The organism is Pseudomonas sp. JC1203 (assembly GCF_056175065.1).
Genome location: NZ_JBWCAM010000017.1, coordinates 104,993 through 159,447, shown reverse-complemented (window position 1 = coordinate 159,447; position 54,455 = coordinate 104,993). Strand labels below are relative to the sequence as shown.

Genomic DNA, 54,455 nt, shown 5'->3' with positions numbered 1-54,455 from the left:
GCTGAACCTGGGGCACGTGGTGGATGCCGAGAAGAAGCTGCGCGGCGGCGGGTTTGAACTGCGCACCGACGCGCATGGGGCGTTGCGGGCGGGGAAGGGGGTGTTGATCAGTGCGGATGCGCAGGTGCAGGCGCAGGGGGATGTGCTGGAGATGGCGGCCGCCGTCGGCCGCCTGCAACAGGCCGGCGAGCAACTGCAATCGCTTTCCAGCGACGCCGAAGCCGCCAAGGCAACCCCGGCCGATCTGCAGGCGCAGCTCAACCTGCTGCGTGACGAACTGGAGCAGCTCAAGGCCGCCACCGTGCTGGTCAGCGCCCCGCAAGGCATCGCCCTCACCAGCGGCAAACACCTGCAACTGGCCGCGCACGCCAACCTGATGGCCAACGCTGGCGCCAATGCCGACATCAGCGTGGTCAAGCGCCTGTTCATGGGAGTAGGGCAGGGCCTGAGCGTGTTCGTGCGCAAAGTCGGCATCAAGCTGATTGCCAATCAAGGCCCGGTCAGCGTCCAGGCGCAGAACGACCGGCTGGAACTCATGGCTCGCCATGGGCTGGACATCACCAGCACCGAAGACGAGATCCATATCACCGCGAAAAAGAAAATCACCCTGAACGCCGGCGGTAGCTACATCACCCTGGACCCGTCGCGCATTGAAGCGGGGACCGAGGGGGACTGTTTCGTCAAGTCGGCGCATTTCAACTACAGCGGTGCGGCGAGCATGAAGGCTGGGCACCCGGAGTATCCGGTGGGGCTTTCCAAGGAGCGGTTGAGTCTCCAGGTGCCGATAGCCCCCAACTCTGGCGGTGCTGGCGGTCAAGGGTATGTCGGCATGCCCTACACACTCTACGCGGATGGCGTTGAGCTCCAACGAGGCATTCTGGACAAGTCCGGGCAAATACTCGTCGACCATCAGGTGGTTACCCGCGACTACCAGGTTGAGACGACCTCCGGCTGGAGCTTCGGGATCCCCATTCCCGCGCAATACCGCAACCCCGAGCAAGCCCACATCGCCAATCGGGGCGTTCACAACCACCCGGCAAAAGCCGCGCCGCATACGGAGCATCGTTCCGAGTACGCCTCGGTCATGGATGACCCTCAGCTTGAAGAAGGAACCAAACCATGAAACATCCGGAAGTTATCGTGCCGGTTGCATTCGAGCACACCAACACCGCGACCTGCACGCCAGGTTGGTACATCAAGAGCACCGAATACAACCCGGCCAGGGCTACTTTCGAGGCGTTGGTCAATGGGGAAGAGGCGTTCGCTGCCGTGCACCTGGCCATTGCCGAGGCTGTCCGGAGCATTGACATCATTTGCTGGGGTTTCCAGCCCTCCATGTATTTCATCAGGGATGGAAAGGCCTCCAGCATCGGTGAACTGCTGAAGAAGAAAGCGGCGCAGGGCGTGCAAGTACGGGTATTGGCCTGGGAAATGCCGTTCAACCTGGCAGGCGCAGGGGGCGAGGCCAATTTGCCCGGCAAGGGCAGGTTCAGAGTGGGCAGCCACGCGTTGCAAAGTTCCACGCCTGCCCAGTACGCAGAAGACCGCGCCTGGTTTGATGCTTTCGCGGTAACTGATGGCCGAGCCGTACAGGAAGTTGCGCGCGGCGTACCGGTGCTGGTCAGTCGCGGCTTCAGCCTGCGTGAGCGGCGCCAGATATTCGCGGATGGCAAAAACAACAGCCTGGATGCCGATATCAGCAACCGCACCCTGCTCGCGCATGCCGCCGCGCCTAGCCACCATCAGAAAAGCGTGATCATCGATTTTGAGGTGCCGGAAGTTGCCGTCGGGTTTGTCATGGGCCACAACATGCTCGACGAATACTGGGACACCGAAAAGCACTCCGGGCTCAACCGCACTTCCGCAAGCAAACCTGCGCCCAATCGAGGCGCGCGTGGCAACACCCCGCGCCAGGACATATCCAGCCGAATCAGCGGCCCGGTGCTGGCCGACCTGCACCATAACTTCGCCACGGCCTGGTTCAAGGAAACCGGCGAAGACCTCCTACTAGCCAGGAATGCGGCGCAAGTAAAACCGACACTCAAGTATCGGCATGGCGTTACCCGGCAGATGGCCCAGATGCTGGTTACCCAGCCACAACGAGACCCTTCGAATCCCGACAAGGAAAGCCGCAAGGAAATTCAGGAGGCCTACCTGCAGGCCGCCAACAACGCCGCGCAGTTTATCTACATCGAAAACCAGTACTTCCGTTGGCCGCCGTTGGCAGAAGTGATCAAGGCCGCAGCGGCCAACCAGGTGAGGGATGGACGCAATCCTGATGAGCATGGGGTTGTCCATCTTTTCGTTGTCACCAACGCCAGCGAAGACGGTGTAGGGCCCGGTGCGTTGAATACACAGCGCATGCTGGAGAGCCTGGGGCGTGCAGACACCATTCCCAAGGTCACCCAACTGCGGCGCATCAAGGCTGCGCAGGACAACGCGCCGCCCAAGCCAAGGCCGGACCTGCGCGACTCCATTGGCCAGCGCGAACTCAAGGAGTGGCAAGCCACGCTGGACAAACAGGTAGAGGCAATAAAAGACCACAAGCTGGAAATAGAAGAGATACCCGGGTTGAAAGTTCACGTGTGTTCGCTGGTAGCGCCCGACACCCCGGACGGTACAGCGTGGATGCCGGTGTATATCCACTCCAAGTTGATGATTGTAGATGACGCCTTCACGACCCTTGGTTCGGCGAATGTCAATACTCGAAGTATGCAGGTTGATAGTGAATTGAATATTGCGCATGAGTGGGTAAGTGTGACTAAGGCGCTGAGGCGGAGGTTGTGGGGGATGCATACGGGGATGATGGGGGCGCAGGATGATGTGGGAGAGGCATTTCATGAGTGGGGAGTTATTATCGAAAAAAATAAAAACGCCAAATTAACGAGGGAGAGTCCGTACGCCCCGTTAGTGGAATTTTTCTATGATAAAGAAACGCTTGTGGATTTGGATTGATGCGCCAGTTTTTTATGGTTTCGTTTCTTGGGTTAGTAGCCTGCAATCATAATCCGTTGGATTATAATGTCGAGGATGTTTCTGTGAGTCCGATTGCTGAGTTGAAGGCTGGGTTGAAGTTTAATTGTGTTTCTGAAGCTATTCCTGCACCATCCGATGAGGCTGATCTGGTTTTTAAATATGCCCGTTGGCTACAGAAAAACAACGAGCTAAAACGAGAGCCCGAAAAAAATCTGGAGATTGAGCGCCTTTATCGGATTGCCGCAGAGAGTGGTCATTATAAGGCTAAAATTAATTTGCAGAACGGCGCCATGCGCCGTCAATTCAAGTTGAAACGTGAGGAATATCAGCGTTTCAGTCAAGAGCTTATCGATGCAGATGTTGCGACGGGCTACTATTTTGTCGCGCGCTTCGTCAAGCATGGTGCGTTCGGGCTCAGGGAAGATCCTGAAATGGCGCTGCGGTATTATCGCAAGGCCGCGGATAAGGGCAGCGCCCAAGCTCAACAATATATAGCTGACCTGCTTGCGCCTATTGATATTGCCCCGGAGATTGCCCGGCAACTGCGCCGCTGCGCTGCGGAGCAGGGCAACGCCGATGCGGCGGTGGGGTTGGGAATAAATCTTGCCTCGAGCGGGCGCTATGAGGAAGCCGTTCAAGTATTTCAACTGGGCGTGGCCGCAGGAAGCCCAATCGCAGCACTTATTCTTGAAAAAGGCTTTAAAAGCCCGGCCCCAGATAATGCTCTTTATTATCTTGGGCTGAAAAATGACTCAGAGCGGGTCAAGCGTTACAAAGAAATCGGCGCGCGTCTTAGTGGCTTCTCATATGCCCATCCCACCGTCCCGGATGTTAATGAAATCGTCCCCCTGCCGCCTGCAGAACTCCCCGAATGGGATGGAAGACTTCAGTGGGTCAAAGACCGCAAGGCTAATATTCCCCCACCAAAACCCAGCGAGGAACTGCTCCTGCGCCTGGCCAATGCCAAGAAGCTCGACCCAGCCACCGGCAAACCACTCCCCAGTTCACCCGACTTCACCCAGGCGAACTTCCCGCAGCAAATCTGCTACCCCGGCGAAACCTGCCCACAGGCCGGACACTGGAAAGTCATTTGGCCTTCGTTGCGTAACGTCAGGCCGAAAGAGGTGATCCGTTACTTCGATGAAGGCGATATTTTTCCGCTGCAAACGGTGGAGCGCTACCACCTGCGGCCGTGGCCGCTGCGTGACAAGACTACGTTCCGCGAAGAGGCGGTTGAGTGGGGGCTAATTGGATGAGCAGTAGTTCCTCAACGTTTGCCGTGAGCGCCTGGCAATGCCTGCCAGAGAGGGCCCGCTTGCCACGAGGTCGCTCGGCGAAGTCAGCCTCATGTAAGTTATTTATGTTTTCGTTTTTGGGGTTGGCAGCCTGTAATCATAGTCCGTGGAGCTATAATATTGAGGATGTTTCTGCGAGCCCTATTGCTGAGTTAAAGTCTGAGTTGAAGTTTGATTGCGTTCATGAGGCTTTTCCTGCACCAACCGATGAGGCTGAACTGGTTTTTAAATATGCGCGTTGGCTGCAGAAAAACAACGAATTGAAACGAGAGCCCGAAAAGAATGTGGAGGTCGAGCGACTTTATCGGATGGCCGCAGAGAGTGGTCATTATAAGGCCAAGATTAATTTGCAGAACGGCGCGATGCGCCGTCAATTCAAGTTGAAACGTGAAGAGTATCAGCGTTTCAGTCAGGAGCTTATCGATGCAGATGTCGCTACGGGCTACTATTTTGTAGCACGTTTCGTCAAGCATGGTGCGTTCGGGCTCAGGGAAGATCCTGAAATGGCGCTGCGCTATTATCGCAAGGCTGCGGATAAGGGCAGCGCCCAAGCCCAACAATATATAGCTGACCTGCTCGCACCCATAGACATCGCGCCGGAGATTGCCCGGCAACTGCGCCGCTGCGCGGCGGAGCAAGGTCACGGTGATGCAGCGGTGGATTTGGCAATAGATTTTGCGATAGATGGGCATTACGAGAAGGCCGTTGAAGTATTTCAATTGGGAGTGGCTGCCGGGAATCCTACTGCAGCGTTAGCCTTGGAAGAGGGTTTTAAAGGTCCCCCTCCGGAGAGAAAGCTCTATTATCTAGCTCTTGAGAAAGACTTGGAGCGGGCCAAGCGTTATGAAGAAATAGGCGCGCGCCTCAGTGGCTTCTCCTATGCCCATCCCACCGTCCCGGATGTCAACGAAATCGTCCCCCTGCCGCCCGCAGAACTCCCCGAGTGGGATGGCAAGCTTCAGTGGGTCAAAGACCGCAAGGCCAACATCCCGCCACCCAAGCCTAGTGAGGAACTGATCCTGCGCCTGGCCAGCGCCAAAAAGCTCGACCCGGCCACCGGCAAACCACTCCCCAGTTCACCCGACTTCACCCAGGCCAACTTCCCGCAGCAAATCTGCTACCCCGGCGAAACCTGCCCACAGGCCGGGCACTGGAAAGTCATTTGGCCTTCGTTGCGTAACGTCAGGCCGAAAGAGGTGATCCGCCACTTCAATGAAGGCGATATTTTTCCGCTGCAAACGGTAGGACGTTACCACCTGCGCCCGTGGCCGCTGCGTGACAAGACCACTTTCCGGGAAGAGGCAGTTGAGTGGGGGCTAATCGGATGAGCCACGCCGTGAGCACCACCTGAAGTCTGAATGTCCGAATTGAAACGACGGTTGTCCCGAACGCGCAGGCGTCAGATCAATAGGATCCAATAATCTTCAAGCCTTGTCCCACGTGATGAAGGCTTGAGATGTTCGCTCCCCGGTTTCGCCCCTTCCTGTGGCTGTTGATTGCCACGCTGCCCGCCTGCAGCTCATGGACCCACCATGAGCCTGCGCGGTCTACATTGGCCAGCGGCAACCCGCTGCAGCACCTGCCGGCGCAGGTCACCGCCCAGCCCCTGCCGGCCCTGTGGTGGCAGCTGTACCACGACCCGCAGCTGGATGGGCTGGTACGGCAGGCGCTTGCGCATAACCGCGACCTGGCGGCCGCCCAGGCCCATGTGCAGGCGTTGCTGGGTGGCCTGCACGAGGCGGACGCGCAACGCTGGCCGAGCACCGACGTGCAGCTGGGCGCCAGCTACGGCAAGACCGCCGACGACCAGACGCTGGCCAGGTCCACCAACAGCCATGCGCCGGCGCAGTGGGAGTTCAACCCGGGGCTGGAGCTGGCCTACCAGGTGGACGTGTGGGGCCAGGTGCAACAGTCCATCGAGCGCGCCCAGGCCAATGCCGACGCCGCCGTGGCCGCCGAGGATCAGTTGCGTGTCACGGTGGCGGCGCAGACCACCCGCGCCTATGTCAACGCCTGCTCCCTGGGCGCCCGCGCCGCGGTGCAGCGCCAGTCGCTGCAAGTGTTGGGCGATAGCGTGCGGTTGCTGCAGCGCCAGCGCCAGGGCGGGGTGGTCACCGATTTCGAGGTGTCGCGCATGCAGGCCTTGCAGGACCAGACCCAGGCGCTGCTGCCGATGCTGGAGGCGCGCCGCCAGGCGGCGGTATTCGAGCTGGCGACGTTGACCGGCAACAGCAACCCCGACCCGGTCAGTTGTGTGCAGGTACCCCGGCTCGATGCCGAACTGCCGGTGGGCGACGGTTGGCAATGGCTGGCCCGGCGCCCGGACATCCGCCAGGCCAGCCGCGAACTGCAGGCTGCCAGCCTGCAGGTGGGCATCACCCAGGCGGACCTTTACCCCAAGGTCAGCTTCGGCGCGTCGCTGACGTCGTCCAGCCATGCCCTGAACGAGCTGGGCAGCAGCCAGGCAGTGATGTTCGGCATTGGCCCGCTGATCAGCTGGCAGTTCCCCAACCGCGCCGCCAACCGCGCCCGCGTCGAACAGGCCAAGGCCCTGGAGCAGGGCAGCCTGGCACGCTTCGACGGCCAGGTGCTGTTGGCGCTGCAGCAAGTACGCCAGGCGCTGGTGCTGTATGACGGCGAACGCCAGCGACATGCGGCCTTGGCCCAAGCCCTGGCCGACAGCCAGCGCGCCTTCGACCTGGCGCAGCGCAACTACCGCGCCGGCGCCCTGGATTTTCTCGACGTGCTCGACAGCGAGCGCGAACTGGTAGCCCTCCAAGCTCAGGTCGCCGACGCCGACGGCCAGCTGCTGCAACGCCAGATCAACCTGTTCGCCGCCTTGGGCGGCGGCTGGCAACACACTGACACTCTTCCTGCCACTGCCGATGGAACCACCCGATGAACATTGCCGCCGACGAGATCAATCACCGTGAACAGCAATTGCTGGCCCGCCGGGCGGCGCGCCGCCGGCAGTTGCAGCTGGGGGCCGGGGTGCTGGGGCTATGCCTGGCCGCAGGTTATGGCGGCTACTGGTGGCTGGCCGGGCGTTACCTGGAAAGCACCGACGACGCTTACGTGCGCGCCGACTGGGTGCCGGTGAGTGCGCGCATCAACGGCTATGTGGCCCAGGTGGTGGTGGCGGACGATCAGCCGGTCAAGGCGGGCGAGGTGCTGGTGCGCATCGATGACCGTGATTATCAGGCGCGCCTGGCGGCGGCCAAGGCCAGCGGCGATGAAGCCGATGCCTCGGTGCTGGCCGCGCAGGCCAGCCTGGCGGTGGCCGGCGAGCGGGTGGCCGAACAACAGGCGGCCATTGCCCAGGCCGCGGCACTGGTGGAGGGCGCCCGCGCCGAAGCCCGCCGCGCCGGCCTCGACCGCCAGCGCTACCAGGGCCTGGTGCACGACCAGGCGGCCAGCGCGCAACGCCTGGAGACTGCCGAGTCCAGCTTCGCCCAGGCCAGCGCTGCGTTGCAGGCGGCCCAGGCGCGGCAACATCAGCAGGCCCTGGCGCTGAACGTTGCGCGCAGCCGCGAACAACTGGCCCAGGCGGCGGTGCAGCAACAGCTGGCACGCCAGGCACAGGCCCGGGCGCAGTTGGCGCTGGCGCGCAATGCCCTGGAGGACACCCTGGTGCGCGCGCCCATCGACGGCGTGGTCGGCCAGCGCAAGGTGCGCGAGCGCCAGTACCTGGCGCCCGGCCTGCCGTTGCTGGCGGTGGTGCCGGTGCAGCAGGCCTACGTGGTGGCCAACTTCAAGGAAACCCAATTGCAGCACATGCGCCCCGGGCAGCCGGTGGAGCTGCGCGTGGACAGCTTCGGCGGCCAGCGCCTGCACGGCCACGTGGCGAGTTTTTCGCCCGGCTCGGGGGCGGTGTTCGCGCTGTTGCCGTCGGACAATGCCACGGGCAACTTCACCAAGATTGTCCAGCGTTTCCCCGTGCGCATCCTGTTGGACAAGGGGGAGGGTGGTGCGCCGATTCTGCCGGGCATGTCGGTGGTGGCCACGGTGGATACCCGCGATGAGCGCTGAACCAGCGGTATCGTTTCGCGCCTGGGTGGCGGTCATCGGCGGCTTGTTCGGTTGTTTCATGGCCGGCATGAACGTACACGTCACCAGCGCTGCCCTGCCGGAAATCGAAGGCGCGCTGGGCGCCACGTTCCAGGAAGGCTCGTGGATTTCCACTGCCTACCTGGTGGCCGAGATCGTGATGATCCCGCTCACGGCCTGGCTGGTGGAGGTATTCTCGTTGCGACGGGTGATGCTGGTGGGCGCCTTCGTGTTCCTGCTGGCATCGGTGGCCTGCTCGCTGGCGCCCAACCTTGCGGTGATGATAGCCATTCGCGTGGTGCAGGGCGCGGCGGGCGCGGTGCTGATCCCGCTGTCGTTCCAGCTGATCATCACCCAGCTGCCGGCCAGCAAGGTGCCCATGGGCATGGCGCTGTTCAGCCTGGCCAACAGCGTGGCGCAGGCGGCGGGGCCGTCCATTGGCGGCTGGCTGACCGATGCCTACAGCTGGCGCTGGATTTTCTACCTGCAACTGGTGCCGGGGGTGTTGCTGCTGATGGCCATTGCCTGGGCCATCGACGCCAGCCCCATGAAACTCTCGCTGCTCAAGCGCGGTGACTGGTTCGGCATCGCGGCGATGATCATCGGCCTGGGCGGCGTGCAGATCGTGCTGGAGGAGGGCGGCCGCGAGGACTGGTTCGGCTCGGACTTCATTGTCGCCATGACCTGGGTGTCGGCGCTGGCGCTGGTGTATTTCGTCTGGTCGCAGCTGTACGGCAGCCGTGCGTTCATCAACCTGCGGCTGCTCAAGGGCTACAACTTCGGCGTGGCCAGCGTGGCCATGTTCATCTTCGGCGGCATGACCTTCGGCCTGGTGTTCCTGGTGCCCAACTACCTGTCGCAGCAGCAGGGCTACAACGCCAGCGAGATCGGCGTCAGCCTGATCCTGTATGGCCTGGTGCAGCTGTTGCTGGCACCGCTGATGCCGGGCCTGATGCGCGTGCTGAACCCCAAGCTGATGGTGGCTGGCGGTTTCCTGATCATGGCCCTGGGTTGCTACCTGGGTGCGTTCCTGGACGCCGACAGCGCCGCCAACGTCATCGTGCCCTCGGTGGTGGTGCGCGGCATTGGCCAGCCGTTGATCATGGTGGCGCTGTCGGTGCTGGCGGTGGCGGGGCTGAGCAAGGCCGAGGCGGGCTCGGCTTCGGCGTTGTTCTCGATGCTGCGCAACCTCGGCGGCGCCGTGGTCACCGCCGCCCTGGCCCAGGCGGTGGATGTGCGCGAGCGGGTGCACAGCGAGCGCATCGGCGAGGCCCTGAACGTGTTCGCGGCGCCGGTGCAGGAACGCCTGGGCGGCCTGCTCGACCCCTCACTGCCCGACCAGCAGCAGACCCTGGCGCTGATGATGGCCAGCGTCCGCCACCAGGCATACCTGATGGCCTACAGCGATGCGTTCTACGTGGCGTTCGTGGCGTTGGCGGGGTGCGCGGTGGCGGCGTTGATGATGCGCCGCTAGGACGCGGCCTACGGCCGCTGCTACACGACCGTGACCCGTAGCAGCGGCCGCCAGGCCGCGTCACAGCCACCACGGTGGCCTCTGGGCAGGCCAAAAAGTTCAATCTTTCGCCCCCCACCTACCTGATCAGGTAGTTGTTCCATTGCGCCATCACGCCGAGAATCACTTCCATTGGCAGCCAGTGTTTGCGCTGCCCGCCTGCTTTGCAAAGCCCTCGCCGTCTCACAACAACAAGGAAGAACCTTGCCTGCTGTACCCGCTTCCGGGTGCGTCGGGCTTCTATGCACGCAAATGGATGATTCAAGTGAGAGGTGTTCACATGCGACACGATAACTTCGTGGTCGAGGGGCTGTACAAGGATTACAAAGTCTACGTCGAACGCCTGGGCAATGACCCGCGGCGCAAGAATGTGCTGTGCGTCAACGGCGCCATGGCCACTACCACTTCTTTCACCCGTGCGGCGAAGGTGATGGCCGAGCACTTCAACGTGTTCCTGTTCGACCTGCCGTTTGCCGGCCGTTCGCGCGAGCACAATTGCCAGCAGCACCTGGTGACCAAGGACGACGAGGTGCAGCTGCTGCTGGCGCTGATCGAGCGTTTCGAGATCCACCACCTGGCCTCGGCCTCGTGGGGCGGTATTTCGACACTGCTGGCGCTCAGCCACAACCCCGAGTCCATCGACAGTTCGGTGGTGATGGCCTTCGCGCCCACCCTGAACAAGGCCATGCTCGACTACGTCAACAAGGCGCGCCTGCTGATTGAAAGTGACAGCAAGTCCGACATCGGCCACCTGCTCAACAACACCGTGGGCCGCTACCTGCCGCCGCGCCTCAAGGCCAGCAACCACCAGCACATGGCGTCGCTGGCCACCGGTGAATACCATCAGGCCAAGTTCCACATCGAGCAGGTGCTGCAACTGGGTGGCGGTGGCTACCTGGAGCGGCTGGGCAGCATCAACAGCCACGTGCACTTCATCAACGGCCTGTGGGACGAGTACACCAGCCCCGCCGATGCGCTGAATTTCGCCAAGCACGTGCCCAGCTGCAGCTTCGCCGTGCTGGAGGGTACCGGGCATTTCCTCGACCTGGAATCGCGGCTGGCCGCAGCCCGTGTGCACCGTGCGCTGATGGGCCACCTGTTGTCTGTGCCGTGGAAACCCATGGTCGCTCAGGCCCGGTACGCCTGAGTGAGTGTTTTTTCGAGTGAGGTATGCCCATGCACGTAATCATGGTGGCCATCGGTTCGGCCGGTGACGTTTATCCTTTCATTGGCCTGGGCAAGGCCCTGGTCGAGCAGGGCCACGGGGTCACCTTGTGCAGCATGCCGGCGTTCCAGCAGGCCATCGAGCAGCAAGGGCTGGAGTTCGTGCCGGTGTGCGACGAGCAGACCTACCGCCAGGCCATGGACGACCCGCGCCTGTGGGAGCCCAAGACGTCGTTCGGCACCTTGTGGCAGGCCATTGCCGGCATGCTGGAGCCGGTATATCGCTACATCGCCTCGCGGCGTTTCGAGGACATCGTGGTGGTGGGCTCGTTGTGGGCGCTCGGCGCACGCATTGCCCACGAGCGCTATGGCATTCCCTACCTGTCGGTGCAGGTGTCGCCGTCGACGCTGCTGTCGGCCCACGTGCCGCCCGTGCACCCCAAGTTCAACGTTTCGCCGCGCATGCCGCTGCCGCTGCGCAAATGGCTGTGGCGCGGTATCGAGTATTTGAGCCTGGACCGCACCTGTGCCCCGGCCATCGATGCGCTGCGGCATAAAATCGGCCTTACCGGCACCGTGCAGCGCGTCTTCAGTCAATGGCTGCATGCGCCACAGGGCGTGCTGTGCCTGTTCCCCGACTGGTTCGCCGCGCCGCAGCCCGATTGGCCGCGGCCGCTGAGCATGGTCGGTTTTCCGCTGTTCGACGGCAGCCAGGGCGGCGAGCTGGACCCGCAGTTGCAGGCGTTTCTCGACGCCGGCCCGGCGCCGGTGGTGTTCACCCAGGGTTCGACCACGCATTTCGACCAGCGCTTCTACCGCCTGGCCATCAGTGCGCTGGCCAAACTGGGGGCCCGCGGTATTTTCCTCACCGGTGACCGCGAGCCCATCGCCGGCCTGCCCACCAGCGTGCTGCAGTGCCGCTACGCGCCGATGTCCACCTTGCTGCCCCATTGCGCAGCCCTGGTGCACCCGGCGGGCGTGGGCGCCATGAGCCTGGCGCTGGCGGCGGGTATTCCCCAGGTGGTGATGCCGGTGGCCCATGACCAGTTCGACAATGCCGAGCGCCTGGTGCGCCTGGGGGCGGGGGTGCGCTTGAAGCTGCCGTTGGGCGAGCACGACCTGCTCGAAGCGCTGGTGCACGTGCGCAGCGACCCGGGCATTCATCGCGCCTGCGTGCTGGCCCACCAGCGTTCCGTGCTCAGCGATGCCTGCGCGCAAGCGGTTGAACTGATTGAAGAGTGCCACGGCCGCCACAGCGCCCGCGCCTTGTCACAGGCAGGGTAGGGCGGCGGAATATTGACGTATTGTAATCAGACATTTCATTGACACACGGCGACGGTGCGTTAGATTCCCTGCAAGGATGGGAAATCGAGAGCAGAGTCATGGGCAAGGACAGCGATCTGGTGCGATGGGCGAACGAGCTCCGCGCCGAGATGCTCGCACAACAGCACATCTGGCAGGTGCTGACGGTGCTGGACCGTGAGGTGCATCGATTGGGCTTCGACTATTACGCCTGCGGCATTCGCCACCTGGTGCCGTTTACGCGACCGACCACCGAGGTCATCGGTTCGTACCCCGATGACTGGCTGGAGCATTACCAGGCGCAGGACTACGCCCGGGTCGACCCTTCGATCCTGCACGGCCTGCGCTCCAGCGACATGGTGGTGTGGGACGACGCGTTGTTTCGCGAGTGCCGCCAGCTATGGGGCGAGGCCCGCGACAACGGCCTGCGCGTGGGCGCCACGTTGCCGCTGCGCACCACCAACCAGACCCTCACCGTGCTGTCGGTGGCCCGCCATGACGAAAAGATCGGCGCCATGGAAAGTGAAGTGGTGCGCCTGCACCTGCGCTATCTGATCGAGCAGACCATGCAGCGCCTCGCCGAGCTGGGCCACCCCATGCTCGGGCAGCCGTCCATCAGCCTCAGCCAGCGCGAGCGCGAGGTGCTGCAGTGGACGGCGGACGGCAAGAGCTCTGGCGAAATTGCGCTGATTCTCGATATCTCGATCAACACCGTCAATTTTCACCTCAAGGCCATCCTGAAAAAATTCAAGGCGACCAGCAAGACCCTGGCCGCGGCGCATGCCGCCATGCTGGGGCTGCTTTAAGACAAGGAAATCACCCCCGATGGTCCAGATAATCAGCAAACGCTACAGCGAACTGTCGGCGCCGCTGCGCGATGCCCTGGGGCGCTACCGCCACCGGGTGTTCATCGAACAGATGGGTTGGGACGTGCGCAGCACCTCACCGCTGGCCGGCCGCGAGTTTGACCAGTTCGACCACCCCGGCACGCGCTACATCATCGCCCTGGACGAGCACGGCCAGGTGCGTGGCTGCGCGCGGTTGCTGCCGACCATGGAGCCCTACCTGCTGGGCGAGGTGTTCGACTACCTGTGCGATGAAACCCCACCAGCCAACCGCGGCACCTGGGAAATCTCGCGTTTCGCCGCCCAGGCCGACCAGGACCCGCGCCTGGCCATGCGCGTGTTCTGGACCACCCTGCACGCAGCGTGGGAACTGGGCGCCAAGGCCGTGGTGGCGGTAACCACGGCGTCGCTGGAGCGTTATTTCCAGCGCAATGGCGTGGTGCAGGCGCGCCTGGGCGAGGCACGCAAGGTCAAGGGCGAGCGCCTGGTGGCGCTGCATTTCGATGCCTGGCAGCCCAATGGCGTGCGCGAGTTGGGCCTGGGCGAGGTGGCCTAGCGGAACTCCAGGCCCTTGGCATTGACGCCTTCGAAACGGAAGGCCAGGTAGTCGAGCAGGTAGTTCTGCCGCAGCCGCCAGGGCGCCCGCGCGCCCTGTTTGGGCAAGCCATCCAGGGCGCGCAGCACATACCCTGAATTGATATCCAGCAGCGGCCGGCGCGCACCGCTGGCGTCGTCCAGGCGCGCCTGGCACTGCCGATAGCCGTGGCGCTGCATGTGGTTGAGCAGGCGGCACACGTGGCGCGACGACAGGTCGGCGCGCAGCGTCCACGAGGCATTGGTGTAGCCCACGCAGAACGCCAGGTTCGGCACCCCGTCCAGCAGCAGCCCCTGCCATGCCAGGCGCTGGCCCAGGTCCACGGCCTGGCCATCGACGCTCAGGCGCATGCCGCCGCAGGCCTGCAGCTTGAGGCCGGTGGCGGTGATGACGACGTCGGCGGGCAGGCGCTTGCCCGAGGCCAGCAGCAGGCCGTCGGCCTCGACGCTGGCGATGGTGTCGGTCACCACCTGCGCCTTGCCGCTGGCGATGGCCTTGAACAGGTCGCCGTCGGGCACGATGCACAGGCGCTGGTCCCACGGTGCGTAGCGGGGCGTGAAGTGCGTGTCCACGGCGTAATTGCGTGGCAGGGCACGCTTGACCCCCAGGCGCAGCAGGCGCGCCGCCAGCCTTGGCAGGCGCCGGCATAGCTGGAACAGCGCCTGGCCAGCCAGGGCGTTTTTCCAGCGCGCCAGGCTGCCGGCCAGGGGCGCGGGCAAGGTCCGGCGCAGCCAGTTGGCGAGGTGGTCGCGGGCGGGCAGGGCCAGCACGTAACTGGGCGAGCGCTGCAGCAGCGTCACCTGCCGCGCCGTTTGCGCCAGCGCCGGCACCAGGGTCACGGCGGTGGCGCCGCTGCCGATCACCACCACGTCGCGGCCGCTGCAATCAAGGTCGGCGGGCCATTGCTGCGGGTGCACCCAGCGGCCAGTGAAACGCTGTTCACCGGGGAACGCGGGCCGGTAACCCTCGGCGTAGTCGTAGTAGCCACAGCACAGGTACAGGAAGTTGCACTGATACTGGCGGGCGCTGCCGTCCACTTCGACCTCCAGGGTCCAGCGCGCCGCTTGTGAATCCCAGGCGGCGCCCTGCACCCGGTGGCGGAAGCGGATGTGCCGCTCGATGTCACCGTCCCGGGCGGTGTCGCGCAGATAGGCGTTGATGGCGGCGCCATCGGCGATGGACGCCGGCCCCTGCCAGGGCCTGAAGGGGTAGCTGAGGGTGAACATGTCCGAGTCCGAGCGGATGCCGGGGTAGCGGAACAGGTCCCAGGTGCCACCCAGGGCGTCGCGGGCTTCCAGTACCGCGAAACGGCGGCCGGGGCACTGGCTTTGCAGGCGCCAGGCGGCACCGATGCCCGACAGCCCGGCACCCACGATCAGCACGTCGAAGGCCTCGATTGTCATGATCTTCCTTGTCTTAACCTGTAATGATTGCAGCCGGCGTCAATGACGGCGCGATGACATAAATTTGATAACTTCTCACTGATAATGTGCGCGCTTCCAACAATAAACGGAATTGCTTCGATGGGTACCCGATTGGTCCAGCTGCTGTCGTTCATCACCATCACCGGCCTGGTGTTCCTGACCCTTACAGGAATAGCCAATGCTTGAGTTGCCTGCCAATGCTTCCCGTGGTATCGCCCGCCAGGCCTGGTGGGCCGGGCTGGTCGCCCTGGTGCTGTTCATGGCCGGGGCCTGGGGCATGGCCCCCATCGGTTTCGATTCACGCTTCGTCATGTTCGCCCAGGAAATGCTGCGCCATGGCCTGACGTTCTTCCCCACCACCTATGGCCAGCCGTACGCCGACTACTCGGCCACCTCGACCTTCTTCATCTACCTGTTCTCGCGGCCGTTCGGCGAGGTCGGTAGTTTCAGTGCCTGGCTGCCGAGCGGCATCGCTGCCGCCGTGACCGTGGGGTTGCTGTACCGGCTGGTGGCCCCGTATTCGCGGCGCTGGGCGTTGGTCAGCATTGCCCTGATGGCGCTCAGCGGCACCTTTGTCATGGAAACCCGGGCGGTGTCCCAGGACATGATGCTGGCGGCGGTGAGCCTGGGGGTGTTCTACCTGGGCTACGCCTGCGACCATTTCCACAGCCCGCGCCGGCTGTGGGCGTTGCTGGCGCTGGTGGTGCTGGGCTTTGCCATCCGCGGGCCGATTGGCCTGGTGGTGCCTACCGGCATGCTGTGCAGCTACTACCTGCTCAACGGCCAGTGGCGGCGCCTGTTCACGTTCGGTTTCAGCGCCCTGGCGCTGCTGGGGCTGTGCGTTGGGCTGCTGTTGTGGCTGGCGCGCCTGAGTGGCGGCGATGCGTTCGTCGCCGACGTCATCCACATGCAGGTGGGCGGGCGCATCGATGGCAGCGAGGGGGCCAGCGGGCCGCTGTATTATTTCATCAGTTCGCTGGGCAACTACGCCCTCGCGTACCCGCTGGCACTGCTGGTGCTGGCGGGTGCCTGGTTCGCCGGGCCGGCGCGCCAGGGGCCTGGGCTGCAACTGCTCAAGTGCTGCGCGGTGGCCGGCCTGATCGTGCTGCTGGGGTTGTCGGTGCCGCAGGCCAAGAAGGCGCGCTACGTGTTGCCGATGCTGCCCATGGCGGCGGTGATCGCCGGTTATCCCTTCCACCGCCTGGGCGGGCGAGTGTTCGCCTGGCTGCGTGGCCTGATGCAGGGCGTGTGGCTGGTGATGCCGGGCCTGCTGCTGGCCGGGGTGCTGGTGGCGCACCATCGTTTCCCGCAATGGTTGCCGCATGTCATGGCGCCGGCCGTGGTGCTGGGCCTGTTGCAGGTGCTGGCCGTGGCCTGGCTGTTCAGGGCCAATGGGCGCGCCGTGGGGCTGGCGTTCTGCGCGGTGCTGGCGCTGTGGTCCAGCTACATCCTGGTGTTCGAACCGGTGGAGCAGGTGATGTATGACACCCGCACCTTCAGCCAGGCCGTCGACCAGGCGGTGCAGCGCGACCCGGCGCCGCTGGTGTTGCATGGCATGGGCAAGGACGCCAAGGCGATCAAGTTCATGGTCAACGTCAATCGTGACCTGCTGCCGCAGTTCACCGACAGCCTGGCGCAACTGGCTGCGCTGCCTGCCGGTACCTGGGTGATGATGGAAGCCAGGGACCGCGAGCTGCTCAAGGGCACGCCGTTGGGCAGCCAGGCTCCGGTGCTGGCTGGCAGCTTCGACAAGGATGACTACGTGCTGTTGCGCGCCCCATGAAGCAACCCTAACCCACGTAGCAGCTGCCGCAGGCGGCGTCCGGGTTCGCTGCGGTGTGCCGGGAGAAACGTGGGGCCTGGGACGCGGCCTTTGGCCGCTGCTACGGATCCTGCGTAGCAGCTGCCGCAGGCGGCGTCCGGGTTCGCTGCGGTGTGCCGGGAGAAACGTGGGGTCTGGGACGCGGCCTTTGGCCGCTGCTACAGGGGATCCGGGTTCGCGGTGGTTAGCGCTTGAGCGCCACGTCCCAGCCATCGGCGTTCATCACCCCCAGGGAGCTTGCCCGGTTGTGGGCGTCGATGGCGACGAAGAACGCCGTGCCGTAGTCGCTGGCATCGGCGTGCTCGAAATCCAGCTGTGCTTCCAACTTGCTGATGCAGTCGCTGTGGGTAATCAATACCAGGTTGCGGTGTGCCTGCTTGTGCGCCAGGGCATCCTGCAGCAGCGTCTTGCGGTTGCACACCCGCAGCCATTCCTGGCTTTGGCTGGCGGCGCCGAACATGCCCTGGCCGGTCTGCGCGGTGCGCGTGGTAGGGCTGCTGATGATATCGGTATTGGCCATGCCCATGCTGCGGAAACCATCGCCGATGCGCGTGGCCATGTCGTGGCCGTCATGGGTGATGCCGTCGGCCACGCCCATGCAGCTGGCGTCCGAGCGGTCGCAGCGCTCTACATGGCGAATCAGCACGATGACGTCACCGGCGGCCCAATGCCCGCGCACGCCGGCGGCGGCGAGGTTGCCCGGCTCGCCCAGGTCCAGCGGCGAGCGTGGCCACAGCACGAAACCGGTGACCAGGGCAGGCACCACCGCGACAGCGGCGCCGATCAGTAGCTTGCGCACCAGGCTGCGCTGCGGGGGTACCGTCATGGCTGAATTCCGAAGAAGCGTGCAAGAATATTGGACACTAGTGGCCAGCAGGTTATCTGGCCGTGAAGACACTGTGAAAAGATCGAAAATTCACCAACAGCGTCTCACTGGTTACCTTTACCGGAGCTGTCAGCCCGCGCGAAAGCCGACAGGTGAAGGGGCTTGCCCGCAAGCTCGATGATGCAGCCCGGGGCCCCGTCGCGCACCTGCAGGTGCAGGTCGTGCAGCCGGGCCACGGCAGCCACCATGCTCAGGCCCAGGCCATTGCCCACCGTGTGGCGGCTGCTTTCGGAGCGGTACAGGCGGCGGAACACCGCTTCGCGCTCGGCCTCGGGAATGCCCGGGCCGGTGTCGCTGACCTGCAGCGTTACGTTGTCGGAGCCGTGTGCCAGCGCTACCACCACGCAGGCGCCGTCCGGCGAGAACTTGATGGCGTTGTCCAGCAGGTTGCAGGTGGCGTCGAACAACAGCTGGGCATCGCCGGCAAGCATGGCCGGGCCGTCACTTTCCAGCAGCTTGAGGTCAATGCCGCGCTCCTCGGCCAGCGGCTCGAAGAACTCCACGGCGTCGGCGCCGATGCGGTTCAGGTCCACCGGCGCGAAGTGGCTGCGGCGGGCGCTGTCCTCGATCTCGGAAATACGCAGCAGCGCGCGGAAGGTCATCAGCAGGCCCTTGGCCTCGCCCAGCGCGGCATCGATGGTCTGCGCGTAATCTTCCTCGCGCAGGCCGCGCCGTTGGGCGCGCTCCAGCCCGGCGATCAGGCGCGTGAGGGGCGTGCGCAGGTCGTGGGCGATGTCGTCGCACACGCCTTTCACCTCGCTCATCAGCCGTTCCAGCTCATCGAGCATGCCGTTGACCACGCGGGCGATGCGGTCGATGTCGTCGTGGCTGCCGCGCACCGGCAGGCGCTGGCTGAGGTCACCCTCGACGATGCCGCGAATGGCGTTACTCAAGGCGTTGAGCCGCAGGCGCGTGGAGTTGCCCAGCCAGATCGCCCCCAGCAGCCCGACCACCAGCAGCAGCACGCCGCCGGATATCAGCGCGTTGACCAGCAGCTCATCGAATTCGTGAATATCGTGCACGTCCTGGGCTACCAGCAACTGCGTGCCGTCCTCCAGGCGGTGGACGATGAAGCGGATGGGCCGGTGATGACCGTTGGCCTTGAGCCAGCGAAACTCCTGGGGTTTGTCGTAGCCGGTGATGGGCGGCAGGTGGTGAATGGCGCCGGCCAGGTAATGGCCGTTGGCGTCGAACAGGGCGTGGGGCAGGCGGCCGTCGGCGTCCTGCTGGGCGTGCTTGCGGATTTCTGCCAGGCGCAGGTCAGGCGCCTGCTGGCTGCGGTTGTCCACCTGGCGGTAGAGGTTGGCGTCGGCTTCGGCCTTCAGGTACACCGCCGTCTGCCAGTACAGGTAACCGAACAGCGCCAGGAACGAACAGCCGAACAACGCCAGGAACAGCACGCCGATGCGAAAGCCGCTGGTACGGGGGATCTCACTCAGGCGCACGGAGGACATAGCCGGCTCCCCGAATGGTCTGCAGCATGGGCGCCTCGCCATCCGCGTCGATCTTGCGCCGCAGGCGGCCGATGTGCACTTCGATGACGTTGGTGCGCTCGTCGTAGCTGTAGTTCCACACCGCTTCGAACAGCATGGTGCGGGTCACCACCTCGCCAGCGTGGCGGGCCAGGTGCTCCAGCAGGGCATATTCACGCGGCAACAACTCCACCTCGCGCTGGCCGCGGTGCACGCTGCGCCGCAGCAGGTCGATGGTCAGCTCGCCCACCTGCAGCCGGTTGCTCTGCTCGCTGGGCATTGGCGCGCCGCTGCGGCGCAGCAGGGCATCCAGGCGCGCAGTAAGCTCGATGAACTCGAAGGGCTTGGTCAGATAGTCGTCGCCGCCGGCGCGCAGGCCGCGCACGCGCTCATCCAGCGCGCCCAGGGCGCTGAGGATCAGCACCGGGGTGGCCACGCCGGCGCTGCGCAAGGCGGTCAGCACGCCCAGGCCGTCGGTGCTGCCGGGCAGCATGCGGTCCAGCACAATCAGGTCGAAGGGGCTGCTCAAGGCCTGGACAATGCCCTGGCGGCCATCCCCGGCCAGGGCCACGGTGAAGCCATGGTCATGCAGCGCCGCCTCGATTTCGCGGGCGGTGGTGGGGTCGTCCTCGACGACCAGTACGTGGGTCATGGGCAGTGTCGCTCCGGCAGACAGTGGGCGAGGGCAGGGACAACACAGGGCCCCGGCTGGCATAGTGTGCGCATGCTTGGGGATACGGCAGGTCGCCGCCAGCTAAATTTTAGTTTAGGTAACGGTCGAGGAGGGCCGGCAATGCGCATTCTGGTGATCGAGGACGATGCCACTGCCGCCGGCTACCTGGTGCGCGGCCTGGCCGAAAGCGGCCACGTGGCAGACATCGCCGACAATGGCCGTGACGGCCTGGAGATGGCCTTGGAAGGCATCTACGACGCGCTGATCGTCGACCGCAGGCTGCCGCAACTCGACGGCCTTGAAGTGGTGCGCCAACTGCGGGCCGAGGGCCTGCAACTGCCGGTGCTGATGCTCAGCGCCCTGGCCTCCACCGAGCAGCGTGTGGAAGGCCTGCGTGCCGGCTGCGACGACTACCTGGTGAAACCCTACGCCTTTGTCGAGGTGGTGGCGCGCCTGCACGCGCTGCTGCGCACCGCCGGCCAGGCGCCGGGCAGCGGCGAACACCTGAAGGTCGGCGAGCTGGAACTCGACTGCGCCGCCCGCACCGCGCGCCGCCAGGGCCGGGAAATCCGCCTGCAGTATCGCGAATCACTGTTGCTGGCCAAACTGATGCGCCACAGCGGCGAGGTGGTCACGCGCGACATGCTGCTGGAAAGCGCCTGGGATTACGCGTTCGACCCCAACGACAACGTGATCGACAAGCACATTTACCGCCTGCGACGAAAGTTGGACGAAGGTTTCGACACCTCGTTGATCCGTACCGTCATGGGGGCAGGGTACGTCCTCGAATAACCCGCGCCCCGGTACACCCGACACACCGCGTGAAGCGGAGCTACGCAGGGCCTCTGTAGCAGCGGCCGCAGGCCGCGTCCCGGGCGCCGCAGCAGGCACGGGTACTTAAACAAAAGTTTATTTCCAGACGAACGTCCTGCAAGCGCCCCCCCTTTACCGTCGCAACCATTCGTGGACCCCCCGTCCACCCAAGGCTCGACGGAGTACCCATGGCCGCTGCTGCACCTTCCTTCTTTCGCTTGTGGCCCCTGTGCCTGGCCGTGCTGCTGGGCGGCTGCTCGCTGGTGCCGGACTACCATACGCCCAGCGCGCCGGTCGACGGCCCCTGGACCGCCGCGCAACCGCTGTCCGCGGCCCCCGGGGCCGGCGGCGCCTGGTGGCAGGAATTCCACAGTGCCGAGCTCGATGCCCTGGTGGCTCGCGGCCTGACGGGCAATTACACCCTTGAGGCGGCCAGGCAGCGCATCGACCAGGCCCGCGCCACTGCCCAGGTAGCCGGTGGCCTGCAATACCCGCAGCTGTCCCTGGACGGCAACTTCCAGCGCGAAAACAACTACGGCACCACCGCCAAGCGCAGCGTTGCCCTGGGCGCCAGTTATGAAGTGGATTTCTGGGGCAAGCAGCGCGCCACCGCCGATTCCGCCAGCGCCCTGGCCGACGCCAGCGTCTTCGATGCCCAGACCCTGCGCATGACCCTGGGTGCCAACATCGCCAACAGCTACTTCCAGGTACTTTCCCTGGACGAGCGCCTGAAGCTGGCCCAGTCGATTGCCGACGACGCCCGCCAGGTGCTCGACCTGGTGCAGGTGCAGGCCAGCCAGGGCGCGGTCTCCAACCTGGAAGTGGCCCAGCAGCGCAACGCCCTGCAGACCTTCGAGGCGGCCATGCCGCCGCTGCGCCAGCAACGTGACCAGGCGCTGTACCAATTGGCCGTGCTGGTGGGGGCGGCGCCTCAAGGCTTCACCCTGAACAGCGCCGGCCTGGCGGGCGTGAGCGTGCCGGTGCCCAACGCTGGCATGCCGGTCGCGCTGCTGCGCCAACGCCCCGATATCCAGGCCGCCGAAGCGCGCCTGCGCTCGGCCAATTTCGACGTCGGCGCAGCCCGCGCAGCGTTCCTGCCCAACCTGTCGCTGAACCTGCTGGGCGGTATCGACACCCTGGGCAGCGGGCAGATCTGGAGCGCCATCGGCACCCTCAGCCAGCCGCTGTTCCAGGGCGGCCAGCTCACCGGCCAGCTGAACCTCGACAAGGCCCACGTCAAGGAACTTGTGGCCACGTACCGCGAATCGGTGATTGAAGCGCTGCAGGACGTGCAGACGCAGCTGAGCGCCAGCCGCGAGCTGGACAAGAGCTACGCACTCAACCAGGCCGCCGTCGATTCCGCCCGTGAGGCCGCGCGTCTGGCGCAGGTGCGCTACCGCCTGGGCTCCACCGATTTCCAGACGCTGCTGATTGTCGAGCGCACCCAATACCAGGCCGAAGACACCCTGCTGCAGGTACGCCTGCAGCACCTGCAGGCCGCCGTCGGCCTGTTCCGGGCCCTGGGCGGCGACTTCAGCCCGGCCGCCACCCTCGCTTCCACTACCTTGACCAAGGACGCCCAGCCATGAGCCTCTCGTCTTCCCCCCGTCGCCTGCGCCTGGCCGCCCTGGCCGTGGCCGTGATGGCCGTTGCCGGCCTGGGCCGCTACAGCTGGGTCAACCATGCCCAGGCCGCGGTAGCCAAAGCCCCGGCGGCAGTGCCGGTGCACGTGTCCCAGGCCAGCCAGATGGACGTGCCCGTGTGGCTGTCGGCCATCGGCAACGTGCAGCCGCTCAACAGCGTCAACGTGCGGGTGCGCGCCGATGGCGAGCTGACCCAGGTGCTGTTCAACGAAGGCCAGATGGTGCAAGCCGGCAGCCTGCTGGCGCAGATCGACCCGCGCACCTACCAGGCCCAGGTGGCGCAAGCCCAGGCCCAGGTGGCCCGGGACCAGGCGCAACTGGCCAACCTGCACGTCAACCTGCAACGCGCCAGCAACCTGGCCGCCGCCAAGGCCGGCCCTACCCAGGACGTGGACACCTACAAGGCGCAACTGGCCGCGCAACAGGCCACCGTGCAGGCTGACCAGGCGGCCCTCGACAACGCCCGCCTGCAACTGGGCTTCACCCAGGTACGCGCGCCGTTCACCGGGCGCACCGGCCAGCGCCTGCTGGACGTCGGCTCGATCGTGCATGGCGCCGAGGCCACCGGCCTGGTGACGCTGACGCAGATGGACCCGATCTCGGTGGCCTTCGCCGTGTCCCAGGATGACCTGGCGCAAATCCTTGAACAGAACGGCAAGCAGCCTTTGCAGGTGGTTGCCATGAGCCGCGACGGCAGCCATGAAATCGCCCGCGGCCAGCTGACCTTCATCGACAGCCAGGTGGCCACCGCCAGTGGCCAGGTGCAGCTCAAGGCGCAGTTCGACAACGGCCAGCGCCAGCTGTGGCCGGGCGAGCTGGTCAGCGCGCGGCTGCTGATCAACACCCAGCGCGCCGCCACCGTGGTACCGGCCAGCGCCGTGCAGCTGGGCCGCGACGGCGACTACGTGTACGTGGTCAACGCCCAGCAGCAGGTGGAACCGCGCCAGGTGAAGGCGTCGAGCATTGTGGTGGATGGCAAGCAGTGGATTCGCGAAGGGCTTGCGCCTGGCGAAAGTGTGGTCACCGTCGGCCAGTCCCGGGTCGCGCCGGGCGTCAAGGTATCGGCCATTAATGAGCAGGCCGTGGCAGGGGTGCAACCATGAACGCGCTGGCCAGCCTGATCCCACGCCGCGTGGGCCTGAGCATGCTTGCGCTTGGCGTGATGCTGCTGGGCGTGTTTGCCTACTTCAAACTGCCGGTGGCGGCCTTGCCGACGGTGGACTTCCCCACCATCCAGGTCACCGCGCTGCTGTCCGGCGCCAACGCCGAGACCATGGCCAGCTCCGTGGCAACGCCCCTGGAACGGGCCTTTGCCGCCGTGCCGCAGGTTACTTCGATGACCTCGGCCAGCGCCGCCGGCAAGACTCAAATCGTGCTGCAGTTCGACCTGTCGCGCAACATCGACGGCGCCGCCCAGGACGTGCAGACCGCCATCAACGCCGCGGCCTCCAACCTGCCCAAGACCATGACCAGCCAGCCGACCTTCAACAAGGTCAACCCGGCCGAGGCCACGGTGCTGTCCATTGCCCTGACCTCGCCGGTGCGCACGCTGCCGGAGCTCAACCAGTACGTCGACAACTACATGGCCCAGCAGCTGTCGCAGATGCCGGGCGTGGGCATGATCGACTTCCACGGCCAGCAGAAACCGGCCATGCGCATCCGCATCGACCCGGACCGCCTGGCGGCCCGTGGCCTGACCCTGGAAGACGTGCGCAGCATCATCGGCATCAGCACCCTCGACCAGCCCAAGGGCAACCTCGACGGCACCAGCCGTACCATCACGCTGGGCGCCACCGACCAGTTGCTGGACGCGGCGCACTACCGTGACCAGGTGGTGGCCTACAAGAGCGGTGTGCCAATCAAGGTCAGCGACATTGGCGAGGTGGTCGCCGGCGCCGAGGACACCGAGCAGTCGGCCGCCCTGGACGGCCAGCCGACGGTGATCGCCGACATCCACAAGCAGCCCGGCTACAACGTGCTGGCCACCATCGACAACATCAAGGCGCGGCTGCCGTCGCTGATGGCGCAGCTGCCTGCCGACGTGCAGGTGCACATCGTCGGCGACCGCACCCAGACCATCAGCGCCTCCATCGACGACGTGCAGTTCACGTTGCTGCTGTCCATCGCCCTGGTCGTGGTGGTGATCTTCCTGTTCCTGCGCAAGGCCACGGCCACGCTGATTCCGGCCATGACCATTCCGTTGTCGCTGGTGGCCACCTTTGCGGTGATGTACCTGCTGGGCTACAGCCTGGACAACCTGTCGATCATGGGCCTGGCCATTGCCGTGGGCTTCGTGGTGGACGACGCCATCGTGGTGATGGAAAACATCGTGCGCCATCTGGAAATGGGCAAGTCGCGCTTGCAGGCGGCGGTAGAGGGCCTGCGCGAAGTGGGCTTCACCATCGTCTCCATGACCGTGTCACTGATCGCGGTGTTCCTGCCGATACTGCTGATGAGCGGCATTGTCGGCCGGCTGATGCGCGAGTTCGCCGTGACCGTCAGCGTCGCCATCGTGATGTCGTGCATTGTCTCGCTGACCATCACGCCGATGCTCTGCGCCTGGCTGCTCAAGCCCCACGCCGAGGACGAGCCCGAGGGCCGCTTCGCCAGCGCCTGCGAGCGCGCCTTCATGGCGGTGCAGAACGGCTACCAGCGCAGCCTTGACTGGGTGCTGGGCCACCAGCGCCTGACCCTGGCGGTGGCCATCGCCACGGTGGCGGTCACCGGCGTGCTGTACGCCAACATTCCCAAGGGCTTCTTCCCGCAGCAGGACACTGGCCTGATCACCGCCGTGGCCGAGGCTGCGCCGGACATCTCGCCCCTGGCCATGCGTGCCCAGGTGGGCAAGCTCGCCGATATCGTCGGCCAGGACCCGGCCGTCGACAAGGTGTACTTCTGGGTTGGCCCCAACCCCACCATCAGCCAGGCGAAAATGATGGTCGCGCTGAAGCCGTTCGCCCAGCGCAGCGCCAGCGCCAGCCAGGTCATCGCCCGCCTGCAGGCGCCGCTGGCGCAGGTGCCGGGCATCAAGCTGTTCATGCAGCCCAACCAGGACATCGTCATCGGTGGCCGGGCGGCCAAGACCCAGTACCAGTACACCCTGCAAGACCCCAACACGGCGGAGCTCAACCACTGGGCCGACGTGCTGCTCAAGCGTTTGCAGGGCTTGCCGCAACTGCAGCACGTGACCTCGGACCAGCAAAACGGCATTCCCCAGGCCACCCTCGATATCGACCGCGACTCGGCATCGCGCCTGGGCGTGTCGGTGCAGGCCATCGACGATGTGCTGTACGACGCCTTCGGCCAGCGCCAGGTGGCGACCATGTTCACCCAGTTGGACCAGAACCACGTGATCCTGGAGCTGGACCCGGCCTGGCAGGTATCGCTCACCACCCTTGAGCACCTGTACGTGCGCTCCAGCAGCGGCGCCATGGTGCCGTTGAACATGCTCACCCACCTCAAGCGCGAGCTGGTGCCGATCGCCATCAACCACCAGGGCATCTTCCCTGCCATCACCCTGTCGTTCGACCTGGCCCCGGGCATGGCGCTGAGCGATGCGGTGAACGCCATCAACCAGAACACCCAGGCGGCCGGCCTGCCCGACAGCGTGCAGGGCAGCTTCCAGGGCACCGCCCAGGCGTTCCAGGACTCGCTTAAGTCGCAACCGTGGCTGATCCTGGCGGCGATCATCACCGTGTACATCGTGCTGGGCGTGCTGTACGAGAACGCCATTCACCCGCTGACCATCATCTCGACCCTGCCGTCAGCCGGTTTCGGCGCCCTGGTGGCGCTGATGCTGGGTGGCCTGGACCTGTCGGTGCTGGGCATGATCGGCATCATCCTGCTGATCGGCATCGTCAAGAAGAACGCGATCATGATCGTCGACTTCACCCTGCAGGCCCAGGCCGAAGGGCGCACACCCCAGGAAGCGGTGCGTGAGGCCTGCCTGCTGCGCCTGCGGCCCATCCTGATGACCTCGCTGGCGGCGCTGCTGGGGGCCATCCCCCTGGCGTTCGGCCACGGCCCGGGCTCGGAGCTGCGCCAGCCGCTGGGCGTGGCAATTGTCGGCGGGCTGCTGGTGTCGCAAGTGCTGACCCTGTATACCACCCCCGTGGTCTATCTTTGGTTCGAACGCTTGCGTACGCGCAAGGCGGCCCGCCAGGAAGCAGTGGCCGCGTGAAGGAGCAGACAGGGCAGAAGAATATGGAATTTCGACACAGCCTTACCCAACGGATCGTCATCGTCTTCGCCATCATGACGGCGGTGGTGGCCGGCGCATTCGCCCTCGGCATCGTCGCCACCGTGCACGTGGTGGAAAAACGCCTGGTCACCACCAGCCTGGGTGGCACCTTGCAACGCATTTTGCTGATGGACGACATGGCCGCCTGGCGGCCCAAACCCGAGCGCGACGAGCGTTTCTATGCCCAGGAGGGGCGCGGCGAACTGGCCCTGCCGGGCGACCTGCTGGGCCTGCCGGTGGGCTTCAGCGAGGTGCTGCGCGATGGCCGCGCCTGGTACGTGATGGTGCAGGAGGTGAACGGCCGCAAGTACGTGCTGCTGCGCGACCAGCAGGGTTTCGACCAGCGCGAACAGGTGCTGTTCGCCGTGGTGCTGATCGGCTTCGTGCTCAGCCTGGCGGCCGCGTTGCTGCTGGGGCGGGCACTGGCCCGCCGGGTGATGGTGCCGCTGACGCGCCTGGCCCGCCAGGTACGGCACCGCGACCAGTTGCTGGACCTGGCGCCGCCGCTGGCGCCTGGCTACGCCCAGGACGAGGTAGGCGAGCTGGCTCGCTCGTTCGACCTGACCCTGGGGCGCCTGCGGGTGGCACTGGTGCGCGAAAAACTGTTCACCGGCGACGTCAGCCACGAGCTGCGCACGCCGCTGATGGTGTTGGCCACGTCCAGCGAGCTGCTGCTGGAAAACCCGCGCCTGAGCGCCGAGGACCGCGAGCAGGTCGCCAGCATCGCGCGTTCCAGCCGCGAGATGCGCGAGCTGGTGGAAAGCCTGCTGGCGCGGGCACGTTCCGAAGGCGCCAACCTGAAGTCGCTTTGAGAATGAGCGCCGGGCGGTGATACTTCGTGCACAACAATGTAACGCGATTTTGACGGTCGCAATGCTATACGCCTTCCTGGATTCAGCGCTGCGCCTGTTTTTGCACACATTGGCGGCCGTGGCGCGCATGGAAAGTACAAAAAAAGGCTGGGGGTTGTATGCAAATTCTGGTGGTTGAGGACAATCGCGACATCCTCGATAACGTGACCGAGTACCTGCAGCTGCGCGGCTGCGAAGTGACCCGCGCGGAAGACGGCCTGAGCGGCCTGCACCTGGCGGCCACGCGTTCGTTCGACATGGTGATTCTCGACGTGATGCTGCCCGGCATGACCGGCACCCAGGTGTGCCAGCGGCTGCGCGAAAGCTCGCGCGCCGACACCCCGGTGATCATGCTGACCGCCCGCGACGCCCTGTCCGACCGCCTCGACGGCTTCAAGGCCGGGGCCGACGACTACCTGATCAAGCCGTTCGCGCTGTCGGAGCTGATGGCGCGCATCGAGGCGCTGGTGTGGCGCTTCAAGCGCAAGAGCTCGCGCACGCTCAAGGTTCACGACCTGTCCTATGACCTCGACACCCTGGACATCAGCAGGGGCGGGGTGGCGCTGCGCCTCAACCCCACCAACCTGAAAATGCTCGAATTGCTGATGCGCCGCAGCCCTGCCGTGGTGACCCGGCGCGAGCTGGAGGAAACCGTGTGGGGCGAGTACACCCCCAACAGCGACAGCCTGCGCAGCAACCTGCATTTGTTGCGGCGCATGGTCGACAAACCGTTCGGGGTGCCGCTGGTGCATACCATCCATGGTATCGGCTACCAGATGGTGTACAAGGGTGTGGAACCCATTGCGCAGGATGACGAAGCCTGAAGCGACTATTTGCTCACGGCGCGCACGTTTCACCGAAATTTTCACGTTGTTGTTTGTCGGCTGAGCTATAAATGGAAATATTTTGCAACATTTCCATGAGTGCTCGCCTGCCGCAGGAAGCGGGCACATCTTGATGTGCGGTAAATGGATCTACGTAGGCCAAAACATATGACTGAAGTTGTCAGCTTGCCCCTCACTGCCTGGAACGCCGAAATTGACGCGCAACTGCAGGCCCGCGGTCTTGCAGCGCTGGAGGCCGGCAATGTACTGGCTTTCCCTGGCCTGCGGTTTGAGGTCGGCGAGCACGAACGCGACCTGCTGGCCCCGCGCGTGGGTGGCAAAAGCAAGAATATCAGCCTGTCGCCCAAGGGTGACGCGCTCAAGGGTGTGGACGGCGACGAAGCCCGGGCGCGGCAGATGCAGGCCATGGTCGGGCGCTATGCCGACTACGCCGAAACCCTCGCCCGCACCCTGCTCAAGCCTTACGCCGGGGCTTTGCAGCGCGCCCGCACCAGTTTCCGCCCTGAGGAAATAGCCGGGCGCCAGACTTCCTGGCGCAAGGACGACACGCGCCTGCACGTGGACAATTTCCCGTCCTCGCCCACCCGTGGCAAGCGCATCCTGCGGGTGTTCGCCAACATCAACCCGGCGGGCGAGCCGCGCAGCTGGCGGCTGGGCGAGCCGTTCGAGCAACTGGCCGACCGCTACGCCAAGGCGTTGCCCAAGCCGCTGTGGGGCTCGGCTGCGGTGCTCAAGGCCCTGGGCATCACCAAGGCGCCGCGCAGCGCCTACGACCACTACATGCTGCACCTGCACGACCGCATGAAAGCCGACCTTGCCTACCAGCAGACCGCGCCGCAAAGCGTCTGGGACTTCCCGGCGGGCACCACCTGGATGGTCTTTACCGACCAGGTGTCCCACGCGGCCACCCGTGGCGCCTGCGCCCTGGAACAGACTTTCCTGCTGCCCGTGGACGCCATGCAATCGGTCGACCGCGCCCCGCTGCGCGTGCTCGAACGCCTGATGGCGCGCAAGCTGGTGTAACCCCAACCCACAAAGCCCCCCGTAGCAGCTGCCGAAGGCTGCGTCCTGGCATGCTACGGTGCCTGTGACGCGGCCTTGCGGCCGCTGCTACAGGTGGCCTGCGTTCACGGTTTTGGAATGAACGCCACGCTCTGGTTGTCATGGGCACGGAACAGCCGGGCACCGTTGTCGGGCCGGGTCAGCACCAGGTCGTGGTCCTCGGCCAGGTAGCGCAGCGGCAGGTTTTTCAGGGTTGGGTATTGGGCGAAGATAATCGTGCGTGCCGGGTTCCAGGTTTGCCCGGTCCTGTGTGCCAGCCAGGCCATGAAGTCGGAGCTGGTGCCGTCGCGGGGGTAGTCTTCGTCCTCGCCGATGTAGGTGAACGGCCCCGCATGGTTCTGCACGTACAACGGCAGCTTGTTGTCGACCTCCACCATCACCAGGTGCCACTGGTTCCACGGCGCCTGCTGGCTGGCCCGGGCCTGCACATCCTGGCCGAAACGAATGATGCCACCGTTGCCGTTGGTCCACGGGTAGGCGACGCCAATCACCAGAATCATCAGCACCGCACTGGCGGCGATGCCCCGCTGCCAGCGGCGCGCGCTGGCCGGGCGGCTGGCCAGGTAGCCGCTCAGCCACGCGGCGCCCAGCAGCTGGGCGAACGGCACCAGCGGCAGCACGTAGTAGCTGCGGCGGCTGCCGCAGGCGGTAAAGAAGGCGAACATCAGCCCCAGCCCCAGCACCAGCCAGCGCGTGTTGGCATCGGTGCCGCGCCAGTTGCGCACCGCCAGCCACAGGCCGATGAGCCAGCAGGGCGCCCACGGCAGGGTGTAAACCGGCAGGTACAGCAGGTAGGTGTACACCGGGCCGAAGTTGTCGAATGGCTTGAAGAACCGCACGACATTTTCGCGCACCACCAGGCCCAGGCCGCTTTCACCATAGGTGGGCTGGCCATACAGGTGGGACAGCACGAACGGCACCATGTAAACCACGCTTGCCACCCCCAGCGCTGCCAGCAGCCGCAGGTTCAGGTGGCGCTTCCAGCGGCCATCGCCCAGCAGGTGCGGCAGCAACATCAGGCCCGGCAGGATGAAGCCGATCAGGCCCTTGAGCAGCGACGTCAGCGCCAGTATCAGGAAAAACCCCGCGTAGCGGGAGAAGCGCGTGTCCAGCGGGCTGCGCCAGTACCACCACACCGCCGCCAGCACGCCGAACACGGTCAGCACATCGGCGGTAGCCACCCGTGCCCACAGCAGGAAATAGAACGTGGTTGCCAGCAGCCAGCCGGCGATCAGCCCGGTGCCCTTGCGGAACAACTGCTCACCCAGCCGGTACACCAGCCAGATGCTCAACCAGGCGGCGAGCACTGACGGCAGCCGCAGCGTCCAGTGCCCCAGGCCGCCCAACAGCCAGGCAGTGGCGGTGATCAGCCAGTAGGAGGGCAAGGGCTTGTCGTAATAGGCGCCGCCCTTGAGGTAGGGGTCGAAATAGTCGCCGCTCTGCAGCATCTGCAGGGCGATATTGGCCCAGCGCGTTTCGGCGCCCCACAGCTCGCGCTGGCCCAAACCCAGCAACAGGGCCAGGGCGGACACGCCCAACAGCAAAATCAGGGCGCCGCGCTCGGTGCGAAAGTATCGGTACAGGGTGTCGGTCATGTCTCAGCCACATAGGAACGGATGCCCGGCGGCTCATCCACCCGGCCGTCCAAACCTAGAGCAGCCACCGTTGGGTTTGCGTCAGCGTGATGAGAAAAAACCGTTGATGGCAATGCAGTCATCATTCACATGAAATGCTCATGGCTGCCCTGTGGTTTCACCCGCTTTTGACCCGCAGGGCCGCACACTTGCCAGGCCCACTTCGCTGACTGCCGGAATGCCCGCACATGACGTCGAAACACCCGTTCACGCTGTTGCTGTTGATCACTGGCCTGCTGTTTTTCGTGGCCTTGGGCAACCACCAATTGCAAGGCTCGACCGAGCCGCGCGTGGCGGGCATTGCCATGGAAATGCACCTGCAGGGCGACTGGGTGACGCCGCGCCTCAATGGCAAGCCGTTCCTGGAAAAGCCGCCGCTGAGCCTGTGGCTCGACAGCGCCGCCATGGCCGTGTTCGGCCCCAGCGCCTGGTCGGTGCGCCTGGCGTCGGCGCTGGCGGGTTTGTGCAGCGTGCTGCTGCTATACGGTTTCCTGCGCCGCAACGGCCGCGCGGCGGTAGTGGCGGTGACGGCGGGGCTGATGCTGGCCACCACCGCCAGCTTCTGGGGCAATGTGCGCCAGGTGGGCGAGGACTCCTTGCTGACCCTGGGGGTGAGCCTGGCGCTGCTGGCCTTTTACCAGGCCAGCCAGCGACGCAGCCTGGGCAGCGCACTGCTGTTCAGCGCCGGTATCGCCATCGCCACGCTGAGCAAGGGGGTGCTCGGCCTGGCGTTGCCGGGGGTGGTGATTTTCGCCTGGCTGCTGGCTGAAACCGTGCAGCGCCGGCGCCTGCAGGTGGGCCGCTGGTTATGGCCGGTGGCGTGGGCCCTGCTGGGGCTGGTGCCCTTGCTGGTGTGGCTGGGGTTGCTTTACCGGCAGGGTGGCGGCCAGGCGCTTGAGGAGCTGTTGTGGGCCAACAGCGTCGGGCGCTTCAGCGGCTCGTTCAGCGAAGCCGGGCATTTCGAGCCGTTCTATTACTACCTGGGCAAGCTGCCGGAAGCCTTCCTGCCGTGGAACCTACTGGTGTACCTGGGCCTGTGGCATTTTCGCAAGCAGTGGCGCCTGCAGCCGCACCTGATGTTCTGCAGCCTGTGGCTGCTGGCGCAGTTCGCCCTGCTGACCCTGGCTTCGAGCAAGCGCATGGTCTACCTGATGGCGCTGGCGCCTGCCGCCGCGGTGATCGCCGCAGAATACGCGCACGTGCTGCTGGCCTGGCGCCCGGCGGCACATTGGCAACGCGCTGCCTTGGGGCTGCTGGGGTTGGTGGTAGTCGCCTACCTGGGTGTCGCCATATGGGTGCTGCCGCGGGCTGACCGGCAGGAGTCCTTCGTGCCGCTGGCCGCGCAGATCCGCGAATTCCAGGCCCAGGGCCGCCACGTGGCATTGGCCACGCCCAGCGAGCGGTTGGCCGGGGCAGGGGTGTTCTACAGCCGCAGCCTGTTGCCTGCGCTGGCGAGCGAACAGGCGATGACGCAGTTCCTGGCGCAGGCGCCGGGCAACGTGGCGGTGATGGAGCGCGAGATGGCGCCGGGGGCGGGGGTGGAGGTGTTGCGCAAGGTGGTGGTGGGGGACCGGGCCTATTACTTCCTGGCTCAGCCCGCCTTGTAGCAGGGGCTGTGGACGCGGCCTTTGGCCGCTGCTACGCAGATCGTGCGTAGCAGCTGCCGCAGGCGGCGCCCTATCGGCCTACACCCACTTCTGGTGCGGAATCGGCAGGTTGCACGATTCGCCACGGCCGATCGGGAAGTACTTGATGCCTTTCTGCGCCAGGCGCTCTACGTCGTAGAGGTTGCGGCCGTCGAAGATCACCGGCTGCGCCAGGCGTTTCTGGATCAGGTCGAAGTCCGGGGCCTTGAACTGCTGCCATTCGGTGCAGATGATCAACGCATCGGCGCCGTTCAGGGTGGCTTCCGGGGTGCCCATCAGCATCAGCGCCTGTTGCTCGCCGTACAGCAGCTGGGTCTGCTGCATGGCCTCGGGGTCGAAGGCGCGCACCTGGGCGCCGGCGGCCCACAGGGCTTCCATCAGCTCGCGGCTGGGGGCGTCGCGCATGTCGTCGGTGTTGGGCTTGAAGGCCAGGCCCCACAGGGCGAACGTGCGGCCCTTGAGGTCACCCTTGAAGTAGGCGTTCACGCGTTCGAACAGCTTGTGCTTCTGGCGCTCGTTGATGGCTTCCACGGCCTGCAGCAGGTCGTTGGAGCAGTTGGCGGCCTCGGCGGTGTGGATCAGCGCACGCATGTCCTTGGGGAAGCACGAGCCGCCGTAGCCGCAGCCGGCGTAGATGAAGTCGTAGCCGATGCGTGGGTCGGCGCCCATGCCCAGGCGGATGGCCTCGATGTCGGCACCCAGGTGCTCGGCCAGCTCGGCGATCTGGTTGATGAAGCTGATCTTGGTCGCCAGCATGCAGTTGGCGGCGTACTTGGTCAGTTCGGCGCTGCGCAGGTCCATGAACAGGATGCGGTCGTGGTTGCGGTTGAACGGCGCGTACAGGTCGCGCATCACGTCGCGCACTTCCTGGCGCTCGCAGCCGATGACGATGCGGTCCGGGCGGCGGCAGTCACGCACCGCCGAGCCTTCCTTGAGGAATTCGGGGTTGGAGACGATATCGAACTGCAGGGTGCGGCCGGCTTGCGCCAGGGCTTCGTTGATGTGCTTTTGCAGGGCGTCGCCGGTGCCCACCGGGACAGTGGATTTCTCGGCGACGATCAGCGGTTCCACGCGGTGGCGGGCAATGGCGTCGCCCACCGAGAACACGTACTTGAGGTCGGCTGAGCCGTCGTCGCCCGAAGGCGTGCCCACGGCGATGAACAGCACTTCGCCGTGCTCGATGGCCAGCTTCTCGTCGCTGGTGAAGTGCAGGCGGCCGTTGTCCAGGTTTTCCCGCACCAGCGCCGACAGGCCCGGTTCGAAAATGGTCACGTGGCCCTTGGACAGTTGGTCGACCTTGTGCTGGTCGATGTCCATGCAGATCACGTCATGACCCACTTCGGCCAGCACGGTGGCTTGCACCAGACCTACGTAACCACTACCGATAACACTGATTTTCATTGCGCAGATCCTATGGACTTGTTGCCGTGTGTACGTCGCGAATTGATGATCAGCACACCGAGTACGACCAGCGTCACCCCGAGGCTTTTCAGTAGCGAGAAATGTTCATTGAACGCCGGCAGGCAGGCCGCCAGCAGGTAGACCAGCGCGTAGCTGATGCTCAGCAGCGAGTAGGCGCGGCCCAGCGGCAGGTGCTGCAGGGCGCCCAGCCAGCACAGCATGGACAGGGCGTAGGCGAAGATCGCCGCCAGCACCACGCCGAGCGCCAGCCACGGCACCGGGCCGTTGAGCAAGGTGTCCAGCCACTGCGCCGGCACCGGCAGGCGCGTCATGCTCCAGCGCATGCCCAGTTGCGCACCGCTGACCAGCAACACGCTGCCGCCCGCCAGGGCAAAGCCCTGTGCGCGGCTCATGCCTGCCACCCCAGCAACAGCACGCCGGCCATCACCACGCCCACGCCCAGCCAGTGGCGGGCGTCCACGTGTTCCTTGAAGACAAAGCGCGCCACCAGGGTGATCAGCACAAAGTTGAGGCTGAGCATGGGGTAGGCAATGCCCACCTCCAGGTGCTGCAGCACCAGCAGCCACAGCAACAGGCCCAGCCCCAGGCACGACAGCGCCAGCCACAGCCACGGCGTGGCCAGCTTGGCCAGGGCGCCGCCGGCCGGGGCGTCGCGCCAGGACTCGACCGCCAGTTTCTGCGCGATCTGGCCCAGGCAGGTGAGGGTGCAGGCGGCCAGCAACAGAAGAAAGATCATGGCGGCGTCTGGTCGAAAATGAAGATCATCAGGCTGCCCTGCGCGAAGCGCTTGCCGTCCTTGGGCAACAGGTCGACTTCATGCAGTTCGTCGTCACTCTTGACCCGCATCACCACGCCCACCGAGCCCTGGCGACGGGCCTCGGTCATCCACGCCTGCACCTGTTCCAGCTGCACCTCGCGGGCGCTGGAGTCGGCGTAGCTGAGGCCGTATTTGGTCTCGCCCACGGTGTTGTACAGGTACACGGCGGGTTGCGCGGCGTGCCAGGCCAGGGCCGAGGCAGCGCCCAGGTCGTTGGCCAGCAGGGTATGGGTCTGGCGCAGCTCGTCGCTGTGTTCGGCGATGAACGCGTCCGGGGTCTTGTTGTTGACGATCGAGTTGGGCAGCGCGGCCGGTAGCAGCGCCACCAGCATGCCCATGCCCACCGCCGGTGCGGCCCAGAAGCGCAGGGGCTTGAGCAGTGCCAGGGCGTTGGCCAGCACCACGGCGGCCAAGGCCACGACGATCAGCGCCAGGTGCTGCGGTTCATCCACGTACACCGGCTTCTTGTGCTGCAGCCAGGCGATGGCGGCCAGGCCAATGATGCCGATGGCCAGGTTGAGCACGGCGTTGCTGCGCAGCATCAGGGTCTTGCCCCGGGCCAGCGCCTGGCTCAGCAGGTGGCCCAGCAGCAAAGCCAGTGGCAGCATGCACGGCAGGATATAAGTCGGCAGCTTGCCGCGGCTCAGGCTCAGGAACGCCAGGGGCAACAGCAGCCACAGCAGCACGAACAGCACCTTGGGCTCGCAGCGCGTTTGCCAGGCCTGGCGCACAGTGGCCGGCAGCAGCAGCGCCCAGGGCAGGCTCGACGCCGCCAGCAGCGGCAGGTAGAACCAGATCGGCTGGGCATGCTGGGCATCGTCACCGGCGAAGCGGCGAATGTGCTCGTGCCAGAAGAAGAACGACCAGAAGTCAGACTCCTGCTGGTTGACCATCAGCGCCCACGGCGCCGACACCAGCACTGCCACCAGCACGCCGAACAGGCCGAAGCGCAACAGCTCGCCGAAGCGTTTCTGCCAGATCATCCACGGCGCCGCGATGAGCACCGGGAATACCCAGGCCAGAAAGCCCTTGGTCATGAAGCCCATGCCACAGGCTACGCCCAGCAGGCCCCAGTGCAGCAGGCGCGCGTTGGTGGTGCGGCTGTCGATGGCGAACCACAGGGCCACCAGGCTCAGGTTCACCCACAGGGTGAATTGCGGGTCGAGGTTGGCATAGCCAGCCTGGCCGGCCACCAGGCCGAAGCTCATGTACAGCACCGCGCACACCACGCCCTTGCGCTTGTCGGCCCACAGGCGGTTGGCCACAAGGTAAGTCAGCAGCACGCTCAGGCCCAGGCTGAGCGCCGAGGCCACGCGCACGCCGAACAGGTTCTGGCCGAACAGCGCCTGGCCGATGGCGATCAGCCAATAGCCGGCGGCGGGTTTCTCGAAGTAACGCAAGCCCATGAAATGCGGCGCGGCCCATTTGCCGGTCAGCAGCATCTCCTGGCTCATTTGCGCGTAGCGGGTTTCATCGGGAATCCACAGCCCATGGAAGGGCAGTGGCAGCAGGTAGAAAAGCCCGAATGCCAGCAGCAAGACGGGCAGGGTCCAACGCTGGGTCATGGTCGTTGAACCCCAAGCCAGCCCTCGCGCCCTTCCAGGGCGCCGCGCGTCAGTTGTTCCACCGGCAGCGCGGTGGTGTCCTCGGGCAGCAGTTGCCCCAGGGGTTGGAACTGTATCTGTCGCTCGCGTGCCGTTGCCAGCAAGCGGCGGAAATCGTCAGCCATCAGAATCCCTTCAACCTCGGCGTGAATGGTGTAGTTGTTCAAGCCTCCAGGCTTGAAACGCTCCAAGATGTAATCGTTGAAGCCTTGCGCGCTGACCGTTGGGCCGACCACCTCGTCGAAAGTGGGCAGGTCGACGGGGATCTGCACGGTGCCGGCCGAACCGTCGGCCAGGCGTGGCTGGAACAGGTGGGTGCCACGGCAGTCGCTGTTGTAGCGGAAGCCGAAGTCCTCCTTGGCCTGGACCACGCGCTCGTCGGCGCGCCAGCCAGCAGCAGCGGAGCAGTCGATGCGTTGCCCGAGGATATCGTTCAGGGTTTCAACGCCCCGGCGGATCTGCTCGTGCAGTTGCGCGTCGCTCCAGCGGCCGGTATTGGCCTGCCAGCCATGGTGGTCCCAGGCGTGCAGGCCAACCTCGTGACCGGCGTCGCGGGCCTGGCGCATCAAGTGCCCCAGGTCGCGGCCGATCGGCTTGCCGGGCCAGGCGGTGCCGGCCAGCAGGATGTCCCAGCCGTACAGGCCTGCGGCGTTGGAGCGGAGCATTTTCCAGAGGAATTGCGGGCGGATCAGGCGCCACAGGTGGCGCCCCATGTTGTCCGGCCCGACGCTGAAGAAAAACGTCGCTTTCACGTTGGCTTCGTCGAGCAGTTCGAGCAACCGCGGCACCCCTTCACGGGTGCCTCGGTAGGTGTCGACGTCGATGCGCAGACCTGCCTGCATTAACGCTTGCTCTCGATTTCAACCATGGCTTCGCGCAGGAAGAAGTCCAGGGTCTTGCCGATGGTTTCGCTCAGCTCGATGGTCGGGGTCCAGTCGATCAGGCGGCGGGCGTTCTCGATGCTCGGGGTGCGGTGGGTGACGTCCTGGTAGCCGTTGCCGTAGAACGCCTTGCTTTCGATTTCGCGGAAGCCGGCAAACGGTGGGAAGTTGCCACGCAGCGGGTGGGCTTCGAACTGGCGCAGCAGCTCTTCGCCCAGCTGGCGGATGCTGGCCTCGTTGGTCGGGTTGCCGATGTTGATGATCTCGCCGTCGCACTTGCCATCGCGGTTCTCGATGATGCGTGCCAGGGCTTCGATGCCGTCGTCGACGTCGGTGAAGGTGCGCTTCTGCTCGCCACCGTCCACCAGGCGGATCGGGGTGCCTTCCACCAGGTGCAGGATCAGCTGGGTAATGGCGCGCGAGCTGCCGATACGGGCCGAATCCAGGCGGTCAAGGCGTGGGCCCATCCAGTTGAACGGGCGGAACAGGGTGAACTTCAGGCCCTTGTCACCGTAGGCCCAGATCACGCGGTCCAGCAGTTGCTTGGAGACCGAGTAGATCCAGCGCTGCTTGTTGATGGGGCCGACGATCAGGTTCGAGGTGTTCTCGTCGAAGTGGCTGTCCTGGCACATGCCATAGACTTCCGAGGTCGACGGGAAGATCACGCGCTTGTTGTACTTCACGCAGTGACGAACGATTTTCAGGTTTTCCTCGAAGTCCAGCTCGAACACGCGCAGCGGGTTGCGGGTGTATTCGATCGGGGTGGCGATGGCCACCAGCGGCAGCACCACGTCGCACTTCTTGATGTGGTATTCGATCCACTCGGAGTGGATGCTGATGTCGCCTTCGACGAAGTGGAAACGCGGGTTGCCGCGCAGGTGTTCGATGGCGTCGGAACCGATGTCCAGGCCGTAGATTTCATAGCGGTCGTCGCGCAGCAGGCGCTCGGACAGGTGGTTGCCGATGAAACCGTTGACGCCCAGGATCAGCACGCGGGTGCGGCGCACAGGGCGGCCGGCGGCCTTGCCGATCAGTTTGGAACCGTCTACCAGGCCCAGTTCACGGGCCAGTTGCGGGCCGCTCAAATACAGGCCGTCGTTGTTGCGCTGGCCGGCGGTGATTTGCAGGGCGTCGGTGCCGCAGGCGATGCGCAGCGGTTCGACGCTGATCACATGGCCCGGCTCGAAGCCCTGGTTGCCGCTGACCACTTCGGCGCTCCAGACAATCAACTTGTGCTCGCCCACAGCGCAGAAGGCGCCCGGGTAAGGCTGGGTCACGGCGCGTACCAGGTTGAACAGCTCTTCAGCCGGGCGGCTCCAGTCCAGCAGGCCGTCGGCCGGGGTGCGGCGGCCGAAGGTGGTGGCCTGGCTTTCGTCCTGTTCGGTCTCGGTGGCTTCGCCCTTGGCCAGCAGCGGCAGGGTTTCGTTCAGCAGCACGGTGGCGGCTTCACGCAGCTTGGCGTGCAGGCTCAAGCCGGTGTCGGAGCGCTCGATGGCTACGCGTTGCTGGGCAATGATGGCGCCGGCGTCGGCGCGCTTGACCATGCGGTGCAGGGTGACGCCGGTCTCGGTTTCGCCCTTCACCAGCACCCAGTTGGCCGGTGCACGGCCGCGGTAGCGCGGCAGCAGCGAGCCGTGCAGGTTGAATGCGCCCTTTTTGGCACAGGCCAGCACGGCTTCGCTCAGCAGGTTGCGGTAGTAGAACGAGAAGATGAAGTCGGCGTCGAGCTTGGCGATGCGCTCGATCCAGATCGGGTGGTTGGCGTCTTCCGGGGCGTGCACCGGGATGCCTTTGCGCGCGCACAGTTGCGCAACCGAACCGTAGAAATTGTTTTCCTTGGGGTCGTCGGCGTGGGTGAACACGGCGGCGATGTCATAGCCTGCCTCAAGCAGGGCGTTGATGCCGGCGCAGCCGATATCGTGGTAGGCGAAGACAACAGCTTTCTGGGTCATGAGGCAGCCTTGCTGGAAGAAATGGAAATCGAGGTTTCAGGGTGAGGTTCGGTGTTGCCGCCAGCGGGTTCGTTGCTGCGCAGCACCTTTTCGATGAAGAACCGCGGGCGGGCGCGGACGTCGCTGTACATGCGGCCCAGGTATTCACCCAACAGGCCCATGCCGATGAACTGCGCACCGGTGAAGACGAACAGCACGGCGAACAGCACGAAGGTGCCGTGGCCCGACCAGGCGGCGCCGTAGATCATGCGCAGCACGATCAGCGCCACCGCGAACAGCACGCCCAGGGCGGCCATGCCGATGCCGACCACGCTGAGCAGGCGCAACGGGGTGGTGGTCATGCAGGTGACCAGGTCGAACATCAGGCTGATCAGGCGCATGGGGCTGTACTTGGAGTCGCCGTGCTCGCGCTCGGCGTGCTGTACCAGCACCTCGGTGGTGTGGCGGGCGAAGCTGTTGGCCAGGATCGGGATGAAGGTGCTGCGTTCACGGCATGCCAGCATCGCGTCGACCACGCTGCGGCGGTAGGCGCGCAGCATGCAGCCGTAGTCGCTCATGGCCACGCCGGTGGAGCGCTGCACGGCCAGGTTGATCAGCTTCGACGGCCAGCGGCGCAGGGCCGAGTCCTGGCGGTTGTTGCGCACGGTGCCGACCACGTCGTAGCCCAGCGAAGCCTGGGCGACCAGGTTGGGGATCTCCTCGGGCGGGTTCTGCAGGTCGGCGTCCAGGGTAATCACCAGGTCACCGATGCACTGCTCGAAGCCGGCCATGATCGCCGCGTGCTGGCCGTAGTTGCGGTTCAGTATCACTGCCACCACCGGGCTGCCCGGGCGTTCGGCGGCGTCCTGGAGGATGTCGGCCGAGGCGTCGCGGCTGCCGTCGTCCACCAGCACTATTTCGTATTTCTGCGTCAGCTGCGCACACGCAGCTTCCGTGCGGCGCAGCAGCTCGGGCAGGCTCTGCTCTTCGTTGTACACCGGTATCACGATGGATACGGTGTTGATCGGATAAGGTCTCACGGGCGGTGTTCCAGGGTCTTTTCAATGGCGCAGGCAACGCGCTCGACATCGTCGAGGGTCATGTCGGGGAACAGCGGGATGGAGCACAGGCGGGCCGAGTTCCATTCAGTGTTGGGCAGTTGCACGTCCGGGAATTTCTGCCGGTACCAGCTGTGCAAATGCGTGGCAATGAAGTGGATACCGGTACCAACGCCCTGATCTTGAAGACCTTTCATGAAGGTTTCGCGATCCATGCCGCAACGTTCCGGGTCGATGCGCAGGATGAACAGGTGCCAGGCATGCTGTTGCGGCCAGGCGGGTTGCGACAGCGGCAGCACCGGCAGGTGCTTGAGGCGTTCAAGGTAGGCCTGTGCCAGTTGCTCGCGCTTGGCGTTGATGGCGTCCACGCGCTCCAGTTGCACCAGGGCAATGGCGGCGTTGATGTCGGCCAGGTTGTACTTGAAGCCGGGCTCCTGGACCATCGCCTGGGGCTTGCGGCCGTGGGTCATGCGGTCGTAGGCGTCGACGCCCAGGCCGTGGAACTTGAGCATGCGCACGCGGTTGGCAAAGGCTTCGTCGTCGCTGACGAACATGCCGCCTTCGGCGCAGGTCATGTTCTTGATGGCGTGGAACGAGAAGATCGCGGTGCCCTGGGCACCGATTTCGCGGCCGCGGTAGCGGGTGCCCACGGCGTGCGCGGCGTCTTCGATGACGCGGATGCCGTGGCGCGCGGCCAGGGCGTACAGCGGGTCGAGGTCGAAGGCGGCGCCGGCGTAGTGCACGGGGATGATCGCCTTGGTGCGCGGGGTGATGGCGGCTTCGATGTCGGCCACGCTGCACATCAGCGTGTCACGGTCGACATCGACGAACACCGGGGTCGCGCCCAGCAGGCAGATCATGTTGGCGGTGGACACCCAGGTCTGGGACGGGGTGATGACTTCGTCGCCCGGGCCAATGCCCAGGGCCAACAACGCGATGTGCATGGCGCCGGTGGCGGACGACAGGGCCACGGCGTGGGCACAACCCACGCGGCGGGCGAATTCCTGTTCGAGCTCCTGGGCCTTGGGGCCGGTGGTGATCCAACCGCTGCGCAATACCTGCTCTACTGCTGCGATCTCCTGGTCACCCATGCTGGGACGGGAAAAGGGGAGAAAACTCTGATTCATGGCATCCTCGGAATCTGACAGGCTTATGCGCTTCGTGCGTCATACATGCCCCACTTTAGTCGTAGGGCCATCCGTTATAGAGGGAGATTATTACCGCTGCAAGCTGAACGAACGCTTGCTGAACGAATCATTTGCCGCCCGTTACAGGGGCGGCGGAAACTGGGTGTCGCCAGGCATTGAAGTCGACTATTCCAGGTGTGTATGTAGGAAATATCGGAAGTTAACTAAGGAAAATGGCACCCAGACAATTGGCCGGCGATTTCGTGCGTTAAAGGTGCATTTTCATGTGTCAAAAAAGAGTGACTGACTGATGAAAATGCTGTCCCGGTGCCAGCTTTTTCCCCCATCACGAGTCTTTGACATGGGCTGCGGTACAAGGGCTGGTAAACTGCCCGCCCCCTTCGAACCCATAGCATGACGCTGAGCTGCCCCCGCCCATGAATTCGATCCTCGCCCGCTGGCGCACCAAGCACTCCCGGCAAAGCCTGGCCCAACGCATCATTGTAGTCTTCGCGCTGATGACTACTCTGGTGGCTGGCGTGTTTGCCGTTGGAATTGTCGCGACCGTGCACGTGGTCGAGAAAAAGCTCACCACCACCGGGCTGGGCGGCAACCTGCACCGCATGCTGATGATGGAAAACCGTGACGACTGGACTCACCGGCCGGAGAAGGATGAACTGTTCTTCGCCGACGATGGCCAGGGCGACCTGGCCATGCCCCCGGACCTGGCGCCGCTTGAACCGGGCTTTCATGAGGTGAAGCGCCTGGAGCGCAGCTGGTACGCCATGGTGCGCGTGGTCAATGGCCGCAAGTACATTTTGCTGCGCGACCAGCAGGGCTTCGAGGAGCGCGAGCGGCTGCTGTTCGGCGTGGTCATCACCGGTTTCGTGCTCAGCCTGCTGGGGTCGATCCTGCTGGGGTGGCTGCTGTCGCGCAAGGTCATGGCGCCGGTGATCCGCCTGGCAGGGCAGGTGCGCCATCGCGACCAGTTGCTGGACCTGGCGCCGCCGCTGGCGCCCGATTACGCCGCCGACGAGGTGGGTACCCTGGCGCGTTCGTTCGACGACACGTTGGGCCGCCTGCGCTCGGCGCTGGTGCGCGAAAAACTGTTCACCGGCGACGTCAGCCATGAACTGCGCACGCCGCTGATGGTGCTGGCCAGCTCCAGCGAGCTGCTGCTGGAAAACCCAGGCCTGGACCCGCGTGCCCGCGAGCAGGTGTCGCGCATCGCCCGTGCCAGCAGCGCCATGCGCCAATTGGTGGATACCTTCCTGCTGCTGGCCCGCGCGGAAAACGCCGAGGGCGGGCGCGGGCCGGCGGCCGGCATGGTGCAGGTGGCGCAGGAGCTGGTCGAGACCTGGCGCACGCCCATCGAAAACAAGGGGCTGGAACTGATCTACCGGCCCGAGGCAGCGGGTGAGGGGGTGTTCAACCAGACCTTCCTGGGCGCGGTGATGGGCAACCTGCTGCGCAATGCCTGGCACTACACCGACCATGGCTTCATTCGCCTGACGCTGCTGGCGGACGGCTTCACGGTGGAGGACAGCGGCATCGGCATTCCAGAGGAGAAACGCCTGGAGATGTTCCAGCCGTTCGTCCGCGGCGACGAGCAGCGCGGCGAGGGGTTGGGGCTGGGCTTGTCGCTGGTGCAGCGGATCTGTGTGAACGAAGGCTGGTCAGTGACGCTGACCAGCCGCGAGCCCCACGGCTGCTGTTTTGCGGTGCGCCTGGTAGCGGTTTAACCCTTCAGGCGGTGCAGTGCGCGTGGCCACTGGGACGGGTTTAGCGAGCCCAGCACGTGCGGCGCGCCGGTGATCGGGTCGACGCTCACGAACAGCGCGCTGGCGTAGCCCGGGCCGCTGCCGCCGTGAATGCCGGCCTGCTGTTCCAGCGCGTTGATGCATTCGCTGTGGGTGACCAGCACCAGGTTGTGGCCCGGTTGCTTGTGCGCCACCACGTCGCCGAGCATGGTCTTGCGGCAGTTGATCAGCCAGTCCTGCGGCGTCGCCGCCTCACCGAACATGAACATGGCCGTCTGGCGGGTGCGCGTCAGCGGGCTGGTGAACACCTGCGCCTGGTTCATGCCCAGCGCCTGCAGGCTGTCACCGACACTGCTGGCCACGCGGCTGCCGGCCAGGGTAATGCCGTCGGCGTCACCCAGGCAGGCGCCGTCCGAACGGTCGCAGCGCTCGCCATGGCGCACCAGCACCGCCACGTTGCCGGCCTTCCAGGCGGCCTGCAGGCCGGAATGGCGCAGGGTCTTGCCGTCCCCCAGGTCGGCCGGGCCGCTGGGGCGCAATGCGTAGCCACCCAGGGAAGCCGCCAGCACTGCCAACAGGCCCATGGCGGCCACGCGCCGACGCAGGGCGAAGCGCCGCGGGGCACTGGGGAGGATGACAGACGTTACCGGCATGATGGCTCCAGGGAGCTGGGAAATTGCCGGCGACTATAGGGAGTGGCAGGTTAAGGGCTGGTGAATGGAATGTGAAAATTTTAGTTGTTGACGGGGCAACACGGCCTGTCAGGCCATGGCACGTTGCAAAAGATGTAGGAGCCGACCTTGGTCGCGACAGGCCGCGCGGGCGGCCGGTGGTGGCCGTTATTGAGTCGCAACCCAGGCACAAACAAGCAGCTTGCACTCTCGTCGCCAACCCGTTGCAAGGCTCTGTAACAGGGTATATACACAGTATTTCAAGCGCATTTTTTGCGCGCCAAAACTGCCCGAGCGAGGATGCCTGAGATGATGACACTGGGACTTTGTTCACTGGAACTACGCAATATCATCGAATGTGCTTTTCTGCCGGACCACTGCACGTGCACCGTGGCACCGGACCAGTCGTTGACCGTGCAGGTCAGTGACCCCGTGACCGGCCATGTGGGCCTGATGGTCACCGGTATTTCGACCGATCGCCTGAACAGCAGCCGGGCCATCTCCGACCTGATTGCCGAACTTCGTCACGAGTTGAAGCACAACCGTCACACCTTCCCTCATGCTCTAGCCAGCTGAGAGCCAGACCGGCGCCGCCCAGCGGCGCCGGGCAAATGATGGCGTTCAGCCACTTTCTTAAATTTTGTTTCATGTGGTTTCATGGAACTTGTCTCTGAAATGTCATGTAACGGATCCGTAATGGCGTCAGTTTTTTAACCGACTCCAACGAGACCCGTGATGATCAAGAAGATAGCCCGTCCCCTGGTAGGCGCCTTGCTGGGCACTGCCGCCCTGGGTGCACACGCCGACTTCATCGACGACAGCCATGCCGACCTGACCCTGCTCAACCGCTACCTGAACCAGCAGGGCAGCGACGTGGTGGGCAGCAACAAGAAGGCCAACAGCGTGCGCGACTGGGGCCAGGGCTTCGAGCTCAACTTCAAGTCCGGCTACACCGAGGGCACCGTCGGCTTCGGCCTGGACCTGCAAGCCTTCTACGGGGTCAAGCTGGACTCCAATTCCCAGCAGGGCAGCATGTTCCCGCTGGATGATGGCAAATCGGCCAACCAGTTCGGCGTGCTGAGCCCGACCTTCAAGATGCGCTTCCTCAAGGACGAACTGCGCGTCGGCACCCTGACCCAGAACAACCCGATGCTGGCCAACACCGACGGCCGTCTGTACCAACAGACCAACACCGGTGCGCAACTGGTTTCCAAGGACCTGGACAACTACATCTTCACCCTGGGCAACATCACCCAGACCAAGATCCGCAACGAAACCGGCGACCAGGACATGATCACCGGCGGTGGTGCGAAGGGCAGCAACCGCTTCAGCTACGGCGGCGCCGACTACACCGGCATCAAGGACACTACGCTGAGCGGCTGGTATTCGAACCTGGCCGACTACTACCAACAGTTCTACCTGGGCCTCAAGCACACCGACCAACTGCCAGTGGGTAGCCTGGCCACCGACCTGCGCGCCTACCGCAGCCTGGGGACTGGCGGCAACGGCGATGGCGACAGCGAATACGGCGCCGCCGGCTACTATGGCGGCACCACCACCAAGGGCCGCATCAACCAGTCGACCTTCAGCATCATGGAAAGCTACAGCCTGATGGGTCACACCTTCGGCCTGGGCGCGCAGAAGAACACCGGCGACAGCGACTTCCCGTACCTGGACTCGGGCCTCAACAGCGGCGATGCCCGCCAGGGCCCTGGCAGCGGCGCGGACACCCCGGCGCTCACCAACCTGCAACTGAACAAGTTCCAGCACGCCGGCGAGCGTACCTTCCTGGCCCTGTACAAGTATGACTTCGGTCAACTGGGCCTCAAGGGCCTGGGCTTCTCGGCGCTGTACGCCCACGGTGACCAGGTCAAGGTCGCCAGTGGTGGCGACAGCGAATGGGAACGCGACCTGGCGCTGAGCTACGTGGTGCCGGACGGTACCCTGAAGGGCCTTGGCGTGACCTGGAAGAATGCCCAGGCCAACCCGAGCATGACCGGCCAGACCCACCAGGACGAGAACCGCTTCTACGTCAGCTACGTGATGCCGCTCTGGTAACAGCCGCGCGGTGACGATGGGGTAAATGCATTGTGGGAGCCGGCTTGCCGGCGAGCTTTGAGGTGTTGCCAAAAGCTCGCTGGCAAGCCAGCTCCCACAGTTTTAGTTTGCAGGGATTCATGGTTAACTCCCTGTCTTTATTCCATATCGCAGAAGGATTCCGTTCATGGCTCAAGTGACGCTCAAAGGCAACCCTGTCCAGGTCAAGGGCGAACTGCCGAAAGTCGGCGCCAAGGCGCCTGCGTTCTCGCTGGTTGCCGGCAACCTGGCTGACGTGACCCTGGCAACGTTTGCCGGCAAGCGCAAAGTGCTGAACATCTTCCCAAGCGTTGACACCCCTACCTGCGCTACCTCGGTACGCAAGTTCAACGCCCAGGCCAACGAACTGGCCAACACCGTGGTGCTGTGCATCTCCGCCGACCTGCCATTCGCCCAGGCCCGCTTCTGCGGTGCCGAAGGCCTGGAAAACGTGCAGAACCTGTCGACCCTGCGTGGCGCCGAGTTCAAGGAAGCCTACGGCGTTGCCCTGGCCGACGGCCCGCTGGCCGGCCTGACTGCCCGCGCCGTGGTCGTGCTGGACGAGAATGACAACGTGCTGCACACCGAGCTGGTCGGCGAAATCGCCGAAGAGCCGAACTACGATGCTGCCCTGGCGGTGTTGAAGTAACACCTTTATAGGTGTAAGCCTCCTGTGGGAGCTGGCTTGCCAGCGAGTTTTTTTAGGCCCCCTAAAAGCTCGCTGGCAAGCCAGCTCCCACAAGGTTGCAGTTACATGCAGTAATAAAGAAACGGCCTGGCATGCTCCAGGCCGTTTTCTTTTGTGGACGAAACGCGGCATAAACCCGTCCTACGTAAATAGCGGGTAAAGGCACTTTGCAATATTCGTAACAATGATTATCGTTCCAGCCTCCCGACACATCCACTTTCAAAAATGGTCGATCATTCCATGCAACCCGCCGGTTCCCGCACCTTTCCCCGTTGGCTGTTCGGCCTGCTGATCCTGATCCTGCTGATTGCCGCGGGCCTGTACTGGCGTGCGCAGCATTCGCCGGCCCAGCAGCATGAGGCCGGCCCGCCCGAGAAAGGCCGGCCCCACGGCGGGCGCCCGGGCGGCAACCCCATGCGCCCAGGCTTCGGCCCGGCCAGCGGGCCTACGCCGGTGCGGGTGGCGCCGGCTACGGTGGGCGACTTCCCGGTCTATTTGAAAGCCCTGGGCACGGTGACCGCCACCAATACCATCAGCGTGCGCAGCCGCGTAGCGGGGGAACTGGTGAAAGTGGCGTTCCAGGAAGGGCAGATGGTCAAGGCCGGCGACCTGCTGGCGGTGATCGACCCGCGTCCGTATGAAATTGCCCTGCAGCAGGCCCAGGGCACGCTGGCCCAGGACCAGTCGCAATTGAAGAACGCGCAGCGCGATCTGCAGCGTTACAAGGAGCTGTTCGCCCAGGACAGCATCGCCAAGCAGACCCTGGATACCGCCGAGGCGCTGGTGGGCCAGTACCAGGGCACGCTGCTCACCGACCAGGCCAACGTCAACAACGCCAAGCTGAACCTGGAGTTCACCCAGATTCGCGCGCCCATCAGCGGCCGCGTAGGCCTGCGCCAGCTGGACGTGGGCAACCTGGTGGCGGCCAACGACACCACTGCCCTGGCGGTGATCACCCAGGTGCAGCCCATCAGCGTGATCTTCACCCTGCCCGAGACCACCCTCGACCCGGTGCTGGCGCGCGTGCGCAGCGGCGCCACCTTGCCGGTCGAAGCCTGGGACCGTGGCGACCGTACTCAGCAGGCGGCAGGTGTGCTGCACAGCATCGACAACCAGATCGACACCACCACCGGCACCCTGAAGTTCAAGGCCTACTTCGATAACAAGGACCTGGCGCTGTTCCCCAACCAGTTCGTCAACGTCCACCTGCTGTCCGACACCCTCAGGAACGTGGTGCTGGCGCCCTCGGCCGCCGTGCAGTTCGGCACCAACGGCACCTTCGCCTATGCGATGGACGGCAATGACAAGGTGCGCATTCGCCAGCTGAAAATCGGCGCCTCCGACGGCAACGTCACCGTGATCGAAGAGGGCCTGGCCAAGGGCGACCGCGTAGTGCTGGAAGGCACCGACCGCCTGCGCGAGGGCAGCAGCGTGGAAGTGGTCAACGACCCGGGCCAGGTGCCCACCAGCCCCGGCGAGCACCTCAAGGGTGAAGACGCCGCCGGCAAGCAGGCCGGCAACGGCCACCGGAGCAAGGCGGGCGTATGAATCTGTCGCGGCTGTTCATCCTGCGTCCGGTAGCCACTACCCTGAGCATGCTGGCCATTATCCTGGCCGGCTTGATTGCCTACCGCCTGCTGCCGGTGTCGGCATTGCCCCAGGTCGATTACCCGACCATCCGGGTCATGACCCTGTATCCCGGCGCCAGCCCGCAAGTGATGACCAGCGCCGTGACCGCGCCGCTGGAGCGCCAGTTCGGGCAGATGCCCGGGCTCACCCAGATGGCGTCCACCAGCTCTGGCGGCGCCTCGGTACTGACCCTGCGCTTCAGCCTCGACATCAACATGGACGTGGCCGAGCAACAGGTGCAGGCGGCCATCAACGCCGCCACCAACCTGCTGCCCACCGACTTGCCGGCGCCGCCGGTGTACAACAAGGTCAACCCGGCCGACACCCCGGTGCTGACCCTGGCCATCAGCTCGAAAACCATGCTGCTGCCCAAGCTCAATGACCTGGTCGACACGCGCATGGCGCAGAAAATCGCCCAGATCACCGGCGTCGGCATGGTTTCCATTGCCGGCGGCCAGCGCCAGGCCGTGCGCATCAAGGTCAACCCCGAAGCGCTGGCTGCGGCGGGGCTTAACCTGGCCGACGTGCGCACGCTGATCGCCGCGTCCAACGTCAACCAGCCCAAGGGCAACTTCGACGGCCCCACGCGCGTGTCGATGCTCGACGCCAACGACCAGATGGTCTCGCCCGAGGAATATGCCAACCTTATTCTCAGCTACCGCAACGGTGCGCCGCTGCGCCTGAAGGACGTGTCGACCATCGTCGACGGCGCCGAGAACGAGCGCCTGGCTGCCTGGGCCAACAAGAACCAGGCCGTGCTGTTGAACATCCAGCGCCAGCCGGGCGCCAACGTCATCGAGGTGGTGGACCGCATCAAGGCAGTGCTGCCTTCGATTACCGACAACCTGCCGGCGGGCCTGGACGTGGCGGTGCTCACCGACCGCACCCAGACCATCCGCGCCTCGGTGGCGGACGTGCAGCACGAGCTGCTGTTCTCGGTAGCGCTGGTGGTGCTGGTGACCTTCCTGTTCCTGCGCCGTTTCAGCGCCACCATCATTCCCTCGGTGGCCGTGCCGCTGTCGCTGATCGGCACGTTCGGCATCATGTACCTGGCCGGTTTCTCCATCAACAACCTGACGCTGATGGCCATGACCATCGCCACCGGTTTCGTGGTGGACGACGCCATCGTCATGCTGGAGAACATCTCGCGGCACATCGAGGAGGGCGAGACGCCGCTGCAGGCGGCGCTCAAGGGCGCCCGGCAGATCGGTTTCACCCTGCTGTCGCTGACCTTCTCGCTGATCGCGGTGTTGATCCCGCTGCTGTTCATGGCCGACGTGGTAGGGCGGCTGTTCCGCGAATTCGCCATTACCCTGGCGGTGGCCATCCTGATTTCGCTGGTGGTGTCGCTGACCCTGACGCCGATGATGTGCGCGCGCCTGCTCAAGCGCGAGCCCAAGCCCGAGGAGCAGACGCGCTTCTACCGCGCCAGCGGCGCCTGGATCGACTGGCTGATCGAAGCCTATGGCCGCAAGCTGCAGTGGGTGCTGCGCCACCAACCGCTGACCCTGCTGGTGGCCGTGGCTACCCTTGGCCTCACCGTGGTTCTTTACATGGTGGTGCCCAAGGGCTTCTTCCCGGTGCAGGACACCGGGGTGATCCAGGGCATTACCGAGGCGCCGCAGTCCATTTCCTTCAGCGCCATGAGCCAGCGCCAGCAGGACCTGGCGGCCATCGTGCTGCAGGACCCGGACGTCGAGAGCCTGTCTTCCTATATTGGCGTGGATGGCGACAACGCCACGCTCAACAGCGGGCGCATGCTGATCAACCTCAAGCCCCTGGGCCAGCGCACGCTCACCGCCAGCCAGGTGATCGCCAACATCCAGCCTGAAGCCGACAAGCTGGTGGGCATGCGCCTGTTCATGCAACCGGTGCAGGACCTGACCATCGAAGACCGGGTCAGCCGCACCCAGTACCAGTTCAGCCTGTCGTCCCCCGACGCCGACCTGCTCAGCCAGTGGAGCGGCAAGCTGGTGGACGCCCTGCGCCAGCAGCCGCAGCTCACCGACGTGGCCAGCGACCTGCAGGACAAGGGCCTGCAGGTGTACCTGGTGATCGACCGCGACCAGGCCAAGCGCCTGGGCGTGAACGTTTCCGACATCACCAACGCGCTGTACGACGCCTTCGGCCAACGGCAGATCTCCACCATCTACACCCAGGCCAGCCAGTACCGCGTGGTGTTGCAGGCCGCCAACGCCTCGGTCATCGGCCCGCAGGCGCTGGAGCAGATCTACGTCAAGAGCACGCCCAGCGACAGCGCCATCAACCAGACGGTGTCCAGCACCCTGACCGGCGCCAGCTCGTCGCTGCCGGTGACCAACAGCACCCAGGTGCGCCTGTCGAGCCTGGCGCACATCGAGCAGCGCCAGGCGCAGCTGGCCATCTCGCACATCGGCCAGTTCCCGGCGGTGATGGTCTCGTTCAACCTGGCGCCGGGCGTGGCCCTGGGCCAGGCGGTAGAGCTGATCGAGCAGGTGCAGCACGACATCGGCATGCCGATTGGCGTACAGACCCAGTTCCAGGGCGCCGCGCAGGCGTTCCAGGCATCGCTGTCGAGCACGTTGCTGCTGATTCTGGCGGCGGTGGTGACCATGTACATCGTGCTGGGTATTCTCTACGAGAGCTACATCCACCCCATCACCATCCTCTCCACGCTGCCATCGGCGGCGGTGGGCGCCTTGCTGGCGCTGCTGCTGAGCGGCAATGACCTGGGCATGATCGCCATCATCGGCATCATCCTGCTGATCGGCATCGTCAAGAAGAACGCGATCATGATGATCGACTTCGCCCTGGACGCCGAGCGCAACCAGGGCCTGGACCCGCAGACAGCCATCTACCAGGCGGCGCTGCTGCGCTTCCGGCCTATCCTGATGACCACCATGGCCGCGCTGTTCGGCGCCGTGCCGCTGATGCTGGCCGGTGGTTCGGGCGCCGAGCTGCGCCAGCCGCTGGGCCTGGTCATGGTGGGCGGCCTGTTGGTGAGCCAGGTGCTGACGCTGTTCACCACACCGGTGATCTACCTGTACTTCGACCGCCTGGCGCGCCGCTGGCGCAAGGCCCCGGCCGCTGAACCGCAGGCGTCGGCATGAACCTGTCCGGCCCGTTCATTCGCCGCTCGGTGGCGACCATGCTGCTCAGCGTCGCGGTGATGCTGCTGGGCGGCGTCAGCTTCGGTTTGCTGCCGGTGTCGCCGCTGCCGCAGATGGATTTCCCGGTGATCGTGGTGTCGGCCAACCTCGCCGGCGCCAGCCCCGAGGTCATGGCGTCGACGGTGGCCACGCCGCTTGAGCGCGCTTTCGGCAGTATCTCGGGCGTCAGCAACATGAACAGCCGCTCCAGCCAGGGCTCCACGCGGGTGATCCTGCAGTTCGACCAGGACCGCGACATCAATGGCGCGGCGCGCGAGGTGCAGGCGGCCATCAACGCTTCGCGGCCGTTGCTGCCCAGCGGCATGCGCAGCATGCCCACCTACAAGAAGGTCAACCCGGCGCAGGCGCCGATCATGGTGCTGTCGCTGACCTCCGACGTGCTGCAGAAGGGCCAGCTCTACGACCTGGCGTCCACCATCCTGTCGCAAAGCCTGTCCCAGGTGGACGGGGTAGGGGAGGTGCAGATCGGTGGCAGTTCGCTGCCGGCAGTGCGCGTCGAGGTGGAGCCCAACCTGCTGAACCAGTACGGCGTGTCGCTGGACGAGGTGCGTACCACCATCGCCAACGCCAACGTGCGCCGGCCCAAGGGGTTCGTCGAAAGCGGCGAGCACAACTGGCAGGTGCAGGCCAACGACCAGCTGGAAAAGGCCAAGGACTACGGGCCGCTGATCATCCGCTACCAGAACGGTTCGGCCCTGCGCCTGAGCGACGTGGCCAAGCTGACCGACGGGGTGGAGGACCGCTACAATGCCGGCTTCTTCAATGATGACTCGGCGGTGCTGTTGGTGATCAACCGCCAGGCCGGCGCCAACATCATCAAGACCGTGGCGCAGATCAAGGCGCAGCTGCCGGCGCTGGAAGCCGTGCTGCCGGCAAGCGTGCGGCTGAACATCGCCATGGACCGCTCGCCGGTGATCACCGCCACCCTGCACGAGGCCGAGAGCACCCTGCTGATCGCCGTGGCGCTGGTGGTGCTGGTGGTATACCTGTTCCTGGCCGACTGGCGCGCTTCGCTGATCCCCACGCTGGCGGTGCCGGTGTCGCTGGTGGGCACCTTCGCCATCATGTACCTGTGGGGTTTTTCGCTGAACAACCTGTCGCTGATGGCGTTGATCCTGGCCACGGGGCTGGTGGTGGACGACGCCATCGTGGTGCTGGAGAACATCTCCCGCCACATCGACGCTGGCATGGCGCCGATGAAGGCTGCCTACAAGGGCGCCCAGGAAGTGGGCTTCACGCTGCTGGCCATGAACGCCTCGCTGGTGGCCGTGTTCATGTCGATCCTGTTCATGGGCGGCATCATCGAGAAGCTGTTCCGCGAATTCTCCATTACCCTGTCGGCGGCCATCGTGGTGTCGCTGCTGGTGTCGCTGACCCTGACCCCGATGCTTTGCGCGCGTTGGCTCAAGCCCCACGTGGCGGGCCGCGAAAGCCGCCTGCAGTACTGGAGCAACCGGGTGCACGACGCCCTGGTGCGCGGTTACGACCGCACTCTGGGCTGGGCCCTGGCGCACCGACGGCTGACGTTGATCAGCCTGGTGATCACCATCGGCGTCAACATCGCCCTGTACGTTGTGGTGCCCAAGACCTTCATGCCCCAGCAGGACACCGGCCAGTTGATGGGCTTCGTGCGCGGCGACGACGGCCTGTCGTTCACCGTCATGCAGCCGAAGATGGAAGCCTTCCGTCGCGCCATCATCGCCGATCCGGCGGTGCTCAGCGTCGCCGGTTTCATCGGCGGCAACAACGGCACCAACAACGCCACCATCCTGGTGCGCCTCAAGCCCATCAAGGAACGCGACGTCAACGCCCAGCAGGTCATCGAGCGCCTGCGCAAGAACCTGCCCAAGGTGCCCGGCGCGCGGCTGATGCTGATGGCCGACCAGGACCTGCAGTTCGGCGGCGCCCGTGACCAGACCACCAACCAGTACCAGTACATTATCCAGAGCGGCGACCTGGCCGCGCTGCGCACCTGGTACCCGAAAATTACCGAAGCCTTCAAGAAACTGCCCGAGCTGACCTCCATCGACGCCCGCGAAGGCCGTGGCGCTCCCCAGGTGACGCTGGTGGTGGACCGCGACCAGGCCAAGCGCCTGGGCATCGACATGAGCACGGTGACGGCGGTGCTCAACAACGCCTACAGCCAGCGGCAGATCTCCACCATCTACGACAGCCTCAACCAGTACGAAGTGGTGATGGAAATCAACCCCAAGTACGCCCAGGACCCGGTCACACTGGACCAGGTGCAGGTGATCAACTCGGCCGGTGCGCGCGTGCCGCTGTCCAGCATTGCCCACTACGAGAACAGCCTGGCCGACGATAGCGTCAGCCACGAAGGCCAGTTCGCCTCGGAAAGCATCTCCTTCGACCTCGCCGAGGGCGTGCCGCTGGACCGCGCCACCGCGGCCATCGAACGCGCCATCGCCTCCCTGGGGCTGCCCGAGGACATCATCGTCAAGGTGGCCGGTACCGGTGATGCCTTCGCCGCCGCGCAGAAGAGCCAGCCGTGGATGATCCTGGGGTCGCTGGTGCTGGTGTACCTGGTGCTGGGCATCCTCTACGAGAGCTACGTGCACCCGCTGACCATTCTGTCCACGCTGCCGTCGGCAGGGGTGGGCGCGTTGCTGAGCATCTACGTCACTGGCGGCGAGTTCAGCCTGATCTCGCTGCTCGGGCTGTTCCTGCTGATCGGCGTGGTCAAGAAGAACGCTATTTTGATGATTGACCTGGCGCTGCAGCTGGAACGCGAGCAGGGCATGGGGCCGTTCGATTCGATTCGCCAGGCCTGCCTGCAACGCCTGCGGCCGATCCTGATGACCACGCTTGCGGCCATCCTCGGCGCGCTGCCGCTGTTGATCGGCGGCACCGAAGGCGCGGAAATGCGCCAGCCGCTG

40 protein-coding genes and 1 pseudogene (1 of these 41 cut by a window edge) are annotated in these 54,455 nt (G+C 65.0%); 27 read left to right on the top strand and 14 right to left on the bottom strand.

From position 1 onward, the window contains the following. The 11 genes from AC0SZ7_RS23665 to AC0SZ7_RS23615 form a co-directional block, all read left to right on the top strand. Positions 1-1,123: DUF2345 domain-containing protein (locus AC0SZ7_RS23665; RefSeq protein ID WP_475506648.1), on the top strand; the 1,123-nt coding region annotated here is incomplete at its 5' end. Continuing rightward, positions 1,120-2,955 carry a phospholipase D-like domain-containing protein gene (locus AC0SZ7_RS23660; RefSeq protein WP_475506647.1) on the top strand — a complete coding sequence of 612 codons (1,836 nt, stop codon included), beginning with the start codon at positions 1,120-1,122 and terminating at the stop codon, positions 2,953-2,955. The genes AC0SZ7_RS23665 and AC0SZ7_RS23660, both read left to right, overlap by 4 nt. Further along, positions 2,955-4,232 (top strand): SEL1-like repeat protein, encoded by a 1,278-nt coding sequence (locus AC0SZ7_RS23655; RefSeq protein ID WP_475506646.1) that lies wholly within the window; start codon positions 2,955-2,957, stop codon positions 4,230-4,232. The genes AC0SZ7_RS23660 and AC0SZ7_RS23655 overlap by 1 nt, the downstream gene beginning before the upstream one ends. Before the next feature lie 104 nt (positions 4,233-4,336). Further along, entirely contained in the window at positions 4,337-5,599 is a 1,263-nt protein-coding gene (locus tag AC0SZ7_RS23650) for an SEL1-like repeat protein (RefSeq protein WP_475506645.1), read from the top strand. 128 nt (positions 5,600-5,727) lie between these two features. Next, positions 5,728-7,173 (top strand): efflux transporter outer membrane subunit, encoded by a 1,446-nt coding sequence (locus AC0SZ7_RS23645; RefSeq protein ID WP_475506644.1) that lies wholly within the window; start codon positions 5,728-5,730, stop codon positions 7,171-7,173. Next, positions 7,170-8,300: an HlyD family secretion protein gene (locus AC0SZ7_RS23640; protein WP_475506643.1), complete on the top strand. Its 1,131-nt coding sequence runs from the start codon at positions 7,170-7,172 to the stop codon at positions 8,298-8,300. The genes AC0SZ7_RS23645 and AC0SZ7_RS23640 overlap by 4 nt, the downstream gene beginning before the upstream one ends. Beyond that, positions 8,290-9,792 carry an MDR family MFS transporter gene (locus AC0SZ7_RS23635; RefSeq protein ID WP_475506642.1) on the top strand — a complete coding sequence of 501 codons (1,503 nt, stop codon included), beginning with the start codon at positions 8,290-8,292 and terminating at the stop codon, positions 9,790-9,792. Before AC0SZ7_RS23640 ends, AC0SZ7_RS23635 begins: the two co-directional genes overlap by 11 nt. A gap of 319 nt (positions 9,793-10,111) precedes the next feature. Next, the gene (locus AC0SZ7_RS23630) at positions 10,112-10,978 is read left to right on the top strand and encodes an alpha/beta fold hydrolase (protein ID WP_475506641.1); all 867 of its coding nucleotides are present in this window, start codon (positions 10,112-10,114) and stop codon (positions 10,976-10,978) included. 29 nt (positions 10,979-11,007) lie between these two features. Beyond that, complete coding sequence (locus tag AC0SZ7_RS23625) at positions 11,008-12,279, top strand: glycosyltransferase (RefSeq protein WP_475506640.1); 1,272 nt, start codon at positions 11,008-11,010, stop codon at positions 12,277-12,279. Positions 12,280-12,377: 98 nt separating this feature from the next. Further along, entirely contained in the window at positions 12,378-13,103 is a 726-nt protein-coding gene (locus AC0SZ7_RS23620; RefSeq protein WP_475506639.1) for an autoinducer binding domain-containing protein, read from the top strand. Between the two features lie 19 nt (positions 13,104-13,122). Beyond that, entirely contained in the window at positions 13,123-13,698 is a 576-nt protein-coding gene (locus AC0SZ7_RS23615; protein ID WP_475506638.1) for an acyl-homoserine-lactone synthase, read from the top strand. Here AC0SZ7_RS23615 and AC0SZ7_RS23610 read toward each other — a convergent pair. Further along, on the bottom strand, positions 13,695-15,140 hold the full coding sequence (locus AC0SZ7_RS23610) for a flavin-containing monooxygenase (protein WP_475506637.1): 1,446 nt from the start codon (positions 15,138-15,140) through the stop codon (positions 13,695-13,697). The genes AC0SZ7_RS23615 and AC0SZ7_RS23610 overlap by 4 nt on opposite strands. A gap of 199 nt (positions 15,141-15,339) precedes the next feature. On the opposite strand from AC0SZ7_RS23610, the gene AC0SZ7_RS23605 reads away from it, so the two are divergent. After that, the gene (locus AC0SZ7_RS23605; protein ID WP_475506636.1) at positions 15,340-16,944 is read left to right on the top strand and encodes an ArnT family glycosyltransferase; all 1,605 of its coding nucleotides are present in this window, start codon (positions 15,340-15,342) and stop codon (positions 16,942-16,944) included. 223 nt (positions 16,945-17,167) lie between these two features. Here AC0SZ7_RS23605 and pmrG (AC0SZ7_RS23600) read toward each other — a convergent pair whose 3' ends face one another. From pmrG (AC0SZ7_RS23600) to AC0SZ7_RS23590, 3 genes are all read right to left on the bottom strand, one after another. Beyond that, positions 17,168-17,809, bottom strand: a complete 642-nt coding sequence (gene pmrG / locus AC0SZ7_RS23600) for a lipopolysaccharide core heptose(II)-phosphate phosphatase PmrG (RefSeq protein WP_475506635.1) — start codon at positions 17,807-17,809, stop codon at positions 17,168-17,170. Between the two features lie 104 nt (positions 17,810-17,913). Further along, positions 17,914-19,323 carry a sensor histidine kinase gene (locus AC0SZ7_RS23595; RefSeq protein WP_475506634.1) on the bottom strand — a complete coding sequence of 470 codons (1,410 nt, stop codon included), beginning with the start codon at positions 19,321-19,323 and terminating at the stop codon, positions 17,914-17,916. Then, complete coding sequence (locus AC0SZ7_RS23590) at positions 19,301-19,993, bottom strand: response regulator transcription factor (protein WP_475506633.1); 693 nt, start codon at positions 19,991-19,993, stop codon at positions 19,301-19,303. Before AC0SZ7_RS23590 ends, AC0SZ7_RS23595 begins: the two co-directional genes overlap by 23 nt. Before the next feature lie 141 nt (positions 19,994-20,134). On the opposite strand from AC0SZ7_RS23590, the gene AC0SZ7_RS23585 reads away from it, so the two are divergent. The 7 genes and pseudogenes from AC0SZ7_RS23585 (at position 20,135) to AC0SZ7_RS23555 (ending at position 29,429) form a co-directional block, all read left to right on the top strand. Continuing rightward, a complete protein-coding gene (locus AC0SZ7_RS23585; protein ID WP_475506632.1) occupies positions 20,135-20,806 on the top strand; it encodes a response regulator transcription factor in 672 nt (223 codons plus the stop codon). 209 nt (positions 20,807-21,015) lie between these two features. Continuing rightward, a complete protein-coding gene (locus AC0SZ7_RS23580) occupies positions 21,016-22,416 on the top strand; it encodes an efflux transporter outer membrane subunit (RefSeq protein ID WP_475506631.1) in 1,401 nt (466 codons plus the stop codon). Continuing rightward, on the top strand, positions 22,413-23,573 hold the full coding sequence (locus AC0SZ7_RS23575) for an efflux RND transporter periplasmic adaptor subunit (protein ID WP_475506630.1): 1,161 nt from the start codon (positions 22,413-22,415) through the stop codon (positions 23,571-23,573). Before AC0SZ7_RS23580 ends, AC0SZ7_RS23575 begins: the two co-directional genes overlap by 4 nt. Continuing rightward, the gene (locus tag AC0SZ7_RS23570; RefSeq protein ID WP_475506629.1) at positions 23,570-26,650 is read left to right on the top strand and encodes an efflux RND transporter permease subunit; all 3,081 of its coding nucleotides are present in this window, start codon (positions 23,570-23,572) and stop codon (positions 26,648-26,650) included. Before AC0SZ7_RS23575 ends, AC0SZ7_RS23570 begins: the two co-directional genes overlap by 4 nt. 23 nt (positions 26,651-26,673) lie before the next feature. After that, a pseudogene (locus AC0SZ7_RS23565) lies at positions 26,674-27,510 on the top strand (sensor histidine kinase); the annotation flags it as partial. A gap of 170 nt (positions 27,511-27,680) precedes the next feature. Continuing rightward, positions 27,681-28,385 (top strand): response regulator transcription factor, encoded by a 705-nt coding sequence (locus tag AC0SZ7_RS23560; RefSeq protein WP_475506628.1) that lies wholly within the window; start codon positions 27,681-27,683, stop codon positions 28,383-28,385. Between the two features lie 168 nt (positions 28,386-28,553). Next, positions 28,554-29,429, top strand: a complete 876-nt coding sequence (locus AC0SZ7_RS23555) for a Kdo hydroxylase family protein (protein ID WP_475506627.1) — start codon at positions 28,554-28,556, stop codon at positions 29,427-29,429. A 104-nt stretch (positions 29,430-29,533) separates the two neighbouring features. On the opposite strand, the gene AC0SZ7_RS23550 is transcribed toward AC0SZ7_RS23555, so the two are convergent. Continuing rightward, entirely contained in the window at positions 29,534-31,063 is a 1,530-nt protein-coding gene (locus AC0SZ7_RS23550) for an ArnT family glycosyltransferase (protein ID WP_475506626.1), read from the bottom strand. Positions 31,064-31,290: 227 nt separating this feature from the next. Between AC0SZ7_RS23550 and AC0SZ7_RS23545 the strand changes: the two genes are divergently transcribed. Further along, positions 31,291-32,709: an ArnT family glycosyltransferase gene (locus AC0SZ7_RS23545; protein ID WP_475506625.1), complete on the top strand. Its 1,419-nt coding sequence runs from the start codon at positions 31,291-31,293 to the stop codon at positions 32,707-32,709. 78 nt (positions 32,710-32,787) lie between these two features. Here AC0SZ7_RS23545 and AC0SZ7_RS23540 read toward each other — a convergent pair whose 3' ends face one another. The 8 genes from AC0SZ7_RS23540 to arnB are packed head-to-tail and all read right to left on the bottom strand — an operon-like array spanning position 32,788 to position 41,588. Next, the gene (locus AC0SZ7_RS23540) at positions 32,788-34,149 is read right to left on the bottom strand and encodes a UDP-glucose dehydrogenase family protein (RefSeq protein ID WP_475506624.1); all 1,362 of its coding nucleotides are present in this window, start codon (positions 34,147-34,149) and stop codon (positions 32,788-32,790) included. Next, complete coding sequence (arnF, locus tag AC0SZ7_RS23535) at positions 34,146-34,562, bottom strand: 4-amino-4-deoxy-L-arabinose-phosphoundecaprenol flippase subunit ArnF (protein ID WP_475506623.1); 417 nt, start codon at positions 34,560-34,562, stop codon at positions 34,146-34,148. Before arnF ends, AC0SZ7_RS23540 begins: the two co-directional genes overlap by 4 nt. Further along, positions 34,559-34,906: a 4-amino-4-deoxy-L-arabinose-phosphoundecaprenol flippase subunit ArnE gene (gene arnE / locus AC0SZ7_RS23530; protein WP_475506622.1), complete on the bottom strand. Its 348-nt coding sequence runs from the start codon at positions 34,904-34,906 to the stop codon at positions 34,559-34,561. Before arnE ends, arnF begins: the two co-directional genes overlap by 4 nt. Next, positions 34,903-36,552: a lipid IV(A) 4-amino-4-deoxy-L-arabinosyltransferase gene (gene arnT / locus AC0SZ7_RS23525; RefSeq protein WP_475506621.1), complete on the bottom strand. Its 1,650-nt coding sequence runs from the start codon at positions 36,550-36,552 to the stop codon at positions 34,903-34,905. Before arnT ends, arnE begins: the two co-directional genes overlap by 4 nt. Continuing rightward, the gene (gene arnD / locus AC0SZ7_RS23520; protein WP_475506620.1) at positions 36,549-37,433 is read right to left on the bottom strand and encodes a 4-deoxy-4-formamido-L-arabinose-phosphoundecaprenol deformylase; all 885 of its coding nucleotides are present in this window, start codon (positions 37,431-37,433) and stop codon (positions 36,549-36,551) included. The genes arnT and arnD overlap by 4 nt, the downstream gene beginning before the upstream one ends. Beyond that, entirely contained in the window at positions 37,433-39,424 is a 1,992-nt protein-coding gene (gene arnA / locus AC0SZ7_RS23515) for a bifunctional UDP-4-amino-4-deoxy-L-arabinose formyltransferase/UDP-glucuronic acid oxidase ArnA (RefSeq protein ID WP_475506619.1), read from the bottom strand. Before arnA ends, arnD begins: the two co-directional genes overlap by 1 nt. Then, complete coding sequence (gene arnC / locus AC0SZ7_RS23510) at positions 39,421-40,443, bottom strand: undecaprenyl-phosphate 4-deoxy-4-formamido-L-arabinose transferase (RefSeq protein WP_475506618.1); 1,023 nt, start codon at positions 40,441-40,443, stop codon at positions 39,421-39,423. The genes arnA and arnC overlap by 4 nt, the downstream gene beginning before the upstream one ends. Continuing rightward, complete coding sequence (gene arnB, locus AC0SZ7_RS23505) at positions 40,440-41,588, bottom strand: UDP-4-amino-4-deoxy-L-arabinose aminotransferase (protein ID WP_475506617.1); 1,149 nt, start codon at positions 41,586-41,588, stop codon at positions 40,440-40,442. The genes arnC and arnB overlap by 4 nt, the downstream gene beginning before the upstream one ends. Positions 41,589-42,025: 437 nt before the next feature. On the opposite strand from arnB, the gene AC0SZ7_RS23500 reads away from it, so the two are divergent. Then, on the top strand, positions 42,026-43,330 hold the full coding sequence (locus AC0SZ7_RS23500; RefSeq protein WP_475506616.1) for a sensor histidine kinase: 1,305 nt from the start codon (positions 42,026-42,028) through the stop codon (positions 43,328-43,330). Here AC0SZ7_RS23500 and pmrG (AC0SZ7_RS23495) read toward each other — a convergent pair. Then, complete coding sequence (pmrG, locus tag AC0SZ7_RS23495; RefSeq protein ID WP_475506615.1) at positions 43,327-44,001, bottom strand: lipopolysaccharide core heptose(II)-phosphate phosphatase PmrG; 675 nt, start codon at positions 43,999-44,001, stop codon at positions 43,327-43,329. The genes AC0SZ7_RS23500 and pmrG (AC0SZ7_RS23495) overlap by 4 nt on opposite strands. 327 nt (positions 44,002-44,328) lie before the next feature. Between pmrG (AC0SZ7_RS23495) and AC0SZ7_RS23490 the strand changes: the two genes are divergently transcribed. The 6 genes from AC0SZ7_RS23490 to AC0SZ7_RS23465 all read left to right on the top strand — a co-directional run. After that, entirely contained in the window at positions 44,329-44,595 is a 267-nt protein-coding gene (locus tag AC0SZ7_RS23490; protein ID WP_475506614.1) for a DUF1652 domain-containing protein, read from the top strand. A 159-nt stretch (positions 44,596-44,754) separates the two neighbouring features. Further along, positions 44,755-46,077: an OprD family outer membrane porin gene (locus tag AC0SZ7_RS23485; protein WP_475506613.1), complete on the top strand. Its 1,323-nt coding sequence runs from the start codon at positions 44,755-44,757 to the stop codon at positions 46,075-46,077. A 166-nt stretch (positions 46,078-46,243) separates the two neighbouring features. Further along, positions 46,244-46,744, top strand: a complete 501-nt coding sequence (gene tpx, locus AC0SZ7_RS23480; RefSeq protein ID WP_475506612.1) for a thiol peroxidase — start codon at positions 46,244-46,246, stop codon at positions 46,742-46,744. A 264-nt stretch (positions 46,745-47,008) separates the two neighbouring features. Then, positions 47,009-48,331 (top strand): MdtA/MuxA family multidrug efflux RND transporter periplasmic adaptor subunit, encoded by a 1,323-nt coding sequence (locus AC0SZ7_RS23475; protein WP_475506611.1) that lies wholly within the window; start codon positions 47,009-47,011, stop codon positions 48,329-48,331. Further along, positions 48,328-51,501, top strand: coding sequence for an MdtB/MuxB family multidrug efflux RND transporter permease subunit (locus AC0SZ7_RS23470; RefSeq protein WP_475506610.1), 3,174 nt, complete (start codon positions 48,328-48,330; stop codon positions 51,499-51,501). The genes AC0SZ7_RS23475 and AC0SZ7_RS23470 overlap by 4 nt, the downstream gene beginning before the upstream one ends. Next, positions 51,498-54,455 carry the 5' portion of an efflux RND transporter permease subunit gene (locus tag AC0SZ7_RS23465; protein ID WP_475506609.1) on the top strand. The gene runs 150 nt beyond the window's last position, so only the first 2,958 of its 3,108 coding nucleotides appear in the window; it begins with the start codon at positions 51,498-51,500; its stop codon lies off the right edge, out of view. The genes AC0SZ7_RS23470 and AC0SZ7_RS23465 overlap by 4 nt, the downstream gene beginning before the upstream one ends.

Bases quoted from the DNA above. Each gene is read 5' to 3' on its own strand.
- AC0SZ7_RS23660 (WP_475506647.1), top strand. From the start codon at position 1,120: ATGAAACATCCGGAAGTTATCGTGCCGGTTGCATTCGAGCACACCAAC.
- AC0SZ7_RS23655 (WP_475506646.1), top strand. From the start codon at position 2,955: ATGCGCCAGTTTTTTATGGTTTCGTTTCTTGGGTTAGTAGCCTGCAAT.
- AC0SZ7_RS23650 (WP_475506645.1), top strand. From the start codon at position 4,337: ATGTTTTCGTTTTTGGGGTTGGCAGCCTGTAATCATAGTCCGTGGAGC.
- AC0SZ7_RS23645 (WP_475506644.1), top strand. From the start codon at position 5,728: ATGTTCGCTCCCCGGTTTCGCCCCTTCCTGTGGCTGTTGATTGCCACG.
- AC0SZ7_RS23640 (WP_475506643.1), top strand. From the start codon at position 7,170: ATGAACATTGCCGCCGACGAGATCAATCACCGTGAACAGCAATTGCTG.
- AC0SZ7_RS23635 (WP_475506642.1), top strand. From the start codon at position 8,290: ATGAGCGCTGAACCAGCGGTATCGTTTCGCGCCTGGGTGGCGGTCATC.
- AC0SZ7_RS23630 (WP_475506641.1), top strand. From the start codon at position 10,112: ATGCGACACGATAACTTCGTGGTCGAGGGGCTGTACAAGGATTACAAA.
- AC0SZ7_RS23625 (WP_475506640.1), top strand. From the start codon at position 11,008: ATGCACGTAATCATGGTGGCCATCGGTTCGGCCGGTGACGTTTATCCT.
- AC0SZ7_RS23620 (WP_475506639.1), top strand. From the start codon at position 12,378: ATGGGCAAGGACAGCGATCTGGTGCGATGGGCGAACGAGCTCCGCGCC.
- AC0SZ7_RS23615 (WP_475506638.1), top strand. From the start codon at position 13,123: ATGGTCCAGATAATCAGCAAACGCTACAGCGAACTGTCGGCGCCGCTG.
- AC0SZ7_RS23610 (WP_475506637.1), bottom strand. From the start codon at position 15,140: ATGACAATCGAGGCCTTCGACGTGCTGATCGTGGGTGCCGGGCTGTCG.
- AC0SZ7_RS23605 (WP_475506636.1), top strand. From the start codon at position 15,340: ATGCTTGAGTTGCCTGCCAATGCTTCCCGTGGTATCGCCCGCCAGGCC.
- pmrG (WP_475506635.1), bottom strand. From the start codon at position 17,809: ATGACGGTACCCCCGCAGCGCAGCCTGGTGCGCAAGCTACTGATCGGC.
- AC0SZ7_RS23595 (WP_475506634.1), bottom strand. From the start codon at position 19,323: ATGTCCTCCGTGCGCCTGAGTGAGATCCCCCGTACCAGCGGCTTTCGC.
- AC0SZ7_RS23590 (WP_475506633.1), bottom strand. From the start codon at position 19,993: ATGACCCACGTACTGGTCGTCGAGGACGACCCCACCACCGCCCGCGAA.
- AC0SZ7_RS23585 (WP_475506632.1), top strand. From the start codon at position 20,135: ATGCGCATTCTGGTGATCGAGGACGATGCCACTGCCGCCGGCTACCTG.
- AC0SZ7_RS23580 (WP_475506631.1), top strand. From the start codon at position 21,016: ATGGCCGCTGCTGCACCTTCCTTCTTTCGCTTGTGGCCCCTGTGCCTG.
- AC0SZ7_RS23575 (WP_475506630.1), top strand. From the start codon at position 22,413: ATGAGCCTCTCGTCTTCCCCCCGTCGCCTGCGCCTGGCCGCCCTGGCC.
- AC0SZ7_RS23570 (WP_475506629.1), top strand. From the start codon at position 23,570: ATGAACGCGCTGGCCAGCCTGATCCCACGCCGCGTGGGCCTGAGCATG.
- AC0SZ7_RS23560 (WP_475506628.1), top strand. From the start codon at position 27,681: ATGCAAATTCTGGTGGTTGAGGACAATCGCGACATCCTCGATAACGTG.
- AC0SZ7_RS23555 (WP_475506627.1), top strand. From the start codon at position 28,554: ATGACTGAAGTTGTCAGCTTGCCCCTCACTGCCTGGAACGCCGAAATT.
- AC0SZ7_RS23550 (WP_475506626.1), bottom strand. From the start codon at position 31,063: ATGACCGACACCCTGTACCGATACTTTCGCACCGAGCGCGGCGCCCTG.
- AC0SZ7_RS23545 (WP_475506625.1), top strand. From the start codon at position 31,291: ATGACGTCGAAACACCCGTTCACGCTGTTGCTGTTGATCACTGGCCTG.
- AC0SZ7_RS23540 (WP_475506624.1), bottom strand. From the start codon at position 34,149: ATGAAAATCAGTGTTATCGGTAGTGGTTACGTAGGTCTGGTGCAAGCC.
- arnF (WP_475506623.1), bottom strand. From the start codon at position 34,562: ATGAGCCGCGCACAGGGCTTTGCCCTGGCGGGCGGCAGCGTGTTGCTG.
- arnE (WP_475506622.1), bottom strand. From the start codon at position 34,906: ATGATCTTTCTTCTGTTGCTGGCCGCCTGCACCCTCACCTGCCTGGGC.
- arnT (WP_475506621.1), bottom strand. From the start codon at position 36,552: ATGACCCAGCGTTGGACCCTGCCCGTCTTGCTGCTGGCATTCGGGCTT.
- arnD (WP_475506620.1), bottom strand. From the start codon at position 37,433: ATGCAGGCAGGTCTGCGCATCGACGTCGACACCTACCGAGGCACCCGT.
- arnA (WP_475506619.1), bottom strand. From the start codon at position 39,424: ATGACCCAGAAAGCTGTTGTCTTCGCCTACCACGATATCGGCTGCGCC.
- arnB (WP_475506617.1), bottom strand. From the start codon at position 41,588: ATGAATCAGAGTTTTCTCCCCTTTTCCCGTCCCAGCATGGGTGACCAG.
- AC0SZ7_RS23500 (WP_475506616.1), top strand. From the start codon at position 42,026: ATGAATTCGATCCTCGCCCGCTGGCGCACCAAGCACTCCCGGCAAAGC.
- pmrG (WP_475506615.1), bottom strand. From the start codon at position 44,001: ATGCCGGTAACGTCTGTCATCCTCCCCAGTGCCCCGCGGCGCTTCGCC.
- AC0SZ7_RS23490 (WP_475506614.1), top strand. From the start codon at position 44,329: ATGATGACACTGGGACTTTGTTCACTGGAACTACGCAATATCATCGAA.
- AC0SZ7_RS23485 (WP_475506613.1), top strand. From the start codon at position 44,755: ATGATCAAGAAGATAGCCCGTCCCCTGGTAGGCGCCTTGCTGGGCACT.
- tpx (WP_475506612.1), top strand. From the start codon at position 46,244: ATGGCTCAAGTGACGCTCAAAGGCAACCCTGTCCAGGTCAAGGGCGAA.
- AC0SZ7_RS23475 (WP_475506611.1), top strand. From the start codon at position 47,009: ATGGTCGATCATTCCATGCAACCCGCCGGTTCCCGCACCTTTCCCCGT.
- AC0SZ7_RS23470 (WP_475506610.1), top strand. From the start codon at position 48,328: ATGAATCTGTCGCGGCTGTTCATCCTGCGTCCGGTAGCCACTACCCTG.